We start from the raw sequence: 57,671 nt of genomic DNA on the forward strand, positions 1-57,671 counted from the left end.
ATCCGGTGAACTCGGGTGCGACGGTCAGCTGCCCGTCGCGGCTCACGGTGTACTGGAGATCCGCGACGATGCCCGATCCGGGCTGGAATCCGTAGCCGGTCGCGGGCAGTACGGTCAGTGTGTTCAAGGAGCCGCGTGGCAGGAAGCGTTCCGCGCCGACGAGGCCCGTGGGAACCACGTCGTGTGACAACGCGGTTCCGTCCACGCGGATGCGGTATCCGCGCAGGACGAGCGTGTCACCGATGGCCGAGGCGAATCCGGTGAACTCGGGTGCGACGGTCACCTGCCCGTCGCGGCTCACGGTGTACTGGAGATCCGCGACGATGCCCGATCCGGGCTGGAATCCGTAGCCCGTCGCGGGCAGCACGGTCAGTGCGTTCACCGACCCACGCGGCAGGAAATCATTCGGCCGGGCAAGACCGAGCGGCAGTACATCGTGCGACAACGCGGTCCCGTCGATGAGAATCCTGCAGCCGCGAATGGTCAGCGTGTTCCCGGATGCCGAGGCGAACCCCTCGGCATGCGGTTCGAGCCGGATCGATCCGTCCAGGGACAGTGCGAAGGTCAGATTCCCGTAGCCCCCGTTGAGGCGGTACTGCGGACAGGGCAGCAGGGAGAGATCGTGCGGCCGGTCCGCGGTCAGGGCCGCGTTGCCGGTGTCCAGCGTCAGGTCCTGGTCGAGGGCGGTCGCATCCAGGTGCACGGAGAGGCCACGCACCGTCAGGCGGCGGGTGCCGCGTCCCTCGGCGATGCCGTCGAGAGACGCGTCGAAGTCCAGCGTTCCGTCGGCGGCGACCGAGAACACGACGTCGGACGCGGCGGCGGAGCCCTGCTTCAGGTGGTAGGTGCCGGGGGCCGGGAGAGTCACCGTCGGTGGCGGGGTCGCCGACCCGTCGACCGGCCCGGTGCCGGCCTCGGGCACCGTGAACCGCGGCTCGGTGAGGTGTGAGGTGTCGATCTCGATGTCGGGCATCGGCTGCTCTCCCGTGTCGGGCCGGCGTCAGAACGGTGTGATGCCGCGGATCACCAGGCGCGGCGCGGGGTCGACCCGGGTCTGGTTGACCGCCGGGCGCAGCGCGGTGGGGTCGGCCGGATCGCGGGCCCAGCGGCGGATGTAGCCCTCCCAGCCCCCGGTGATGATCTCCCTGTCATCGGGGGTGACGGTGATGGCCCAGATGCTCCAGTGGTCGGTGGCCAGAGGGGAACCCACGGGCTGGCCCGTGGCGCGCTGCCAGCGGCGGATGATCCCGTCGTCGCAGCCCGCGACGATCTCGCCGTCCGTGGTCAGGGCCAGGGCGCGTACAGGGACGCCGGCCACGATGGGGGCGGCGAGCGGTCTGCCGCTCTCACGGTCCCAGCGGCGTACGGTGCCGTCCCGGCCACCGCTGACGATCTCGCTGCCGTCGGCGCTGACGACCACCGTGGGCACGGGGCCGACGTGGCCGTCGAGGCCGGCCAGCAGGGTGGCGGCGGCGCGGTCCCAGCGGCGTACGGCGCCGTCGTTGCCCGCGGTGACGATCTCCCGGTCGTCCGGGGTGAGGGCCATGGCGCGTACGGCTCCGTCGTGGGCGGTCAGCGGGGCGGCGAGGGGCGCGCCGTCGGCCCGGTTCCAGCGCCGTACCGTGCCGTCATAGGCGGCGGTGAGCAGTTCGGTGCCGTCCTTGGTCTTCCGCAGCGCGAGGATCCACTCGTCATGGGCGGAGACGGGCGCGGCCGCGGAGGCGGACGTGGCGCGGTTCCAGCGGCGTAGCGTGCCGTCGCTGCCGGCGGTGACGATCTCCTGGTCATCGGGGCCGAGGAGCATCGCCCAGACGCTGCGCTTGTGGGCGACCAGCAGGGGGCAGAGGGCTTCGCCGGTCTCTCGCCGCCACCGCAGGACGCGGCCCATGGCGTCCGCGCTGACGATCTCGGATCCGTCGCGGGTGAGGGTGAGCGCGCTGACCGCGCCGATGCCGTGGTTCATGGCGTGGCCTCCTTGGCGGGGAGCACTCCGTCGAAGGTCAGCCCGGAGGCGGCCTCACCCTGTCCGGCACGGGCCCGGTATCCGGTCCACCGGTAGTGGTGGCCGTCGTGGCCGCGCACGGTCACCGGGGTGCGGCCGGCGGTCACACCGGAGCGCGGGATCTCCTCGTCGCGGAAGTACACCCGGGCCACCTCCGGCTCCAGCAGCCGGCCGCGCGCCTGGGTGCGCAGGGTGCCGTGCGCGGTGGGCAGGGTCATCCGTCCGCGCCGGAACCTGGTCGCGGCCGAGCCGGGCGCGAGCGGGACGGGCACGAGCGGGATCCAGTGGTACGGCACGGCCGTCGCCAACTGGTAGGTGAGGGCGCCCGGGACGTCCGACGGGCCGGGCGGGGTCAGGCCGGGATTCTCGTCGGCGCGGGGCCGGGGCTTTCCGGTGGCGCTCTGCACGGTGCGCTCGATGGCCCAGGCGAGGTTGGCCATTTCGTCGCGGACGAACAGCACTTCCTCCACGGGCGGCCCTTCGACGCGGCCCGCGGCCCTGGGCAGGAGCGGCAGCAGGGCGGGCCCCGGCCGACCGGAGCCGGCGATGCCCAGCCGGAAGAGCGACCAGTGTTCGTCGCCCGCGGCCTCGATGTTCAGCGAGTCTCCGAAGGTGTCCACGACCGTGAGGTCCGTGATGCCGTGGACGTGGCCCACCTCCAGTTCCAGTGGGACGACCCAGTGGTCGTTGCCGTACACATTGGCGAACTCCACCAGAAGCAGCCGCGCCAGGTCGGCTGGGCCGGCCTCGATGGAGGGCAGGTTGACGCTGGTGTCCTCGAACTCCCACCAGCGCTCGGCCGGCATGCCGGGGTACGTGGCGCGGGTGGGCAGGACGGTGTGCGCCGGGGCGCCGGTGGCGGTGAGGGCGGTGGCGGTGGCGTCGATGTCGAACTGGTAGCCCTCGGCGCCGCCGCCCGGGTACTCGGGCGCGGTCAGGGTGATGCGCTGACCGCCCTGGGACGCCTCGACGGCGAAGTGGTGCTCCAGGCGGTCGCGTACCCAGCTGGGGGCCGTCGGCGGGGCGTGTTCGGCGGCGAACCACGTCTTCCACTTGTCCGCGGCCAGGTTGAAGGCGGTCAGCTGGGCCGTGTTGAGGCCGGTCGGGTGCCATCCGGTGGCCAGTGCGCGGGCGAGTTTCCCGCCGTGCGGGGCGCGCGCGAGCAGGACCTGCGCGAGCGTGCGGCCCGCGGGGTCCGGCTCCGGACCGCCCGCGGGATCAGCCGGGGATGTGCTGTCGAGGAGAGGGAACGCGGCCAGAGCCTGGTCGGTGACGGAGTCGCGGGCACCGGTGGGCAGCGCGCCGAGCCCGCCGAGGAATCGCAGTCCCGCCCGTGCGGCGGTGCGCAACGGCAGTTCGCGGTCGGCCTGTTGCGGGGTGCGGCCCGCCTCGGCGAGGTACTCGACGGGCACGCCCGGCGGATACGGTACGGAGGGTCCGGTGTCGCCGGGCCTGAACCGGTCCACGGTGGCCGCGGCCGTGGTGAGCGAGCAGCCCACGGGCGAGCCGCCGTCCTCGCCGTGGAACTCGGCGAGTTGACGCTGCCGGGCCAGCAGGAACAGCGGGTCGGCGATCCGGGCCTGGAGGGCCTCGTCGAGCTGGCCGCCGGTACCGCTCGGCCGGACGTTGGGCTCGATGCGGTGGAAGTGGGCGAAGACCGCCTTGTCGTCGGCCATGCTCAGGCCTCCCGATCTCTCAGCTGCGCGATGATGCCGGCGGCGATGCTGGTCTTCATGAGGTCCTTGAAGGCGATGCCGGGGAATCCGCCGAGTGCGTCCTGGGGCAGGTACACGGCGGGGAGGTAGCGGCCCAGCCAGCCGAGGGCCGGGAGGTCGACCAGGCGCAGTCCGGTGAGGTCGAGCGCCTCGCGCACGGTCTCGCTCAGCAGCTCGGCCGTCCAGGGGCGCCCCACGACGGGCGGTACGGCGAGCAGAACGGCCTGGGGGGCGCGGGCTCCAGGGGCGTCGTAATGGAAGGCGACGCCCGCCGTGTGCCGCTGGGCCGGGATGAGCTCCGGCCATTCGTCGGCCACGAGGACGGCCACCGGCTGGGTGAGGTCGGGGGCGGGAAGACCGTGCACGGCCAGACCGGTCGCCGGAGGAAGGTCCGCGGTACGGGTGGCGCCGACCCAGCGGTCGTGGGCGGTGAACGGGGTCTGCCCGATCCGCAGGGCGAAGTCGCCGCCGGTGCCGGCTGCTTCGCCGTGCAGCAGCAGGTCGGCGAGGGCACGGGCGCCGGTGCGGACGGCCGCCGCGCGTTCGAGCCAGTCGCGCGGGGCCGTGTCGTCCGTGCCGCCCCGGTCGAGGCCGGGTCCGAAGGATGCCGCGAGCGGGGCCGGGGCCGGCGGGGTGGTCAGGCCGACGGCGCGGAATCCGGCTCCGAAGACGGCCTGGAGGGCGTCCACGGCCGCCTGCCAGCCCTTGCCCGCCAGGGCTTGCGCGGCGAGGCCGAGCCGGCTGTCGGCCTCGTGGACGGCCGCTGCGGTGCGGGCGGCCGGATCGTCGTCGGCGGCGGAGGGTACGACGATCCCGTAGGCGGAGAGGAGTTGCAGGTCCGCGGCGTTCTTCGCGTCTGTCAGACCCGAGACGGCGTGCTGGGCGCGGCCGCGCAGCTCCGTCTCGTCGGGGGTCTGCGCGGGCGGGTTCACGGCGGGGGCCAGGTCGGCGGGTGTGCCGGGGCGACCGTTGGCGAGGACCGCGGCGACGGCGCCGGCCAGCGCCTCGATCTCCTGGAGGGACACCGTGGAGCGCGGCCAGTGGGGGTCCCGTCCGTCGAGGAGGTCGGCCACGGCGTCGCTCGGCAGGTCGGACGGGCGGTGTGCGGTGAGGGTCTGGCTCAGGGCCGTACGCAGGCTTCGGGCGGCGGCGAGCGCGACGACGTCCAGCGCGCAGTGGTCGGTGAGCGGCCAGGGATGCTGGCGGGTCGCGGCCGGGGTGGCGTGGCCGGGCCGGCGCCAGGCGACCTGGAGGCGGATGCGGTCGGTCCGGCCCAGCTGATGGCCCGCCCACGCGTCGAGCCGCGGTTCCGCCTGAGCGCGGGGCCGGGTCCGCTGGGCGGGGCCGTCCCAGCCGTGCGACAGTGCCGGGTCCTGGGGGACGACGACGAGGACGCGGTGGTCGACAGAGGTGCCCTGGGCGGGGGTGTCGAGGATTTCGGGTCGTGGCGGGGGCTGGCCTCCGGCGGCGAGGCTGTCCAGGGTGGCGCCGGCCCGGTCGGGGTTGCCGTTGGCGAGCTGGTGGACGCTCTCGGCGAGCAGCAGGTCGGCGATCGCGTCGATGTCGTCGTGCAGGGCCTCCAGTGCCGCGCGGACGGCAGGTTCCTCCTTGGTGGGTTCCAGGGGTGGGTGGACGGTGGGTTCCAGACGGCTCAGCGCGTCGGCCACGGTGAGCGCGCCCACGGCGGCACCGTCGGTGACGTCGTGCGGAGCGACGAACTCGGTGGCTCCGGGTGCCGGATGGTGGACGGCCCGGAACGGCCATTGTGTGCGCAGGGGCGCGATGACCCGGTCGAGCTCCAGGGGCTCGGCGGCGTTCTCCCGGGCCTCGTGCAGCCGCCGCTCCAGGCGGTAGCCGAGCAGGGCGCCCAGCGGCTGGCCCTGGCGCACGCCGTCCAGCGTCGCCATGGCGGCGCGCATGCGGCTGGAGGACAGGTTCACGGCGAACGCGCCGGGGTCCGAGGGATGGGACCGGACCCCGCTGTGCAGGACGGCGGCGGTGGTGGCCTGGGCGAGCGAGGGAGCCAGGACGAATCCCTCGCTGCGGCGGCCTGCCTGCGGCGAGAGGTTCTCCACCCAGCCGTAGGCCCCGAGTTGCACCCCGGTGGGCCGCCGGGTGTCGGACCGCATGGCCTGGAGGCGCACGGTGGCCAGCGAGGTGATCCAGGCGTCGAGCCGGTGGGAGGCGAGGTCGAGGCACTCGCCGAGGAGGCGCTCCATGACGTCGAACGGGTCCCGGCCGGCGTCGTGCCAGTCGTGGACGCGGGTGGACAGATAGCGCAGGGCGGCGTCGATCTGGGCCAGGCGGATGCTCCAGGGGCGCTCGATGCCGAGGAGGCCGAGGACGCCCCGGTGGTTCAGGGCTGCGGCTTCCACGGCGGGGGCGAGCTGGGCGCGTGCGCTGGTGAGGGCGTCGTGGACGGTGGTCGCGGCTTCGGCGGCACCGGGCAGGGTCAGGCCGAGGGTGGCCTTGAGGGTGAACGGACGGAGTCCGACGCCGGCCTGGGAGGCGAGGGAGCCGGCCGTCAGGGGTGGCAGCAGGACCTCGGTGAAGCGCAGCCGTTGGTCGCTCACGAGCCCGCCGGCGTGCGCGGCTCCGGCGGCGGCGTGGCCGTACTCCAGGTTGGCGGTGTGCCGCAGCAGCGCCTCCAGCAGGGTGCGGGCCCGATCCGGGCTCACCAGGACGTGCAGGACTTCGAACCGGTCGACCACGTCCTCCAGGAACCGGCCGAGCTCTCCGACCGGGTCGGTGATCTCGGGCAGGTCCGGCAGCCGCGTGTTGGGCAGCCACAGGCGGCTGGTGCGCGGCTCGTTCTGGTGCTGGGAGACGAGGGGCTCGTAGCCGATGCCCAGGGCCCGGTTGAGGGCGGTGGACAGGCGGGCCTCGGGGCCGGGGCCGGAGTCCTGGACCAGGCCGAGAACATGATTGAAGTAGCTTGCGTTGAGGGCACCGCGCACGCCCCGCACGTCGCTGGACTTCGACACCGCGGCGAGGCCCAGGGCGCGCAACACGTCGCGTTCGGGCTTGGGCAGGTCGAGGGTGTCGCCGAGCTGGTCGGGCCCGCCGACCCGCGGCATCGTGTCGACGCCCACCTCCCAGAAGGGGCGCAGCGTGGTCAGGACGCGGTGCAGCCCGGCCAGTTGTCCGCGCTCGTGCTCCGGGTCCGGACTCCAGCGGCGCATGACGGTGATGGGCAGCAGCCCGTACGGCTGTTTGCCGAGGCGGAGGGTGGGCAGCGGGCCGCGGGCTCGTACCGCGTCCGCGTGGTGCAGCCGCAGCCACTCCAGATCGATGCCGGTCTCCTCGCGGTGGCTTCCGCTCTCCATGAGCTGGTCGAGGAAGAAGTCGCCGGTCGCGCTCCACAGGGCCAGTTGGAGGGCGCGTGCGTCGGCCTGCTCGGGTTCGGTGCCGCCGGGCAGCGCGGTGGCCGCCTCCTGGGGGATGCCGAGCGCGGTGGCCAGGCGGGTGGCGTTGCTCCAGGGGTCGGGAGCGGAAGGCGGGGGAGCGGCCGCGTGCAGCAGGGCGTCGACGTCGGGTGGGTCGTCCGGCGGTCGGCGGGCGTGCGGGACGTTGTTGGTGGGGGTGTCCTGGAGGACGTAGGAGGCTTCGCCGTCGTGCGCCCGTCCGGTGAGCAGCCGGGTCAGCCGGGCCGCGGAAGCGGTCGGGTCCAGGGAGGCCGAGACGCCGAAGGCGATGACGCGGGAGAGCAGGGGGCGGCGGTCGGGGTCGTAGCCGGGCCGGTCCAGGGGCACGGTGACGGCGAGGCCGTTGTCGTGGGCGCCGGAGAAGCTGGTGAGCCAGCGCAGGCCGGGGTCGGTCAGGGGCCCGGTGCCCGCGCCCGGCGCGGTGGCGGGCGCGTCGGGGTCCGGGCTCATCTGGACGGTGTCCGGCACGGCCTCGCCGCGGCGCTCGCCGACGAGGATCTCGCCGTTCGGGGTCTGCTGGAAGGCCTGGACGACGAACTGGTCGGGGAGGGTGGAGGCGGCGGCCGGCCGGTTCCAGCCGCGGGAGCGGGTGGGCAGGTCGGCGGGCCAGGCCGGCTCGGGGCCCGCCGCCTCGTCGGGCAGGGGCACTTCGGGGCGGTCGTCGGCCGTCGGCGTCAGGATGGTGACGATCCAGCGGGCGCGGGCCGGGCCCAGCGTGCCGCGCAGTTGCTCCCAGGCCCCGAGCCGGATGCGGGCCCGGTCTCCCGACGCGTTCTCGGTGCGTCCGGCCCGGAAGACGGTGCGCCAGTACCGCCGGCCCTGCTGGATCTCGCCGTCGGTGGGCAGGGGTTCGTGGCTGTCGACGTGGATGTCGTCGGGGAAGATCCGCACCTGGAGGGTGTCGGGCCGGCCACCGTCCGGTGTGAGCCGGGTCTCCAGGCGCACCGGAGCGAGCATCAGGGGCACGTCGGGGTCCAGCTCGGCGAGCAGGGTGTCGGCGTCGGCCGCGGCGGTGAACTCGCGCAGCGCCTGGTGCAGGGCCTCGCGTGCCGCCTGAAGGGTCTGGTAGGCGGCGCGGCGCTGCTCGGGTGTGGCGCCGGGGCCGAGACCGGCGCGGCGCTGCTCGGCCTCGGCGACGGCCGCGCGCAGCGGGGCGAGATCGGTCATCCGGTCTTGTCTCCCTAGGGCTGGGGTGGTGGGGGACGGAGCAGCCGCTCGGCGGGCATGACGACCCGTACGGGCTGCTGGAAGCACTGCCGGGCGATGCCGGCGGCGCTGTCGCCCCAGACGAGGCCGTCGAGCGCGACGTTGGGACGCCTGTTCCCCGGGGCGTGGGTCGCCGCCCGGAACTGTTCGGGGGAGTCGAAGAGGTGACTCCAGTCGAGGTTGTTCCAGTCGTCGGCGTCGGTGGGCGGCACGGTCTCGGCCGGCGGCACGTAGGGGCGGCCCCACAGGCCGGGCGGCGGCGGGCTGGCGAGGATCTCGTCGGAGGGGTCGTCGAGACCGAAGCGGGGTTCGGTGGGCTGTTCGGCGATGACGAAGCACCAGTCGTGGTCGAGGATCTCACCGAGCCGGAGGTCGAAGCCGAGGAACGTCGTGTCGGGGTCCAGACCGCCGCGGAAGACGGGGTGGCGGGCGAGGCCGTCGTCGGGTTCCCGCGAACCGTCCGGAGCCGGCGGCAGCAGGGGGGCCGCGTAGACGATCGCCCCGGGGTAGCGGCGCAGCAGGGCTGTGCGCAGCAGGAGGACGACCCGGTCGGCCGGGGCGGTCAGGTGGGTGCCGAGCGGGGCTCCGGTCTGCCACTGGTGCAGGGGCGGCATTTCGGGGCCGGTGCTCCAGAAGGAGGCGAAGTACGTGCCGCGCTGGTCGGTGGGGTACTCGCGCCAGCGCAGTTCTCGGGCGAACTCGTGATTGAGGCCGACCATGTACGACGCGATGAAGGCGGGATTGGTCACGGCGAGCGCGGCGCTGTCGGGCGGCACCTTGTCCAGTCCGGCGAGCATCCACTCGGTGGACTGTTCGGACAGCGGGCGCCACATGGCGTCGGGGAAGGTGGGCGCCCACTGGAGGGGAGCGGTGCTGTCGGCGCCGGCCGGATGCTCGACGCGGGAGCCGACGACGGTGTCCACGGTGGTGTGCGGGTGGATCTGGTCGGTGACGGTGGTGTGGGCCGCGGGTGCCGGGAAGGGGTCGCGGGGCGGGATGGGCGGTACGTCGGTGGGACGGAGGACCTGGTCGTGCGCGCCGACGATCATGCCGTGGGTGTCGCCCGGGCTGAGGCCGAGCACGGAGGGCGCGGGCAGCCGGTCGGCGAGGCCGGGCAGGCTCGCCGGACCGAAGAGGCTGCCCAGGGACATGCCGCCGCCGTGCTGCCAGCCGGCGAGGATGTCGCCCAGCCGGTCCGGGGTCCACACGTCGCCGTCCGGGGGCGGGGTGCCGTCGGCGAGCCGTTCCCAGCCGCCGGAGCAGTCGGCGCGCCAGTCCCCCGCCCTCCCGGTCTCGTCCCAGTCCCAGGTCCCGGGGCAGGTGCCGTGGAAGGTACCCCGGGCGGTCTGCGACCGCCAGATGCCGTTGAGCGTGCCGTCGGAGACGTCCGTCGGGTCGTCCCAGACACCTGCCGCGACGCCCTGCCAGGTGCCGTGGTCGTCGGAGGTCTCCCAGGTTCCGGTCAGGACCAGTCGCCAGCCGCCGTAGAGCCCGTCCGGGACCGGCGCGTCCCACACTCCGGTGAACACGCCCCGCCAGGTGCCGGAGCCGCCGTCGCCGTGGCGGAAGGTGCCCCGGGTCTCGCCCTTCCAGCCGCCGCCGGCGGACAGCGGGTCCCAGTGGCCGGACCACATGCCCTTGAGCGTGCCGGTGGGGGTGCCGTCCGAGGCGGTCAGCAGTCCGGTGGGGGCGATGCGCCCGGACGGGAAGGCCAGGGTGTCCTGCGGGGTGATGCGCGTGTCGGCGAGGAACTGGGTGGGTACGGCGATCTCCCGTACCGAGCCGAGCCGGAAGACGGCGTCGAGCGTGGTGGGCGTCAGGGGCGGCGCGGCGGAGAGTTGCCCGGTGGTGAGGTCGCGCAGCTCCGCGTGGCGGGCCGCCTGGGCCGCCAGGGTCTTCCAGGCCGGCGCGGTGGAGGTGGACGTGCCGAGCGCGGCCAGGACGGCGGGCAGACGGTCGGCGCTGACGACGCGTTCCGGCGCGACGGCGAACGCGACGGTGCCGTCGGGGCTGCGGGGGGTGACGGACAGTCCGGTCCCGGTCGCCGCCATCGTGGTCAGCGTGTTGGCGAAGGGCGCTTCCGCCGCGTCCGGGTTCTGCTGCCGGGTGACGAGGGCGACCCGTCTGCTGAGCAGGCCGAGCGGTCGGATGGCGCGCCGGAAGGTGGTGGTGGCCATGGCGGTGGGCAGGACGCTGGCGTGCACGCCGCTCGCCAGTGTGGCCGTGCCGAACAGTGTGCGGGTGCGCAGCGGTGCCGCCAGGTGGAGGAACTCGTCCGTGGTGAGCGGCTGTACGTGCCGTTCGTGGAGCCTGGTGCCGACCAGCCGGGCCAGCCGGGCGAGGTCCACGAAGCGGTTGGCGGCCTGCACGTCGGCCAACTGGGTCCAGGCCGATGCCATCAGCTGTTCCTGCTCGCGCTGGACGGACCTGGTGCCGAGGCCCGCGGCGACGCGCCAGCGCGGATCGAGGTTCAGGGCGTCCAGCCAGCCCGTCGATCCGGGGACGGCCTTGGCGGCGAGGGCGTGGAACCTGCCGTACAGCGGAGGGGCCACTTCGGGGTCGTCCTCGCCGTCGTCGCCGTGCGCGCCCTCCAGCGAGCCGGCGAGCGCGCTCTGCCACTGGGTGCTGTGCGCGTCGACCGGCCAGGCGTCCCGGGGCCCGAGGTCGGGGGCGGTCAGGGCGCTCTCGACCTGCTGGACGACCGGACCTGGACCCGGGTCCTGCGCTCTGGGTCTGCTGATGTCCATCGGTCTGCGGCCGGCGCCGGCGATGGGGCGGCACTGGAGGCGGTCGGCGAGGGTCTCGAAGTCCCCCGCCTCCCCGGTGGAGAACGTCCAGGAATGGTAGACCGGCAGGTCGGCGTCCGTGTCCGCACTCCAGGCGTGGGCGAGGTCGCCCCCTGTCTCGCCGTGACCGGCACGCCGTCCGGCCTCGAACGCGGGCACGAGGCAGGCCAGGTAGTCGGTGTGCGGAAGCAGTCGCCGGGGGGCGAGCAGCCGGGAGACGCGGGCGCGCGGATCCTGCTCGTGGCCGACCAGGGTCTGGACGTGCGCCCACAGGTGCAGACGGTCGGGATCGGGGAGTTCGGCGCCGGACACGCGCAGTACGGGCAGCGGCCGGCCGGGCTCCCGCCGGGGACTGGCGAGCCGGGCCGGGACGCAGACCAGCGCGAGCCAGGGGCGCAGCGCCCCGCCGGACACGGGGGCGAGGGGTGTGAACAGCCAGGGCAGGTCGGTGCGGTCGAACTCGACCATGGGGAATTTCGTGGTCTCGGCGTCGGGGGTACCGGGCAACGGGTACATCCGCACGATCTGCCGGGGATCGAGGGCGCGGACGTCCCCGGGACCGTACAGGTGTACCGGTACGGGCCGTTCGGGTCGCGCGTTGACGGACGCGGAGGCGGCGATGGTGCCGCGGACGGGTGTCGTGCGCTGGAGGTCGTCGAAGTCCGTCAGCGACGCCGCGGCTCCCGTCCGGTCCCACGAGGCGAACGCGTATCCGGTCATGGTGTGACCACCGACTTCAGCTCGTACGAGGGGACGGCGTGCAGCGACGGGGAGCGCCCGGCAGGGGTGGTGAACGACAGCGCCGCTTCGGTGAAGGTGGACGTGCGGCCCAGTTCCGTGGCCTCGGTGAGGGTGTCGACGTGGGCGACCGCGAACGAAGGGGCCTTCAGGGCCGACGGCGCGGGCGCGTACGCGTACCGGGCACGGTCGGCGTGGATCGCGCTGGTCGCCACCGCACCGTGTTCGAGCGCGGCGAGCAGGTGCGGGTCGGTCAGCAGCCAGAAGGCGCGCGGCTGGGGCGCGGCGCCGCGCTCGCCGATCCACTTGGTCTCGTAGCGCACTTCCACGGTGCGGCGGGGCGCGTCGGCGCCGGCCACCGGTGGGGTCAGCTCACTGCCGGAACGGAGGAGTTCGAAGGCGGGCTGGGTGAGTTTCTCGTCGTCGGTGAGGTCGAAGAAGTCCGCGCGGGCGAACTGCTCCCGGATCGGCTGGGCGGTCGGACTGCCGTCGCCGAAGCGTACGGAGACCTCGAAGGCGGCGGGCCTTTCGAGGCGGCCGGGGCCGAACCGGGTCACGGGGATGCCGAGGGGCACCACACGCTGGCTGAAGCGGAGCCGGCCGAGAGGGTGCAGCAGTCGCGCGGTGTCCACGCCGTCGCCCCGCAGGGCGGCCAGGGTGGCGGCGCCTTCGGGCAGCACCGGCTCCCAGCTGCGCGGGTTGTCGAGTTCCCGTTCCAGCAGGGGTGCGATGTCGGGCGGAGGCGGCGCGCCCGCCGCTCCGGTACAGGCCCAGTGCTCGTCGAACGGGAAGCTGACGTCGATGAAGAACAGGGAGACGGTGGCCCGTCCGGCGACGTGCCAGCAGGGCGTCGGTCCCTCGACTCGGACGCGCAGATCGACCGAGCACAGGCTGTGGCCGTCGAAGCGGAGGTGGAAGGAGCCGTACAGATCGAGTACGACACCGAAGCTGGGCTCCCAGCGCAGCAGCGCGTCGAAGCCGAGCTGTCCGCTCACCCCGGTGTCGGACGTGCCGATGACGGCGGTCAGCAAGGCTCCCGCCTGGACGGTGCCCGGTGTGAGGGCGAAGTATCCGCTGAAGACGATGCTGAGCGCCGGGGCGCTGGCGATGGAGATGGAGAGCCGTCGGGGTACGGGGAACCCGGCCGGCGCGGGGAAGCTGGGATGGAATCCGCCGGCGCTGAAGATGAACGTGGCGTCGGAGCCGGTCTTGATCCGCAGTGCGATCCCGCCCTCGATGCCGGCGGTGAGCAACCGGGACCCGGCGAGGTCGGCGACCATTTCCACGAGGCCGTTCGCCACGTCCATGACGCCCTCGACGGATGCCCGCAGGTCGAGGACCGGCGCTTCGGGGGCGGGCAGCGCGATCCTGAGCCGGCCGAGCAGGGCGACGACTCCGCTGGGCAGTTCCAGGACGAGCCCCACGTCGGCCGTCACGAACGGCACCGGGCGGCCCCAGCCCAGCCGGAAGGTCGGCCCGACGACCACACTGCCGCGCCGGGCGGGGAAGACCGAAGCCAGCGTGTCCAGGATCTGCGGTACGGCCCGGGCCGGGTCGTCCGGGAACAGCACCCGGTCCAGGTGGCCCGACTGCACGGCCGCCGCGAGGCCGGCCCGGTCGATGGCGTGCCCGATGCCGACGATGCCGCCGACCGCGTTCAGGGTGAAGCCGAGACCGAGTTCGACGGCCGGCGTGAACAGGGCGCTGAGCGCCACGAGAAGCGAGGGCTCACTGGGCTGCAGGATGGCGAACGCCCGTACGTCGACCACGCCCAGGGCGAGACTCAGCGCGCCCCGGTACTCGTCACCGCGCCGTTCCAGAAAGCCGCTGCCCCGCGCGGGGCCCGCCGAAATGCTCAGTCCCAGCCCACTCGGGGGCAGCGGTGTGGCGCCGGCTCCCGGCGTCAGCTCGCTGCCGATTCCGTCGATCGTGGCGTCGGCGAGCCCCAGCAGCGAGGCGCCGAAGGAGGCGGTGAACCGCAACGCGAGGCCGGAGGGCGCAAGATACAGGGCGGGCGCGCGCAGGCCCGGCGGCGCGACGCGCAGCGGCACCGCGAGGCCGTTCTTCCCACCGCCCTGGAAGTGGATTCCCCGTATGTCCAGCCGGGCCTGGATGTCGCCCTCCAGGGCCGGCCCGCCCGGTACGACGAGGTCGAGCAGTTCGTCGGCGGGCAGCGTGAGCCGGATCCCGCGCACGGAGAGCTGCAGCGCCGCGCCGGTGGGGTCGGCCGGCACGGTGAGGGCGAGCGTGATGTCCTGCTGGACCCGCAGCACGTCGGCGAGCTTCAGCGTGCCCAGGTTCACGGTGAAGGAGATCTCGGAGGGCAGCGTGTCGTGCAGTACCTGCACGTCGTCCGCGGTGGCCACGAGGACCTCCGGAACGGTGAGGTTCCAGTGGGGAACCAGGCCGCCCGCCGCGTCGGAGAGCAGAGTCAGCAGCTTGGGCCACAGGTCGCCGGCCTGATCCGCGTCCGGCGCGCCGATACGGGTCAGCAGCGCCGAGGGCGTCAGCTGCGCCCCCGGCAGTCCGAGCGCCTCCGCCAGCTTCCTGCGCCGCTGCGCCGGGTCGAGGGCCCCCAAGGTGGGCAGGACTCCGGCCAGCGCGGTCCGCAGCTGCGTGGCGAGATCGGCGACCGTTCCGCTCATGAGGTCACATCCGTGTGCGGCGAGACAGCTCATCACTGGGGACTGACACCGGGTCTCCGGCCCCACAACTACGCACGTCAGCCAGGGACCACTGTCCGCGCGGGCCGTCCGGTCCCGCAACAGGGAAACGCTTGCCTCACCCTGCCGGCTGAGCGCATTGCTCCCCCCGTGCGAATCCACTCCGTCGTGCGTCACCTCGGCCGCGGACGACGACCGCTGATCTCGATTCCGGTCCTCCGGGTGCGCCGACGGTGGTTCGGCGCTCGCCCCGTGATCGTCTACAGTGCGGTAGACGGTCTACGTGGCTGTAGTCACTCCGAGGCCGCGTCCGGCTGCTCTCCGACCCGCTTCTTCTGAGAGGCCCGCCCCATGGCCGCTTCCGGATCCGCCGCGGCCGACCCCTCCGAGCGCGCGGAGGTGGGCACCGCGCCGCCTGCCGGCGGGCGCGTGAACGGCGGCCGTTCCGCCGGCCGGGCCGGATGGCTCGCCCTGTCCGCGGCCGTGCTGTTCGTCCTGCTGAGCCTGGCGGTCGTGCGGGCGCCGGGGCAACTGCTGCCCACCGACCTGGCGCTGCACCGCTGGTCGGCACAGCACCGCCCGGACCTCGCCCTTGCCTCGGCACGGGCCCTCACCGTGACCGGCACCGGCCTCGTCCCGTACGTCCTGCTCCTGCTGGCGGGCCTGTACGCGGGCCGGACCAACCGCCGACGCGCACTCGTCGCGGGCGGGCTGCTCCTGTGCCTGGGCGCCGGCCAGGCCCTGCGCTACGCGGTGATGATGCTGATCGCCCGCCCGCGCCCGCCACTGGGCGACTGGGCGACGCAGGCCTCAGGCTGGTCCTTTCCCTCCGGCCACGCCACCACCGCCGCCATGACCGCCGGACTTCTCGTGGCGGCGCTCCGCCTGCGCGGGACCCGGGTGTCCCGAACGGCCGTCGTGGTGATCGGGCTCTGGGGCGCGGCCGTCGGTCTCACCCGCGTCTACCTCGGGGTCCACTGGTTCACCGACGTGATCGGAGGCTGGCTCATGGCCGCCATGTGGCTGTCCCTGACGGCCTTCGCGTACGTGTGGCGCACGGCCGGCCGCTCTCGGGTCTCCGGCTGACGTGCGCCCGCGCATCCTCGTCGTCGAGGACGACCACGCGCTGCGGGACGTGCTCCTGCGCGGCCTGCGCGAGGAGGACTTCGACCCGGAGCCGGCGGCGGACGGCGCCGCCGCGCTGCGCCTGGCCGGGGACGGCTTCGACGCGGTCGTCCTGGACGTCGGCCTGCCCGACGCCGACGGGCGGGACGTCTGCCAGGCCCTGAGGGCACGCGGATTCCTCGCCCCGATCCTGTTCCTCACCGCCCACCACCAGCTCACCGACCGACTGACCGGATTCTCCTGCGGCGGCGACGACTACCTCGCCAAGCCCTTCCACCTCGCCGAACTCGCTGCCCGCCTGCGGGCCGCGCTGAGGCGGGCGGGCCCCCGCCCGCCCGCCGAGACAGGGGACCTGTCGCTCGACCCGGCCCGCTACACCTGCACCGTCTCGGGAACACCGGTGGACCTGACCCCGACCGAGTTCCGGCTCCTGGCGGTCCTCATCGCCGCCGCGGGCGGCCTGGTCACCCGGCGGACGCTGATCCGGGCCGGCTGGCCGGAGGGCGCCCAGGTCAGCGACAACACCCTCGACCAGTACCTCAGCCGGCTGCGGCGCAAGCTCCGCGCCGCCGGCTGCGCGCAGACGCTCAACACGAGCCGTGGAATGGGGCACCGCCTGTCATGACGACTCCGCCGCGCGGCCCGTTCCCCCCGCACCCTGCGCCGCCTCTCCCCGGTCGCGCTCGTGGCCGCCGCGCTGCTGATCCACGACATCGCGCCGGGAGACGGTCAGGAAACGGTATGGAAGAGGACCGGGCCGAGGATCACCGCGAGGAACAGCGCGCTGGTCACCCTCGTGCCCAGCCCCAGCCCCAGCCCCAGCCCCAGCCCCAGCCCCAGCCCCAGCCCCAGCCCCAGCCCCAGCCCCAGCCCCAGTCCCAGCCCCAGCCCCAGTCCGCCGTCGTCGAGGCGCGCCTGCGCGTCGCTGGGGCGGAGTGCGTCTCGTATGCCATGGCGCGGACCCTGCCGGTCGGATCCTGAACACATCCTGAGCGGCCGGCGGACACGGCGGCCGGCCTCGCCGCCCGCACCCCAGGTGGCTCCTACGCTCCCGTCCATGCCCACGCCGCCGCCGTCCGGACACCCGCACGTCAGATTCCTCGCGTTCCTGCACAGACGGCTCGGCTGGGCCTCGTGCGCGGCCTACGCCGCGGCCGCGGTCCTGCCCGCCCCCGGCCTCTGGCTGCGCCACCCGCACGGCGTCTTCCCGGCAGGGACGCTGCCGGCCGGCGCGAGTGCCCCGCACATCCTTCTGGCAGCCGTCCTGTTCACGGCCGGGCTGCGGGCCTGCCCACGGGCGCTGGCCGGCATGCTGCGACGCCCGCGCATCCTGCTCGGCGGTCTCGCGCTGCACACCACCGTCCCGTTGCTCGTGATTCCGGCCGTGGCACTCGCGCTGCGCTGTTCGCCCGATTCCGACGGCGGGAGCGGCATGGTCGCCGCGATGATCCTCACGGTCGCCATGCCGGTGGCGGCCGGTGCCACGGTGTGGGCGTCCCAAGGGCGTGGTGACGAGGCGGCGATGCTGGGCCTGGTCGTCGCGTCGACCCTGGTCAGCCCGCTCACCCTGCCTCCTGTCATCAGGGCCCTCAGCCCGTTGCTGAGCGCCGACTACGCGCAGGGCGCGGCGGTCGCCGCGAGCGGCACCGGCAGCGGCTTCGCCCTGACCGGAGTCCTGCTGCCCTGCGCGGCGGGGATCGTCTGCCGACTGCTGCTGCCCGACCGGGCGACGTCCACAGCACTGTCCATGGCCGCGCTGACCGCCGTGCTCGCCGCGCTCCTCCTGACGTACGTCAACGCCTGCGGGGCCATCGGGCAGTTGCTGGCGCGGCCCCGCCCGTTCCTCGTCCTGGGCTCGGCCTGTACCGCCGGGGCCGTGTGCCTGTTGTCCTTCGGCTGGGGAGCGTGCTGGGCGCGGATCCTGCGCCTCGGGGCTTCGGCGAGGACCTGCGTCGCGCTGGCCTGCGGGATGAGCAACACCAGCGCGGGCGCGGTACTCATCACCAGCGCCATGCCCGACCGGCCGCAGATCCTGCTGCCGGTGCTCGCCTTCAGCCTCCTGCAGAAGACCGCGGCGAACCGCATCACACGCCCTCGTCCGGCGGAAGCGGAAGCGGAAGCGTGAAACGTCCAGCGGCGGATCCGGGGCCCTGCCGGTCCGGAGGACCTGGCGCCCGGCTGCTGCGCGGTCCTGGTGCCCCCTCGGCGTGGATCCGCGGGCCCTGGGCATCGAACCCGGTCCCGTCGACTATTCAGGCCACCCCGGTTCCGCGGGCTCCGGTGGGTCGGAGCCGTTCAGCCCGGCGCCACCGACCGGGCCGGCCCCGGAACTGTGCGGCGCTTCCCGGCCGGCCGGGCAGCGCCGGTCCGGGCAGCGCGGCGCCGGTCACCGTCGGCTCGCTACGCCCCGCTGGCGGGGCTGACCGTGCCGACCGGGCTGACCGGGCTGATGGGCAGCGCGGGGGACGGCACCGCGGACGTCTGCGAACCGGCTGCCGCCGGGGACGCGATGACGGTGCGCAGGGCCTCCACGGCTCGGTCTCCGGCCGGGTCCCCGGCCCGTCGCGGCTCCTGCGGCGGCGGTGCCGGACGGCCCAGCGCCTTCACGGTCCAGCCGGCCGCGCGCCACGCGTCGTGCGGGAGCGCGTCGCGCCCGTCGATCAGCAGCGGGGTACGGACCACGCGCGCCAGCTTGACCGGGTCCAGCTCGCGGTACTCGCTCCACTCGGTGAGGTGCAGCACCAGCTCGGCGTCCTGACATGCCATCAGCAGATTGGCCCCGCAGTGCAGTTCCGGGTGGGCGAGGGCGGCCCTCGCCGCGCCCTCGGGGTCGTGGACCCGGACCCGCGCGCCCTGTTGGTGCAGCTCCGCCGCGACCGCCAGCGCCGGCGAGTCCCGTACGTCGTCGCTGTTCGGCTTGAACGTGGCGCCCAGCACCGCGACCCGCCGGCCCGTGACGTCGCCGCCGAGCAGTCGCCGGGCGAGCGCGACGGTCCGGCTCCGCTGCCGCTGGTTGATCTCGTCGACCTGGTCGAGGAACGCCACCGCCGGCCCGACGCCCAGCTCCTGGGCGCGGGCGCCGAACGCCCGGATGTCCTTGGGCAGGCAGCCGCCGCCGAAGCCGAGCCCCGCGTTCAGGAACTGCCGGCCGATCCGGGTGTCGTGGCCGATCGCGTCGGCGAGGGTGGCGACGTCCGCGCCGGTGGCGTCGCAGATCTCGGCCATCGCGTTGATGAAGGAGATCTTCGTGGCGAGGAAGGAGTTGGCCGCGGACTTGACCAGCTCCGCCGTGTTCGGGTCGGTGACGAGGTACGGGACGCCGGCCTCCAGCATGGGGGCGTACACGCGGCGCAGGGTCTCGTCCGCCGCCCTGCCGGTCACACCGGCGACGATCCGGTCCGGCCGCAGCGTGTCGTCGACGGCGAAGCCCTCGCGCAGGAACTCCGGGTTCCAGGCGAGTTCCACGCGCGCGCCCGCGGGCGCGAGGCGCGCGACGCGGGCGGCCAGCCGGGCGGTCGTACCCACGGGGACGGTCGACTTGCCGACCAGCAGACAGGGCGCGGACAGGTGCGGTGCCAGTCCGTCGACGACGGCGTCCACGTACCGCAGGTCGGCGGCCCGGGAGCCGGCCTGCTGCGGGGTGCCGACGCAGATGAAGTGGACCTCGCCGTGCGCCGCCGCCTCCCGCGGATCGGTGGTGAAGCGCAGCCGGCCGGAGTCGAGCGCCCGGGTCAGGACGTCCTCGAATCCCGGCTCGTAGAAGGGGGGCCGGCCCGCGGCGAGGTCGGCCACCTTCTCGGGGTCGACGTCCACACCGAGGACGTCGTGTCCGATCTCGGCCATGCAAGCGGCGTGCACGGCTCCCAGATATCCCGTACCGATGACGGTCAACCGCATGCGTTGTGCTCCTGTCTGCGCGGGGGAGGTGAGGGAGGGGAGAGGAGGGGAGGGGAGGGGAGGGGAGGGGAGGGGAGGGGAGGGGATGCGGGGCGAGGCTCAGGGGCGTGGCCGTAGGGGTTCTGCCGCTGGAAGGTCCAGGCGTCGCGGCACATCGCGGTCAGTTCGTGGTGGGCGGTCCAGCCCCGGGCCGCGGCGTGGCCCAGACGGAAGGGCGGGAGTGCGCTGGACGGTGCGGCGCGGTGCGGCGCGGCCATCGGAATCAGCCGCCCGGGCCGGCCGAGCCAGCCGAGTCGTCCGGGCCGGCCTGGCCGGCCGGCGCGGGCGTCGCACCGGTGGTCTCGGCCGACGGGCCGGGGATCGTCCGCGCCGCCGTGGTGCCGGTCACCGCGGTCAGTCGACGGGCAGCGGGTGGTGCCTCACCTCGGAGGAGTCGAGGAGTGCCAGGAGACCGAGGACCAGGGCCGACCCAAGGAAACCACCGCCACCGGTCACGGCCACGCGCATGTCATTCTCCAGATGAGAAGCGGAAACGGCCTCACGCCCCACTGGCATGACGGCCGGAGAAATGCCGATCGGACGAGCCGATAAACGCAGTGTTCTCGGGAAAAGCAAGCAAAAGCGTATGGCCATGCGTACGCATTGCTTCGGAGGATAATCGGGCGGGTCGGCCGTTCGGCCGATCCCTTCGGTGACGTCGCTCCGTGAAGGCCCCCGTGCCCCCGGCCGCCGCTGTCGTACGGCCTGCGGGTCGCCGTCACCCGCACGTGTGGGTGAGGGCTGCGCGCGCCCGGAGGCCGGCCGCGCACGGCCGGCGGTCAGACGCGCGTCGCGGGAGAACCTTTACCGGTGCATGGGCAGACCGTTCTTCGGGAACGGCCGCCCTGTCGGCCATCGCCAGTACGCTGCCGGGAGATGGAGACGAGCGGGCAGGCGGGACCGGCCCAGCCGTCCGCTCGCCTGACAGGGGGTCAAGGATGAGAACCACCATCACACGTCGCGTCGGCACGGCCGCGACCGTCGCGGCGCTCACCGCGAGCGTGCTCGGGCTGGGAGCAGGCAGCGCGTCGGCGGACCAGTACGTGCGGCTGAGCACCACGCACAACGTCGGGCTCTACACGTCCCCGAACACGTGGAGCGGCAAGGTCATCGAGTCGGCCCTGACCGCGGGGCGGGACGGGGTGCTCGCCGACTGCTGGACGCGCGGCCAGGACATCAACAGCAACGGAAACGTCTGGTACCACATCACCTACGCGTACTGGAACGTCCCCGGCGCCTTTCCCTACGCCACCTCGGCCTATGTCTACGGCGCGTACGTGGACAACAACGCCACCTTCCACAGCGGAGTGCTGCCGCCCTGCTAGCAGGGCTCGCCCCGCATGCTCCTCCTCCTGCCGGGTGGGCAGGGGGAGAGGTCGCGGACAACGTGCGCGCCGGACCGGGAGTACCGGTCTGCTTCGCCGTTCACCGCGGATGCCCGATGGAGTCCACGCTGCTGCGCGGCTCGAGGGACTGGTGGACGCCCGGCACGTCGAGTTCGCGGGGGTCACCGAACTGGCCCCGGAGTTACGAGAGTCACTCGGGGACTGCCACGACCGGCCGGTGCGACGGCGACGGACGCGCCGGCCCGGCTCACCGCCGGCCGTCGCTGTACCCGGCCCCGGCGCTACGGGAGGAACACCACCTCGGGGAAGGCTGTGCTCGGGCCGTCGAGCAGACGCCCTGCGCGGTGCCGCAGGTGGCGGTCGAAGAGAACAACCCGATGACCAAGCGGTGTCATGACCGATGGTGGTCCGTCGGTGGGTCCGGAGGTGGAACCCCGGGCCCACCGACCACTGCCTGCCGTTGCGCGGGTCAGACGATCTGCACGCGCCGAATGGCGATGACCGGCCACCAGGTGTGGCTGGCGTAGTAGCTCTCGCCCGGCTCCAGCACGGCCGCCTCCCTGCCGTCCTCACAGGCGGCGATGACGAATACCTTCAGCTTGTGGTCCGTGTTGTTGGTGACCTTGCGCTGTCCGACAGTGTTGACGTTCTGGGTGCTGTAGCACGTGCCGTCGACCGGCTTGACTATGTTCTCGCGCGTGTCCTCGAACGTGATGGTCCCCGTGGCGGCCTGGGCGGAACCGGTCGTGGCGAGCAGGACGGCCGCCGACGCTGCGGCGAGGACGGGGACACGGTGGCGCATCGTGCGCATGGGTTTCTCCCTCGGCTTGTTCTTCGGGCGGCGCTCGGAAATCCGAGGCCGATCGCGACGGTAGCCAGGGCCGCTATTCCTGCGTTATTTCTCACTTTCAAGTCAAGTGGCTGCTTTGGGAGGGTGTTTGAAGTTCGAACCCGGACCGTAATGCCTCGGAGACACCGTCGAGTGAGCTCCTGAGCGTGACGCGTGAGGGCGCCGCGGAACCCCACGGGGGCCCGACATAGTGGCCGCGCAAGGCAGCTTGGGCCAGTTGTCCCACAGGTCTGACCCTGGCCCCGGACGGCGCCCCATGGGTCTCGGCGCCCGCAGAGTCCTCGGATGCGGGGGATCGCGTCCAGCAGCGGTGTCAGTTGGGTGACGCCGTGCCTGTTTCCGCCGGTCAGGGTGACGGCGAGAGGGGGTGCCAGGCCGGTCGACGATCGGGTGGTGCTTGCTGCCCGGCCGCGCACGGTCGACCGGCGAAGGTCCGCTCTGAGCCCCCCGTTGAAAGTCAGCGGGCCGCCGGTGAGCGTCGTAACCTGAAGGGAGACATGGCAGGCCCGCACCCTTCGAGGCGTTGCACCCGAACCTCTCCCGCGTGGAGTGGAAAGGAGGCCTTCGTCATGACCACTCATGCCCTTCAGTTCACCTTGGAGACTGTTGATGACTCCGCCGTTCTGGGGCAGTCCTTCCTCGCTGTGGACGGCACCGGGGCACCCGCCATCGCCTACGTGGTCGGTACCGCGACCGGCGCCGCCGTGAGGGTGGCCCGCCGGCAGAACAGTCACTGGACACACGAGGACACGGGCGGCTTCGCCGCGGGGGACGACGTGCGGATCAGTCTGAGTTTCGACTCGGGCGGCGGCCCGCACATCGCCTACCGGGACGGCAACAGCGACAACGCGATTTTCGGCACCAGGCGCGACGAGGGCTGGTCCCTCGAGGAGATCCCCACCCAGGCCGGGCTCTTCGTGCGCTCCGCCGCCGACGTCTCCATGCAGATCGAGCCGAACCTGAACGATCCGCCCTTCGCCGACACCCCGACCGTCGGGTACCGCGACGGGTTCAACGGCGACTCTGCGGCGGTCGCGCGGAAGGTCGGCGGCTCCTGGCAGATCAGCGGCGTCGACGCGCCGAGCGATGTGAGGACAGGCCTGTCGCTGGCCTTCGACAGCAGCGCCGGGCTCAGGCTCGCCTACTTCCAAGGCTTCGACGACGGGTCGCCCGAGATCCCGCAACCGCTGAAGCTGGCGCAGGAAGAGGTCAGCGACGCCGGGGACACTCACCCGCCGACCTTCGTCAACGGTGTGATCGACCCGCACATGCGCGCCGCCGAGAGTGTGTCCATGGCCCGAGGCCTCTTCTCCGAGGTGCTCGTCGCGTACGCCGACGTCCGGACACGCACCGTGCGCGCCTGGTCCAGCTCGTTGGGGTCGGAGCCGAGGATCGAGGTGGTCGCCGAGGGCAACGACGCCAACGGCCCCCGATTCCCCTCTGCCGCGGGCGACCCCCACCAGACCCTGTTCATCGCCTACCTCGACGACGGTCAGGTCGTGCTCGCCAGGCGCGGACCCGCGGGGTGGACCAGTCAGCCGGTCGCCACCGGCGACGGCTGGCCGTCCCTGGAGTTCGGCAAGGACGGTACGGCTCATCTCGCCTACGGAACGGGGACGTTGATGTACGCACGCGGCACCGTCAGCCCCGGCTGACCGGCACCCCGAGCGGATCCACAGCGCTCTGGCGCTATCTCGTGACTCATCACACAGCTCGCCGGTGACCTTCATCGCCAAAGCCGTCCTCACCCTGCAGAGGCAACGCTGAAAATGCTCAGTTAGCCTTGAAGGAGACGAAGCTCCTGGGCTTCCCGGTTGTTCTCCTTCCGCGCAGGAGGGAAAGACGATGCGCGAGCACGAGGTCGGCACGCAGGAGGAGTTCGAGGCGGCCCGGCAGGCCCTCCTCGCGCAGGAGAAGGAACTCACGCGGCGCGGCGACGAACTCGCGCGGAAGCGGAGGGACCTGCCCTGGGTGCGGGTCGACAAGGACTACCGCTTCGAGACCGGGCGCGGGACCGAGTCGCTCGCCGACCTCTTCGCGGGGCGCTCGCAACTGCTCGTCTACCACTTCATGTTCGGCCCGCCCTACGAGGCGGGATGCCCGGTGTGCTCCTCGATCGCGGACACCCTCGATCCCAACGCGGTGCACCTCGCGGCACGCGACGTGACGCTGATCTGCTCGTCGAGGGCGCCGGTCGACAAGCTCCTCGCCTACCGGGAGCGGATGGGCTGGAGCTTCGACTGGGTCGGTGCGGGCGGCGGCGACTTCCACCGCGACCTCGGCTTCCAGCACACGGAGGACGAGCTGAGACCGTTCCTCCAGGGCGGGATTCCCGCGACCGTGAGCCAGATGGCCGAGGCGTGCGGCACGGACGTGCTCGGCTACGTCACCGAGGGTCCGGGGCTGAGCTGCTACGCACGGTCGGAGGGCGCGGTCTACCGGACCTACGTCACCAGCGCCCGCGGCCTGGAACCCGCCATGGCCTACTACGGCCTCCTCGATCGCACCCCGCTGGGCCGCCACGAGGAGGGCGAGGAGACCCACTGGCTGCGCCGCCACGACGAGTACGGCAAGAGCTGAGAGAGCGGCCTTCCATGCGTGCGCCCGGCCGATACGGCCGGGGGCGCGGCATTTCCTATGGCGTCGAGTGCGCGCTGGGCTTCATAACGCTCAAAAACAATCAGACCCCTGCGTGGGGTTTTGCCCTGAAATCAGTGATCACAAGTCCATAACCGATGAGGTCTCGCAGGTGACGCGAGGAGAGCAGCGTGCTCTAAGTTGAGCAATGCGCGCCAACCTGATCAGTTTCGCGCGGCAGCCTCTCTCCTTTGTGAACCAGGTGGTAGTGCCATGAAGCGACGTCCTCTCGCCCTCTCCCTCGCCGGAACCGTCGGCGCGCTCGTGCTCACGGCGTGCGGAGGCGGATCCGGCGCCTCGACCGGCGCGAACGGGGTCACCACGATCACGTTCGTCGCGGCGGACTACGGCTCCAACGGCGACAACCCGAGCCAGGCCTACTGGCAGGACGTGATCAAGGCGTTCGAGAAGAAGAACCCGAAGATCAAGGTCGACCTCCAGGTGATCAACTGGAACGACATCGACGCCCAGGTCAAGACCATGGTCCAGAACGGGAACCAGCCGGACGTCCTCCAGACCGGTGGCTACGCGGACTTCGCCCGGAGCGGCTTGCTCTACTCCGCCCCGGAGGTGCTCTCGGCAGCCACCGCGTCGGACCTCATCCCCGCCATGGCCGACGCCGGCCGCCAGGACGGCACCGCGTACGGCATCCCGTTCGTCTCCAGCGCGCGGATGTTCCTCGTCAACAACGCCCTGTTCCGCAAGGCCGGGCTCGACCCGAAGAAGCCGCCGCAGACCTGGGCCGAGGTCACCGCCGACGCGACCGCGCTGAAGAAGGCCGGTGTCGAGGTGCCCCTCGGCGTCCCGCTGGGCAAGGAGGAGGCCCAGGCCGAGTCGTTCATCTGGATGATGGGCAACGGCGGCGGCTACCAGGGCACCGGCGGAAAGTACGCCATCAACTCTCCCGCCAACGTGGAGACGTTCGCCCAGCTCAAGAAGTGGGCCGACGCCGGTCTCACGGAGAAGAGCCCGGCCGCCGTCAACCGCACCGACCTCACCAAGAACTTCGCCTCGGGCAAGGTCGGCATGCTCAACGGCTTCCCCGGTCAGCTCGCCGAGCTCAAGGGCATGGACGTCACCTGGACCGCCATGCCCGGCGCGCACGCGAAGAGCCCCAGCACCCTCGGCGTCGCCGACTGGGTCATGGCCTTCAAGAAGGGCGGCCACAAGAAGGAGATCAAGGCCTTCCTCGACTTCGCGTACGGCAAGGAGAACACGGTCAGGTTCGCCAAGACCTACAACCTGCTGCCCGTGACCCAGTCCGCCCGCGCGGCGCTCGCGACCGACCCGGCGACCAAGGACCTGGCGCCCTTCCTCGGCATCCTGCCCACCGCGACCTCCTACCCGATCAGCGACCCGACCTGGCCGGGCGTCTCCGCCCAGATCAAGACCCAGATCGGCAGCGCGCTCGACGACCCGCAGAAGGGCCTCGACGCCCTCCAGAAGGCGGCCGAGCAGGCGGGACAGTGACGGGCGGCGGCCGTACACCGGAAACGAGAACGCACGTGTCCACCAGCACCCCGTCCCGCACCGCCGACCGGCCGGCCCCCGCGGCCCGCCGGCCCGCGACCCCGGGCCCCGGCCGGCACCACCCCGACCGGCCGGCCGGGTCCCGGCCCCGCTCCCTGCTCCGGCGCCTCGGCGCCCTGCCCTGGATCGCGCCCTCCGTCCTGCTGATCCTGGCCGTGGTCGTCTGGCCGGTCGTCGAGATGGTCCGCACCTCGCTGCGGAGGATCGACACCTCGGGCGTGGACCTGGGCCCGGCGGGGACCGACAAGTACCGCAAGCTGTTCGCCGACCCCCGGCTCCCCGACGTCCTGACCTGGACGGCGGTGTGGACGGTCGCCGTCGTCGTGCTGACGATGCTGATCTCGCTGGCCCTGGCCCAGTTGTTCAACCAGAGCTTCCCCGGCCGCCGGATCACCCGCTGGGCGCTCGTCGCGCCGTGGGCGGCCTCCGTCCTCATGACCGCCATCGGCTTCCGCTGGATGCTCGACCAGGTGGCCGGCGTCCTCAACCGGCTCCTTCTCGACCTCGGTCTGATCGACTCGGCCGAGGCGTGGACCGGGGACGCCGCGCACGCGAAGCCGTGGCTGATCGCCGTCGCCGTCTTCGTGTCCCTGCCGTTCACCACCTACACCCTGCTCGCCGGACTCCAGACCGTGCCGGGCGAGGTGTACGAGGCGGCCCGCGTCGACGGCGCCTCGCGCCTCCAGACCTACCTCCGGATCACGCTGCCCCTGCTGCGGCCGGCGTTCCTCGTCGCGCTGGTGATCAACCTGATCAACGTCTTCAACTCGTTCCCGGTCATCTGGGGCATGACCCAGGGCGGCCCCAACGCCGACACCGCCACGACCACGGTGTTCATGTACATGCTGCGCAGTTACGACGTGGCCGAGTCGGCCGCCCTGTCGGTGGTCAACTTCGCCGCCGTCATCGCCATGGTGCTGCTCTTCCTCAAGGTCAGCGGCTGGAAGGAGACGGACCGATGAGCGCCGCGACCCCGCGCCCCCGCCCCCGTACGAAGACCGTGCTGCTCACCGTCACGGCCTGGGCGCTGGCCGTGCTCTTCCTGCTGCCGTACGTCCAGATGGTGATCACGGCCGGGCGCCCGGCCGACGAGCTGCGCGACAGCGGCTATCTGCCGTCCCGCTTCGACTGGTCCGCGTTCACCCGTGTCTGGAGCGAGACCACGCTCGGCCAGAACCTGTCCAACACCCTGCTGATCGCGGCCGGTTCGACGCTGCTCGTGCTGCTCGTGGCGCTGCCCGCCGCGTACTACACGGCACGCGTCCGCTTCCGCGGGCGCAGCGCCTTCCTGCTCCTCGTCCTGGTCACGCAGATGTTCCAGCCGACGGCTCTGCAGGTGGGCCTGTACCGGGAGTTCCACGCGCTCGGCCTGCTGGACACGACGGCCGTGCTGATGGTGGCCAACGCGGCCTTCAACCTCGCCTTCGCGGTCTGGATCATCAGCGCGTACATCGGCTCGATCCCGGTCGAACTGGAGGAGGCCGCGATGATGGACGGCTGCGGCCGGGCCCGCGCGCTGTTCCGCGTGACCCTGCCGCTCGCCCTGCCGGGCATCGTCACGGCCGTGATCTTCACCTTCATCGCGGCGTGGAACGAGTTCATCATGGGCCTGACGCTCACCACCTCGCCCGAGCGGCAGCCCCTCACCGTGGGGATCAACAACATGATCGGGGCCTACAGCGTGCAGTGGAACCAGGTGTTCGCCGCGTCGCTGGTGGCCATCGTGCCGGTCGTCGTGCTGTTCGCCGTCATCGAGCGCCATGTGGTGTCCGGACTGACGGCCGGCTCGGTCAAGTAGCCGCCTGCGCCGGACTCCGGCGCACACCTCCTAGACGCAGTGGACGTCGACGCCCTGGGCCGTGAACTGCTCGACCAGGTCGTCGGGGGCGTCGTGGTCGGTGACCAGGACGTCGATCTCGGGGATCGTGCAGACGCGGGCGAAGGCCCGCTGGCCGAGCTTGGTGGAATCGGTGACCACGATCACCTTCCCCGCGCGCTCGGCCATGGCGCGGTTCGCGCTGGCCTCGCCCTCGTCGTGGGTGGCGGCGCCGAAGCGGGGGTCGACGGCGTTGACGCCGAGGATGGCGAAGTCGAGCGAGAGGCCCTGGAGGACCATGGCCGCGAGCGGGCCGGTCAGTTCGTACGACTGGGGGCGGGCGACCCCGCCCGTGACCACGGTCTTCACGTACGGGCGGACCGCCAGCTCGTTGGCGATGTTCACGGCGTTGGTGACGATCGTCAGGGCCGTGGCGCCGCCGTGCTCGGCGAGGTCGGCGCGGGTGGCGAGTTCGCGTGCCACCTCGGAGGTCGTGGTGCCGCCGTTGAGTCCGACCACGGCGCCCGGCGGAATGAGCGCGGCGGCGGCGCGGGCGATGCGCTGCTTCTCGTCGGCCTTGCGCGCGGTCTTGTAGCGCAGTGGAAGGTCGTAGGTCACGCCGCTGAGCACCGCCCCGCCCCGGGTGCGGGTGAGCAGCTGCTGCCGGGAGAGCTCCTCCAGGTCACGGCGGACCGTCGCGGGCGAGACGGCGAGCAACTCCGCGGCCTCGCCGACCTCGATGCTGCCGCGCTCGCTCAGAGCGTCGAGCAGCCGCGTCCACCGCTCGTGCGTGCTCATCGCCGTTCTCCTCGCCTCATGACATCGCCTCGCGACATCCAGGAGCAGAGGGTAACCCGGTTCTCACATTCGTGATCAACACTGCACATGGTTGCTCGAAGTTGAGCATAGAAGCTATAAACAAGTCATCTTCAATCATCGGCATGGCGTAAGCCGGCCGACGCGCCTTCTGGAGCCCTCATGAGTCACGTCGACGTGGAAATAGCCGAACAGCCCTCGTGCTGGCGGCGCGCGCTGGAGGTCCGCCCGGCCGGGCTGCCCGAGGCGGGGGAGCGGGTCGCGGTCGTGGGCTGCGGCACCTCGCTCTACATGGCGCAGGCGTACGCGGCGCTGCGCGAGGACGCCGGGCTCGGCGAGACGGACGCGTTCGCCGCCTCCGACTTCCCCGCCTCGCGCCGCTACGACCGGGTGGTGGCCATCAGCCGCTCCGGCACCACGACCGAGGTCCTCGACGCCCTCGGCCGGGCCGGCGACGCCGCGACGGCGGCGCTCACCGGTGATCTCGACACGCCCGTCAAGGACGCCGCCGGCACCGTCGTGGACCTGTCCTTCGCCGACGAACGGTCCGTCGTGCAGACGCGCTTCGCGACGACCGCGCTCGTCGTGCTGCGCGCGAGCCTCGGCCCCGTACCGCAGGACCTCACCCGGCAGGCCGAGCACGCGCTCGCGGCCCCGCTCCCCGACGAGCTCCTGAACGCCCGCCAGTTCACCTTCCTCGGCACCGGCTGGACCACGGGCCTGGCGCACGAGGCGGCGCTGAAACTGCGCGAGGCCTCCGGATCGTGGACGGAGTCGTACCCGGCGATGGAGTACCGGCACGGTCCCATCAGCGTCAGCGGCCCCGGCACGGTCGTGTGGTTCTTCGGCGAGCCGCCGGCCGGTCTGGCCGATCAGGTCCGGGCGACCGGCGCGTACCTCACCGCGTCGCCAGGCGATCCGCTCGCCGACCTGATCCGCGCCCAGCGGCTGGCCGTCGCCCTCGCCGAGGGCCGGGGCCTCGACCCGGACCAGCCGCGCAACCTCACCCGCTCGATCGTCCTCACCGGCTCATGACCACGCTCACGCGTACCGGGAGCACGGTGAGACCCACGGGGACGGCCGCGCGGACGGTCATCGCCCTGGACGTCGGCGGCACCTTTGTCAAGGGCGGCACCCTCGCCGACGGCGCCACCGCCCTCGGGCATGCGGACCGCTGGTACACGCGCGCCGACCGCGGCCCCGAGGCGGTCCTGGAGACCGTCCTCGCCTGCGCCGAGGAACTGGCGGGACACTGCCCGGACGCGGAGGCGGCCGGGATCGCCGTCCCCGGCATCGTCGACGAGGAGTCGGGACTCGCCGTCCTCGCGGCCAACCTCGGCTGGCGCGGCGTGCCCGTCCAGGACTGGCTCGCCGAACACCTCGGCCTGCCCGTCGCGTTCGGCCACGACGTCCGCGCCGGCGGACTGGCCGAGGCGCGCGCCGGCGCCGGCCGCGGCTGTGACGACTTCCTGTTCGTGCCGGTCGGCACGGGCATCGCCGCCGCGGCGTTCAGCCGGGGACGCGCCCTCACCGGCGGCCACGGCGCCGGCGGCGAGCTCGGCCACGTGGTCGTCCGGCCCGGCGGCGACCGCTGCCACTGCGGCGGCCACGGCTGTGTGGAGACCGTGGCGTCGGCCGCCGCCATCGCCCGCCGCTACAGCCGTGCCACCGGCTGGCACGGGATCACCGCCGGGGAGGTCCGGCGGCGCGCGGACAGGGGCGACACGGTGGCCGCGGCGATCTGGGCCGAGGCGGTCGAGGCGCTCGCCGACGCCCTGGCCACGGCGGTCACGCTGTACGACCCCGAACGCCTCGTGGTCGGCGGCGGCCTGGCCCGCGCGGGCGAGGCGTACGTGGCGCCCCTGCGCGAGGCCCTCGCCCGGCGGCTGACCTTCCAGACCATGCCGGAGGTCATCGCGGCCGAGCTCGGGGACCGGGCGGGGTGCGTGGGCGCGGCGCTGCTCGCCCATGACCTCCTGGCGCGGCGGCAGGCGGCCGCGTCGTGATCGTCACCGTCACCCTCAACGCCGCGCTCGACATCACCCACCGCGTCGAGCGCCTGCGCCCCCACGCGGCGCACCGCGTCCGCGACGTCGGCGCCCGGGCCGGCGGCAAGGGCGTCAACGTGTCGCGCGTCCTGCACGGCCTGGGCCTGCCCACGCTCGTCACCGGCCTGGCCGGCGGACCCACGGGTGAGGCGGTACGCCGCGAACTGCGCCGGGCGGGAGTGCCGGAGCACCTCACGCCCATCTGCGGCGAGACCCGCCGCACGGTGGCCGTGGTGGACGAGCACACCGGCGACACGACGACCCTCCTCGAACCGGGCCCCGTCGTCCGGCCGGAGGAATGGCGGCGCTTCCAGGCCGACTTCGACGCGTGCGCCGACCGGGCCACGGTCGTCGTGCTCTCCGGCAGCCTGCCGCCCGGCCTCCCCGAGGACGCGTACGCGACACTCGTCCGCGCCGCCCGCGCCCGGGGCGTCCCGGCGATCCTCGACACCAGCGGCCCGGCGCTCCTCGCCGCCCTCGCGGCAGGACCCGCCCTCGTCAAGCCGAACGCCGACGAACTGGCCGAGGCCACCGATGAGCCGGACCCGCAGCGGGCGGCCGAGGCCCTGCGCACCGCCGGCGCCGAGGCCGTGGCCGCCTCGCTCGGACCCGAAGGCCTCCTCGCGGTGACCCCGGCGGGCACCTGGCGAGCCCTGCCGCCCGAGCGGCTGCGCGGCAACCCGACCGGTGCCGGTGACGCGGCGGTCGCCGCTCTGGCCCGGGGCCTGGCGGCCGGCGTCCCCTGGCCGCGGCGGCTCGCCGACGCGGTGGCGCTGTCGGCCGCCGCCGTCGCCGCGCCGCTGGCCGGCTCATTCGATCCCGCCGTCCACCAGCGCCTTCGCGGCTCGGTGGACGTCCAACTCCTCTCGTAAGGAACCGTCATGCCTCTCGTAGGTACCGGGGCCATCGTCGCCCCCGCAGCGCACGCCGGGCACGGAGTGGGCGCCTTCAACGTCATCCAGCTCGAACACGCCCAGGCGATCGTGGCCGGCGCGGAAGACGCCGGTGCGCCGGTGATCCTCCAGATCAGCGAGAACGCGGCCCGCTACCACGGCGGTCTGGGCGCCATCGGCCTGGCGACCCTTGCCGTGGCCCGCGCCGCCCGGGTCCCCGTCGCGGTCCACCTCGACCACGCGACCGACGACGACCTGGTGCACGAGGCCGTGGAGCTCGGCTTCACCTCGGTCATGTACGACGCGTCGGTCCTGCCGTACGAGGAGAACGTCCGCGCGACCGAGGCGATCACCGCCCACTGCCACGCGGCCGGCGTCTGGGTCGAGGCCGAGCTGGGCGAGGTCGGCGGCAAGGACGGCGTCCACGCCCCCGGCGTCCGCACCGACCCCGGGCAGGCCGCCGCGTTCGTCGCCGCCACGGGAGTGGACGCACTCGCGGTGGCCGTGGGCACGGCCCACGCCATGCTCACGCGCGACGCGGCGCTGGACTTCGGCCTGATCCGAAAGCTGCGGACGGCCGTGCCCGTGCCGCTGGTCCTGCACGGTTCCTCCGGCGTCGCGGACGAGGAGCTGACCGCCGCAGTCGGTCACGGCATGACCAAGGTCAATCTCGCCACGCATCTCAACCGGGTCTTCACCACGGCCGCGCGCGAGGTGCTGGCCGGCGATCCGTCGCTGGTCGACACCCGCCGGTACCTCGGCGCGGGACGGGCGGCGATGGCCGGCGAGGTGACGCGGCTGCTCGGCGTGCTCAAGGCCGCGGAGGCGTCCGTGCCGTCGGGACGGTGACGAGTCGAGGCGGGGCGGGGGCCGGTGCCGGCGGAGCCCGCCCCGGCCGACCGCGATCGTCCGATCGGGGCTCCCGTCCGACGCCCGTCCCTCAGGACCGGAACGACGACAGCTGCTTACCGGTTCGGAGCCGGTGAGCGCCGGCGGCTCGTGGCCGGCAGGCTCTTTGGTGATTCGGGCCGCTGGTCGATCCCGGCGGGGGAGGTGCTCTCCGCCGTGCGCGATTCGACCTCGCCGACCCCCCAGCCGTAGGCGAGTTTGTGGACTTCGAGTACGAAGAAGGACTCGGTGGCGGTGACTCCGTCGATCAGGTGCAGACGTTCGTTGACGAGGTCGGTGAAGTGCTGGGTGTCGCGGCAGATGACTTCCGCCATGACGTCGTACTGGCCGGTGGTCATGATCACGTACGAGGTCTCGGGGAGTTCTCCCAGTTTCCTGCAGACCTCGCGTGCGGTTCCCGGCCGGACCTTGAGGCCGATCATCGCGAATCGGTCGAATCCGATGGTCAGGGGGTTGGCGATGCCGACGACCTGGAGGATGCCGTTCTCTTCCAGCCGTTGCACGCGGTAACGGACGGAGGAGGCCGGGATGCCGAGATCCTCGGCTATCTGGCTGTAGGGTCGCCGGCCTTCGGCCTGGAGGATCGCGATGATGCGCCGGTCGGTGTCGTCGAGCGGGCTTTCCTGCTGCGTCATGGAGGTGCTCAGGGTCTCTCTGTGTTATCTGCCTCTGACTGGGGCTTATGTGGGGGGCGCGGACCCCCGTGAGGGGGTCCGGTTCATTGTGACGGGTCACCGCCTGTGACCGGTCACAGGCGGCGCCGGTTCACGAGTCGAATCCGAGTCCCAGGCGGTCGAGGGTGCGCAGCCAGAGGTTGCGGCGGCCGTGGGCGTCCTCGCGGGCCAGGGAGAGCCGGGTGGCCTGCACACCCAGGTAGCGGACCGGCTCCGGCGGGAAGGGGACGGGCGGCCGGCGGACCATCGTCGGCCGCAGTCGTTCGGTCTTCCGGCCGGCGAGCAGGTCCAGCATCACCTCGGCGCCGTAGCGGGTCGCGCCGACGCCGAGGCCGGTGAAGCCGAGCGCGTAGGCGACGCGGCCCCGTGCGGCGGTTCCAGAGAACATGCAGAAGCGGGTGGTGGAGTCGATGATGCCGCCCCAGGCGTGGGAGAACGGTACGCCGTCGAGCTGCGGGAACGTCTCGGCGAACTGCCCGGCGAGCGTGGTGAAGGTGGCGGGCCGCTGGGTCAGGTGCTCCTGCGTGCTGCTGCCGTAGTGGTAGATGGCGTCGTATCCGCCCCACAGGATGCGGTTGTCGTCGGTCTTGCGCACGTAGTGGAACTGGTTTCCGGCGGTGGTGATGCCGTGGGCGCCCTGCCATCCGATGGCGGCGAGCTGCTCGTCGGTGAGCGGGTCCGTGACGAGGGCGTAGTCGTACACCGGGAGCATGGACAGGGACAGGCGGCGCAGGAGCGGGCGGTAGATGTTGGTGGCCAGGGCGACGCGCTTCGCGCTCACCTCGGCGTAGGGGGTGCGCAGCCTCAGTGGCTGAGCGCGGGTGTCGAGGCCGGTGACCTCGGTGTGCTCGGCGATGCGGACGCCGAGGTCCAGGCACGCCCGGCGCAGTCCCCACACCAGTCGGGCGGGGTCGAGCAGCGCGTAGTCGGGCGTGAACATGCCGGTCTTCCATAGCGGGGAGTCGACGTACTCGCGCAGTTCCCGGGTGTCGAGCAGCCGGGCCTTCTCCCCGTGCCGGTTGGCGAGCTCGACGGCCCCGGGCAGCCCGGCGCTCTGCCAGGGGGTGGCGGCGACGGTGACCTTGCCGCTGCGGACGAAGCCGCAGTCGATGCCGAAGGTGTCGAGGTCACGCCGGAAGGCGTCGAAGTTCTCCGCGCCGAGGCGCTGCAGCAGGCCGATCTCGTCCGGCCAGCGTTCGGCTCCGTTGGCGAGGCCGTGGGTGATGCTGGGCGAGCAGAAGCCGCCGTTGCGTCCGCTGGCGGCGTGGCCGCACGTCGCCTGTTCGATGACGAGGACGTCCAGACCGGGATCGCGCTGCTTGGCCAGGAGCGCCGTCCACAGGCCGGTGTATCCGCCACCCACGACGGCGAGGTCGCAGCGGGTGTCCTGGGTGAGTCTGGGCTGGGGATCCGGCCGCTCGTCGCGCTCCAGCCAGAACGCGGCGGGGGACGCGTGGCTCAGGCGGGCACGGTGGTCGGTGGGCTGGGTCGTCTCGGTCATGGGTCCTCGTCAGGGAAGAGCTGCGGTGGCGGTACGTGGCCGGCCCGGCCGCCACTGCGGGCGGCCGGGCCGGCCACGGCTACTGCGTACGGGCTGCGGGCCGTCGGCTACAGGCTGATCACGCCGGTCCGCAGGTCCGTCATGTCCAGGAGGGTCCACTTGCCGCCGATCCGGCCCCAGCCGGTGGACCGGGCGCCGGCGCCGCCGAACGGCATGTTGACGTCCCACCAGTTGTTGGACTCGTTGACGACGACCTGGCCGACCTCCATCTCCTCGATGAAGCGGAAGGCGGAGGTCATGCTGCGGGTGAAGACGGCGCCCTGCAGGCCCAGCGGGTCGTCGTTCGCGATGCGCAGCAGGTCGTCCTCGTCGCGTCCGGTGATGACGGGCACGACCGGGCCGAAGGACTCCTCGCGGGACAGGAGGCTGTCCACGGGGACGTCGTCGACGACGGTGAACTCGTAGTAGAGGTCGGTCGGCATCCCGGTACGGCGCTGCCCGCCGACGAGGACCTGAGCACCCCGCTCACGGGCGTCCGCCATGTGCCGGTCCATCTTGGCCGCGGTCGCCTCGTTGTTGAGCGGGCCCAGGAGGGTCTTCTCGTCGAACGGGTCGCCCAGGACGACGCGCTCCGACTCCCGTACGAGGGCCTCGACGAACGCGTCGTGGACGCTCTCGTCGACGATGACGCGTTCGGTGGCGCAGCACACCTGGCCCGCGCAGGGGTAGGCGCCGTCGACGGCGGCCTTCGCGGCGGCGTCGAGGTCCGCGTCCGCGAGGACGACCAGGGAGCCGTTGCCGGAGCACTCCATGATGGAGCGCTTCAGGCCCGCGGCGGCCTGGATCTTCGCGCCGGTGGCGGAGGAGCCGATGAAGCCGATCGCGTGGATGCCTTGGTGGCGCACGAGCGCGTCGCCGAAGGGGCCGTCGCCGGGCAGGATGTTGATCAGGCCGTCCGGCACACCGGCCGCGACCAGGCACTCCATGGCCTTGAGGACGGTCAGCGAGGTGTGGGTCGGCGGCTTGACCACCAGGGCGTTGCCCGTGGCGAGGCCGGGGGCGGCGAACTCGGTGAACATCAGCAGCGGGAAGTTCCAGGGCGTGATGATGCCCCAGACGCCCACCGCGCGGTGGAAGGTGAACATCCGCTTGGTGTTGTCCCGGGACGGGAGCGTCTCGCCGTACAGGCGCACCGCGTCCTCGGCGTGGACGCGGAACAGCAGGGCCGCCTCGGTGACGTCGGCGATGGACTCGGCGAGCGGCTTGCCCTGCTCCAGGGTCTGCAGCCGGGCCAGCTCGTCGCGTCGCTTGTCGATCTCGTCCGCGACGCGGTGACACAGGGCGGCGCGCTCCCACACGTTCACCGCGGCCCACTTGCGCTGCGCGGTGGTGGCGGCCGCCACCGCGGCGTCGAGGTCGGCCTTGACCGGCAGCGGGACGGTTCCGACGTGCTCGCCGGTGGCGGGGCTGATCACGTCGAAGGCGTCGGAGCCCGAGCCGTCGGTGAAGGCTCCGTCGATGAACAGCTGGTGCGTCAGGGGTTGGGTGGACATCAGGCCTTCTCCTCGGGACGATCCGTCGTTGGCGCAGATCAAACATCGTCAAGCTTTCCGCGTCAACCCTCACGGATCCGCAAGGGAAGTCATGCGTTTTTGTTGATCCGCGACTCTTGACGGCGATTTTCCGTTGACTCAAAGTGCTCGCATGTCACTCCACGCCGACGCCTCCGCGTCCCCGCCCACCGACACCGACCAGCCCGCGCTGGCCAAGAAGATCCGCTGGTACGACGGCTTCGCCATGTCGCTGACCATGCCCGCCGCACTGATCGCCTCGCTCGGCGCCTCCATCGGAGGCCTCGGCGCCTGGGGTGCGATCGGCCTGTGGGCCATATCGATGGTCCTCGCCACGGTGGCGAACTGGATCTACAGCGAACTCGCGGCGATGTTCCCCGACTCCTCCGGCGGCATCGCCGGCTACGCCTCGGAGGCCTGGAAGTCCCGCGCACCCGTCTTCGGCCCCATCGCCAGCATCGGGTACTGGATCCCGTGGACCACCGCACTCGCCGTCTACGCCGGCATCATCGGCTCGTTCGTCCAGGCGCAGTGGTTCCCCGGCCAGGACTGGTCGGTCGACCTCGGCCCGCTGAGCCTCAGCTTCCCCATCGCCGTCGGCCTCGCCGTCATGCTGCTGCTCTACGGGGCGGCCATGATCGGCCTGCACGTCGCGATGTGGCTGGTCTACCTCACCGGTGGCGCCCTGCTCGTCCCGCTCGCCGTCTTCATCGTCGGCCCGTTCCTCAGCGGCGACTGGAGCGCGGCCAACCTGCACTGGGACCTGCACGGCACGGCCGGACTGCACAAGGGCATCGTCTGGCTGTACGTCATGAGCTGGACCTCGTTCGGCGTGGAGGTCTGCGCCACCTTCGCCCCCGAGTACAAGGACACCGTCAAGGACACCTCCCGCGCGCTGCGGGCCGGCGTGCTGTTCTGCCTCGGGGTCTTCATCCTTCTTCCCCTGGCCCTGTCCGGCTACCTCGGGGAGAAGGCGATCACCGGCGACCCGACCACGTTCTACGTCGCGGCCTTCCAGAAGCTCGTGGGCGGCGCGGCCGACGTCATGGTCGTCTTCCTCATCGCCTCCCTGCTGCTCATCATGATCACCGGTCTCGCCGACGGCTCCCGCGTGCTGTACGACATGGGCCGCCAGGGCCTCACCGTCCGCCAGCTCGGGCACCTCGACCGCCGTGGCGTGCCGGCCCGCGCCCTGACCGTCGCCCTCGTCCTCAACGTCTTCGTGCTCACCGTGCTCAAGACGCCGCTGGCCATCATCGTCACCGGAAACCTGGGCTACATCCTCACCCACGCCCTGGCCATCTCGGGCTTCCTCCTGCTGCGCCGGGACCGCCCCGACGCGCCGCGCCCGATCCGGCTCCCGGGCGTCTTCGTCCCGCTCGCCTGGGTGCTGACGGCCGTCCTCGTCGTCATCCTCGTCGTCGGCGCCACCGGGTTCTCGGTCACCGGATACGGCGGCTTCAAGGAGCTCGGCATAGCCGCGGCGCTGCTCGCCCTCTCCGTGGTCCTGTGGTTCTACCGCACCAGGATCCAGGACCGCCGCGCCAGTTCGGATCAGCGGCCCGGACGCTGACCACCGTCCGGCCGCTTCGCCGTTCGGCACCACCATGGCCCGCGACCGCAGGAACGCTCCTGCGGTCGCGGGCTTTCGGCCGCCTGCGTCACCGGGATGATCTCCGACTGCGGCTCTGGCGTGCCGCGGTGGCACTTCGAACAGAATCTCCCATCTTGGCTGTCTGGTCATCAGCCGTCGAGGGAGCCCGGAAAGCGCTTGCTCCGCTCCCTCAACTGCCTTTGATCCGCAGCCATTCGGTCCTTTCGGGTGCAGGGTATTGACGGTTGCATGATCAAGGCGTTTGCTTGACCGCAACGTTGGATTACGCGTGATTCTGATCGGTTGTGTTGTGCCCGACTGGTCTCTTCCCCCTCTTCAGGAGCCTTCGAATGCCTACCCCGCACGCCCGCGTGGCCCCCGCCGCCGCCACTGTCCTCGCCGCTTTTCTCGGCCTCTCCGCGTGTTCGAGCGGCCAGGCGCCGTCCGGCTCCTCCGGTGACGTCCACACGGTGGCGGGCAAGATCTCCCTGACCTACCTTCAGAAGCAGGGCGACCAGGAGTACTTCATCGGCGAGGCCGCCGGCGCGAAGGCGAAGGCCGCCGAGCTCGGGGTCGACCTGAAGGTGGTCAACCTGGGCAACGACGCCAACAAGACCGTCAGCGAGGTCCAGTCCGCGATCGCGCAGAAGAGCAACGGCCTGATCGTCGTCGTCCCCGACCCCGCCGTCGGCCCGCAGGTCGTCCAGGCGGCCCGGGACGCCAAGGTCGCCCTGCTCACCTCCGACGACCAGATCTGCACCACCGGCCCGGCCCCCGCGTCCTGCGCGAAGGGCGATCTGGTGCCGCGGATCGGCTTCAGCGGAGCGCAGATGGGCGGCGAGGTCGGCAAGCGGGCCGCCCAGGAGTACGCCAAGGCGGGCTGGAACCCGGCCGACACCCGGACGATCTCCGCCTGGAAGCAGGACGTGACCGTCTGCGGCGACCGGGTCAAGGCCGCGAAGGCGGCGTTCGCCGCATCCGCCGGCGCCGCCGTGCAGAACATCGACGTCGCCACCGACAACACCCCGACCGGCGCCCAGGACAAGGTCGCGGCCACGATCACCGCCAACCCGGGGGTCAAGCACTGGGTCGTCTGGGGCTGCAACGACGAGAACGTCCAGGGCGGCGTCACCGCCCTGCAGAACGCGGGCATCGGTGCGAACGACATCATCGGCGTCGGCCTCGGCGCCTACCTCGCCTGCAAGGACTGGCAGTCCGGCAAGCCGTCCGGCATGAAGGCGGCGCTGTTCATCAACGGCAAGGACGTCGGCGCGCTCGCCGTCCAGACGATGTACGACCGCCTCAAGAGCGGCAAGGCCTTCCCCGCGGAGGCGTTCGCCCCGACCCGGATGGTCGACTCCACCACCTGGAAGACCGCCGGTGTCTCCTGCAGCTGACCGGGCCCGAGAGGTACGCATCCATGCCCAGCACCCCTGAACCCCCGCAGAAGGCGCTCGGCCTCGCCGCCGAGAACGTCTCCAAGCGCTTCGGCCCCGTCCACGCCCTGCAGGACGTCACCCTGACCTTCCCGCCCGGCCGGGTCACCGCCCTGATGGGCGAGAACGGCGCCGGCAAGTCCACCCTCCTGCGCATCCTGACCGGAGACCACCGGCCCACCGAGGGAAGGGTTCTGCTCGACGGGAAACCGCTCTCCCTCGCCTCGCCGATCGATGCCCGCCGCGCCGGGATCCGGATCATCCCGCAGGAACCCGAGATCATCCCGCACGTCTCGGTCGCCGAGAACGTGTACGCCGGCGCCCTGCCCCGCCGCGCCGGGCGCCGCCTCGACCGGGCCGAGCTGCGCCGCCGCATCACCGCCGACCTGGCACGGCTCGGCTTCGACAAGGTCCTCGACCCCGACCTCCCCGGCTCCCGGCTGACCGCCGCCCAACGCCAGTTGGTGGAAATCCTGCGCGCGCTCACCGGGGACACGCCGCCGCGAGTGATCGCCTTCGACGAGCCGACCTCCTCCCTCTCCGAGCACGAGACCGAGGCCCTGTTCACCCTGATCGGACGCCTGCGTGACGAGGGCATCGCGGTGGTCTACGTCTCCCACCGGATGAAGGAGATCTTCCGCCTCGCCGACCGCATAGCCGTCCTCCGCGACGGCGCCGTTGCCGGTGTCGTCCCCGCGGCCGACACCACCGAGGACGAGATCGTCCGCATGATGGTCGGCCGCGACCTGTCGGACCTCTTCGTCCGGCAGGAGGTCGCCACCGACCGGATCGTGCTCGACGTCCGCGACCTCACCACCGACGACGTCCGCGGGATCAGCCTCCAGGTCCGCGCGGGCGAGGTCGTGGCCCTCGCCGGACTGATCGGCGCCGGACGCTCCGAACTCGCCCACGCCCTCGCGGGCGACGTGCCCGTGCACTCGGGGACCATCACCCTGAACGGAGTACGGCTCACCCTGGGCAGCCCGCGCGATGCCATCGCCGCCGGCATCGGTCTGGCCCCGGAGGAGCGCAAGGCCCAGGCCCTGTTCCTGCACCGGAGCATCCGCGACAACACCGCCCTGGTCAGCTACGCCCGGCTGCGCCGCAAGCGCTTCGTCAGCCGGACCCGGGAACGCTCGCTCGCCCAGGAGTTCGCCGACCGGCTCCGGGTCCGCGCGCCCTCGATCGAGGCCGAGGTCCGCACCCTGTCCGGCGGCAACCAGCAGAAGGTCGTCCTCGCCCGCTGGCTGGCCCGCCGCCCGGAACTCCTCATCCTCGACGAGCCCACCCGAGGCGTCGACATCGGCGCCAAGGCCGAGATCTACCAGATCATCGCCGACCTCGCCCGCGACGGCGTCGCCGTCCTGGTGATCTCCTCCGAACTGCCCGAGGTGCTCGGCCTCGCCGACCGCGTCGTCGTCATGCAGAACGGCCGGGTCACCGGCGAACTGCCGCGTGCCGAGGCCTCCGAGGCGGCGATCCTCGCCCTCGCCATGGCCGACGACCTCGCCGCCGCCACTCCCGCCGCCACCACCGACCTGCCGACCGGAGCCTTTCGATGAGCACCGCCACCACCCCGGGCGCCCCGCCCGCGCCCACCCCCGCCGGCTCCGGGTCCTCGGGCCGACCCGGCGGCGCGAGGGCCGCCCTCGCATCCGTCGGCGGGCAGAACCTCAGCCTGATGGGCGCCCTCGTCCTGGTCGTCGTCCTGTTCACCTCGCTCAACGCCAACTTCCTGAGCTGGGACAACATGCGCGTCATCGGCGAGGCGGCCACCATCGCCGGCCTGCTCGCCGTCGTCCAGACCGTCGTCATCATCTGCGGCGGCCTCGACATCTCCGTCGGCTCACAGACCGGCCTCGCCTCCGTGGTCAGCGCGATGGTCTTCACCGCCACCGGATCCAGCGCCCCGCTCGGCATCGCCGCCGCCCTGCTCGTCGGAGCCTGCGCCGGCCTGGTCAACGGAGCCGTGATCATCTACGGCCGGGTCAACCCCACCATCGCCACCCTCGCCGGCCTCGCCGCCTACAAGGGCGTGGCCCAGCTCCTGTCCGACGGCCGCGCCCAGGGCTACGTGCTCGGCGACCCCGTCTTCGTGTTCCTCAGCCGGGGCAGCATCGCCGGCGTCCCGGTCATGATCTGGATCCTGGCCCTCGTCGCGGCCGCCCTCCACGTCCTGCTCACCTACACCGACATCGGCCGCAACATCTACGCCCTCGGCGGCAACGACACCGCCGCCCGCCTCGCCGGCATCAACCTCAACAAGTACCTGCTCGCCGGCTACGCGCTCACCGGCACCGTCGCCGCCCTCGCCGGCATCCTGCTCACCGCCCGCACCGGCTCCGGCCAGCCCGTCTCCGGCAGCGAGGGCCTGGAACTCCAGGCCATCACCGCCGCCGCGCTCGGCGGCTGCGCCCTCAAGGGCGGCAAGGGCACCATCGGCGGCACCCTGCTCGCGGTCGCCCTCCTCGGGGCCCTCCAGAACGGCCTCACCGTCCAGGGCATCAACACCTTCTGGCAGAACGTCGCACAGGGCGCGCTCCTGGTCGCCGCCGTCGTCATCCAGCAGCGCCGCAACCGCGGCCGCGCCGTCGGCCTGCCCGCGTAGAGCGGCTCCGGCGCATCACCTTTCAGAACGTGATGCGTACGTGATCGGCACGCCGATCCCGGCACGCGTACCCCGATACGCCGATCTCCGTACGCCGACGACAACAAGGGAAGGACTGGCATGGCCATGCCATCAAGGCGCGGGAGGCGGGTCGCTCGCGGGCTCGCCGTCGCGCTCACCACCCTCGCGCTGGGATCCCTCGGCCTCACCGCCGCGCAGTCCGCGCAGACCCCGCCGCACACCGCGGAGCCCGTCCACACGGTCGGGCACGACGACACGGCCCTGACGATCGACGGCAAGCCCCTGTCCATCTGGTCCGGCGAGTTCCACTACTGGCGGCTGCCCAGCCCGGACGCCTGGCGCGACGTCCTGCAGAAGATGAAGTCGGGCGGCTTCAACGCCACGTCGATCTACTTCGACTGGGACTTCCACTCCCCGAAGCCCGGCGTGTACGACTTCACGGGCATCCGCGACGTCGACAAGCTGCTCGACATCGCGAAGGAGGTCGGGATCTACGTCATTGCACGGCCCGGCCCCTACATCAACGCGGAGACCGACGGCGGCGGCTTCCCGGGCTGGCTGCACACCCAGAAGGGCAAGGCCCGTTCGACCGCGCCCGACTACCTCGCCGCCTCCGACGAGTGGCTGTCGCGGATCGACCCGATCCTGGCCCGGCACCAGCTCACCAACGGCACGGGCACGATCATCGCCTACCAGGTGGAGAACGAGTACTACCAGGACACCGACGACGGACACGCGTACATCCGCCACCTGGTCGACAAGGCGCGCGCCGACGGCATCACCGTGCCGCTGACCGGCAACCACTACGGCATATTCACCAAGGAACTCGACATCGAGGGGTACGACGCGTACCCGCAGGGCTTCAACTGCTCCCAGCCGGACACCTGGCACGGCCTGCCCGACCTCGCGGGCGAGAAGAAGCCCGGAGAACCGCTCTTCCTGGCGGAGTTCCAGGGCGGCGCCTTCGACCCCTGGGGCGGCCGCGGCTACGACAAGTGCCGGCAGCTCACCAACGGCGACTTCGAGAAGGCCGCGTACGAGAACAACATCGCGTCCGGCGCCACCATGCAGAACTTCTACATGGCCTACGGCGGCACGTCCTGGGGATGGCTGGCGTCGCCGGAGTCGGTCTACAGCTCGTACGACTACGGCGCGCCGATCCGCGAGGACCGGCAGCTGACCGAGAAGTACCAGGTGGACAAGCGGCTCGGCTACCTGGTGCAGTCGGTGGCGCCGCTGACGAAGACGGAGCAGGTCACCGTGGCCGCGCCGGACAACAGCGCGCTGCTGCGACGCGACCGGCGCAATCCGGACAACGGCACCGGGATCACCGTCGTCCGCCACAAGGACGTCAACGACAAGGCGAAGGACACCACCCACCTCGCCCTCGGCGGCTACCCGTCCGTGCCGCAGGAGCCCGGCACCGCGCTCACGATCGACGGCCGCGACTCCAAGCTGCTCCTGTCCGACTACGCCATGGACCACCAGCAGCTGCGCTACTCGACCTCCGAGCTGATGACCCACGGCACCTTCGGCCCGCGCGACGTCGCCCTGCTGTACGGGCGGCACGGGCAGGACGGCGAGACCGTGCTGCGCTACGCGGACCGGCCCGAGGTCGAGGTCATCAGTGGGCGGGTGAAGCAGACCTGGGACCCGGCGAGCGGCGACCTGCGGCTCGACTACACGCACGACGGACTCGCCCAGGTCCTCGTCACCCCGCCCGGCTCCACGCCCCTGCTGCTCCTGCTCGCCGACGACGCGACCGCCGACACCTACTGGCGCCTCGACACCCCGCAGGGACCGGTACTGGCGAGCGGCCCCGAGCTGCTGCGCACCAGCGCGTACGACGACGGCGTCCTGAAGCTCACCGGCGACACCGACAGGGCGGCGGAGCTCCGTGTCGTCACGGGAACGCCGGCCGCCTCCGTCACCTGGAACGGCCGCCCCGCGAACGGCGCCCTGGACACCACCGGGGCCTCCCTCGCCGGGCCGGAGGCCTTCACGCCGCCCGCCCTGGGTGGCTGGAAGTACCACGCCGAGACCCCCGAGGCACAGCCCGGTTTCGACGACGCGGTCTGGCGCGCCGCCGACGAGCAGGCCCTGTCGGCGGACCACTACGGCTTCCACGCCGGCTCGATCTGGTACCGGGGACACTTCACGGCGGCCGGCACCGAGACCGCGGTGAACGTCGACGCGACCACCGGGCGCGGCGGCAGGTATCTGGCCTGGCTGAACGGCACGTACCTGGGCAGCGGCGACGACGCCACGCACCGCTTCGACGTCCCCGCCGGGACGCTGAGGCCGGGCAGGGACAACGTGCTGGCCGTCCTGGCCGCCGACACGGCGCACGAGCAGGACTGGTCCGCGGACGACCACCACAAGCAGCCGCGCGGACTGACGGGCGCAAGCCTGGTGGGCTCGACCGCGCAGATCGGCTGGCGGCTGCAGGGCGCGCTCGGCGGCGAGGACCTCGTCGACCCGGTGCGCGGCCCGCTGAACACCGGCGGTCTGTACGGCGAGCGGCACGGCATGCACCTGCCGGGCTACCCGGACGGCGCGTGGTCGTCCGTCTCCCTGCCGGACGCGCGCCCGGGCGCCCCCGGAGTGTCCTGGTACCGGACCACCGTCGACCTGGATCTGCCGAAGGGCCAGGACGTGCCGCTCGGCCTGACGTTGAAGGACGACAAGGCGAAGAAGTACCGGGCACTCGTGTACGTCAACGGCTGGATGGCCGGTCTGTACGTCAACGACGTGGGTCCGCAGACGACGTTCCCGGTCCAGCCCGGCATGCTGCGCACGCACGGCCGCAACACCGTCGCGATCGCCGTGATCGGCGAGGACGCGAACGGTGACGGCCTCGGCAGCGTGAGCCTGGAAGCGTACGGGAACCACACGACGCCGCTGCGGTACCGGGACATCGCGTCGCCCGGCTGGTCGCCCACCGTGTACCGCGACCCGCAGGCGACGGCCGATGTGCGGATCGACGCACCGGACACGATCGCGCGGGGCGGGAGCGGCGAGGTGACGGCCTCCTTCACCCCCCGTCGGGGCACGGCGCGCGACGCGTCGCTCACGCTGGGGCTGCCGGCCGGCTGGACGGCGGAGCCCGGGGCCCGGCAGCAGCTCGGGGACGTACCCGCGGGAAGCACCGTCACCCGCACCTGGAAGGTGACCGCCCCGGGCGGCAGCGGCCCGTGGTCGGCGGTGCTGTCGGTGACCGGGGCCTCCCGTGAGGGGTCGGCGGGCGCCGCGACGAGCGTCGCCGCGCCGCCCGCGGCGCCCGGCGCGGGCACGCACGACCTGGCGGATCTGGACTTCCTGTCGACCAACGGCTGGGGTCCGGTGGAGCGGAACATCTCCAACGGAGAGGACGCGGCCGGGGACGGGCGCCCGATCTCCATCGCCGGTACGGCGTACGCCAAGGGGCTCGGGACGCACTCCGACAGTGATGTCACCGTCCACCTGGGCGGGAAGTGCGGTCGCTTCACCGCGTCCGTCGGCGTCGACGACGAGACGAACGGTGGCGGCTCGGTGACCTTCACGGTGCTCGCCGACGGCAGGCAGGTCGCCGCCACGCCGGTGCTGAGGGGCCACCAGGCCGCTGTCACCCTGAACGCCGATGTCTTTGGTGCCCAGGTGCTCGACCTGGTCGTCGGCGACGGAGACGACGGAAAGACGCTGGATCACGCCGACTGGGCGAACGCCACCGTGAGTTGCGTGCCGTAGGGCCTGTCCCAGGGCCGATGAGGATCTCGTACCCCGGTCCCTGCCGCGTGAGCGGTGGGGACCGGGGTACGTGGCCTTCCGGTCGTTGTCGTGTCGTGTCGCGGCCGGCGCGCCACGCCCTCCTATCGCCTGCCTTCCCACAGCACGCGCTCGTCGGCACGGGGGTCGCCGAGGACGGCCGAGTGGGTGTCGAAGCGCATGGTGCGGCGCTCGTCGAGGTCGTAGGCGGGCCAGCCGGGGTCGCCGGTGGTGGCGAAGGAGACCCAGGCGGCGTGCATGGTGTCGGCGAGCTGTTGCGGGGGCTCGGCGCCCAGGAGAGCGGTGAACGCCCTGTCGTGCAGGTTGTCGAAGACGAAGGGGAGTTCGGCGGCGTGACAGGCGCCGAGGAGGCCGTCGAAGGTGGGGGGCCGCCAGGCGAACTCGTACAGGTGCGTGGTGCCGGGCTGCCCGGTGCGGGCCTCGGCGAGCCGGATGGCCGGGACACGGTAGAACCAGTCGGTGGCGATCGTGGCGAGCAGGTCACCGGGGGAGGCATGAGGGCGTCGGGCACGGTAGACGGCGACGTCCGGCCCGGCGTCGAGGCCGTAGCGCGCGGCGGTGGCGCGCAGCAGCTCTTCGCCGACGTGCCCGATCAGGCCGGTGGGGACGAGGAAGAGCCGGAACTCGTCACTGTTGGTGCCCACCAGCACGTCGACTTCGGCGCCCGCGCCCGCGGCGATCCGTTCGATCGGCGGCCCCGGCAGCAGCTCCCCGTCGACGACGGGCTCGAAGGGCATGAGATTGAGGGCCGCCTCGCCCCAGCGCGCCGGGTCGGGGGCGGCGGAGATCGCGGCGCGCAGCTGCTGCTGGGCCGCGGTGAGCCGGTCGCGGGGGACGGCCGCGATGGCCTCCAAGGCCGGTTCCACGCCGAGCAGATCGGCGAGCCCGCGGCCGACCAGCCGGGCGCTCGCGGGGCTCAGGGTGTGGTGGGCGGCACCGCTCTGCAGGACGGCACGGCGGAAGAGACCGGCCGCGCTCGGCATGGCGAGGAGGGCTCCGATGCTCATGGCACCCGCCGACTCGCCGAACACGGTGACGTTGCCGGGGTCGCCGCCGAAGGCCGCGATGGCGTCCTGTACCCAGGTGAGCGCGGCGATCTGGTCCAGCAGGCCGAGGTTGGCGGGGGTCCCGTCGCCGAGGTGGAGGAATCCGTCCGCGCCGAGGCGGTAGTTGACGGTGACGCAGACGACGCCGTCGCGGGCGAAACGGCCGCCGTCGTAGGCCGGCACCGAGCCGGAGCCGTTGGAGAAGGCGCCGCCGTGCAGCCACACCATGACCGGGAGCGAGCCGTCGAGGCCGGGGGTCCAGACGTTGAGGTTGAGGAAGTCCTCGCCCGGGATGTCCACCTCCGGTATCAGCCGGTCGAACGGCGGGGCGTACGGGGCCTTGGGCGCGGTCGGCCCGTAGGCGAGGGCGTCGCGCACGCCGTCCCAGGACCCGGCCGGACGCGGCGGGCGGAAGCGGTCCGGGCCGAGGGGCGGAGCGGCGTACGGGATGCCCTTGAAGGCGGTGACGCCGCCCTCCTCGATGCCCCGCAACCTGCCGTGCCGGGTGGTGACGACGCACTGCATCGCGTGGATCTCCCTCTGGGTGGCGTCCGGGCCGGGCCCGGCGGCGGTGGATCCGAGGAGGCGACCGCCTCGGGTGGGTTGGTGCGGTGGTTCAGCCGTGGGCGGCGCCGGCCATGGCCAGGGCGAGCCGGGCGTACGTCTCGGCGATCCGCTCACCGGTGTACGGCTGGCCGGGGCCGTACCACTGGGCGACGTGCATGCCCATCGCGCCGATGGCGGTGGCGGTGAGCACGAGATCGGGCACCGTGAACTCGCCGTCCCCGGCACCCCGTTCCAGGATGTCGAGGAGCAGGTGGCGGCAGGCGGCGCGGAGTTCCAGTGACGGTGCCGCGTGTTCGGGCGAGAGCACGTGCAGTTCGCTGTTGGTGACCACGGCCAGGAGCGGGTAGTCGACGTGCACTCCGACGTGGGCGCGGACCAGGGCGCTCAGTCGCGCCGCCGCGCCCTCGGCGGGCGGGAGCGCCTCGACGGCGGCGGTCAGCCGGGTGTGCAGCTCCCGGTGGCCCACGTGGACGAGCTCCGCCAGTACGTGCTGCTTGGACGGGTAATGGGAGTACAGCGTGGCGGAGTTGATGCCGACCCGGTCGGCGATCGCGCGGATCGAGGTGCCGTAGAACCCCAGCTCGGCGTACAGGGCGAGTGCCGCCTCCAGGATCCTGCCGCGGGTACCGGCGGGCGTCACCCCGTCGGGCAGCGCGACGGTCACCGCCGCGACCCGGCGCGGCTCCCAGTCGGGGATGTCCATGGACTCCTCCTCGCGCCGACGCGCAGGCCCAACCAATCGATTGGTTGAGCGATCGGTTGACACCGTAGCGCAGAGGCCCGAAGGTATCTCGCAATACGAGAGAAGCAACCAATCGATTGGTTGGAATTCAGAGTCTGGGATCACGCGTCCGTCGGACGACTGACGCCGGCGGGTGACCGGTCCGGCCCCACCCGCGGTCAGGACGCCGGCGTGCCGCGCCCGGCGCGCGGCCCGAGGAACGGCGCCACGACACGCAGCCGACCGGCACCGCCGGTCCTCCCTCATCCAGGAGTGCGTCCCATGACGTTCCGCTCCCTGCTCATGGCCGCGCGAGCCGCCGCGGCACTGACGGCCACCGCCGCACTGACCCTCCTCGGCGCGGCCGCCCCCGCCCGCGCGTCCGCCCCGCCGCTCCCGAAGCTCGACATCGCCGGTGTCTACGTGACCGGCGTCTCCTCCGGCGGCTTCATGGCCACCCAGCTCCAGGTCGCCCACTCCGCCCTCTTCAAGGGCGCCGGCATCATCGCGGCGGGCCCCTACGACTGCGGCCAGGGCACCGTCATCGGCTTCGAAGCCTGCGACCTGGGCATCGGCCTACCTGTCCTGGAGCAGCAGGCCGTCGACTGGGCGAACCAGGGACGGATCGACCCGGTCGCCCATCTGCGGAACAAGCCCGTCTACACCTACCACGGCACCCTCGACCCGGTCGTCAACCCTCTGCTCTCCGAGGCCGGGGTCCAGTTCTACAAGGACTTCGGAGCCGACACGCGCTACCACGACGGGGATCCGGCCGGCCACGCCTGGGTCACCCCCTACGGCCCGGTCGCCTGCTCGCTCACGTCGGCCCCGTTCATGAACAACTGCTTCGACGATCCCGAGGGCGAGATGCTCACCCACTGGTTCGGGCACGTCAATCCGCCGAACACCGGTGCGCCGCTGGGCACTCTGAGACGCTTCGACCAGAACCGCTACGCCCCCGGCGGCTTCGCGCCCCGGTACGCCATGGACACCACCGGGCAGCTCTACGTCCCCCCGGCCTGCGCGGCCGGCCGGCCCTGCGGCCTGGTCGTCGCACTTCACGGCTGTCTGTCCGGCCAGTACCTGCTCGGCGACCGGTTCGCCGCGTGGGGAAACCTCGACACCTACGCCGACACCAACGACCTCGTCGTCCTCTACCCCCAGGCCATCGCCACCGCCCTGCCCTTCAACCCGCAGGGCTGCTGGGACTGGTTCGGCTACAACGGCCCCGACTTCGCGCTCAAGAGCGCGCCCCAGACGACCGCCATCACGAACATGGTCCACGCCCTCGGCGGCTGACGACCCGTTCGACCTCGGACCAGGCGCCGGCGGGCGGCACCCTGACCGGGCGCGCAGTCGAGGGTGCACCGACGGGAGAGCGGCTCCGGCGGTGCCGGGGCTCCTCGCGCAGTACCTCGGACTGCACCTGATGCAGTTGCGCGACGACATCCGGCTGCTGCCCGCGGGCGACGTCGAGCGGACCGCGGCACTCGGTGGGCTCACCCGTCGCGACGTCCTGGTCAGTGACCACCCGGGGCACCGGCCCCGCATGCCGGAGCACGCCCCTCTAGCACCGGCGCCACACCCACGCCAGCGCCGCCCCCGGCGTCACGCACGACACGAATGCCGCGGGCCGGGCGAGGCCTGCCGCGTCCCAGCCGAGGGCCGTCGGCAGCAGCAGGAGCAGCCCGGCGAGGAGGATCCCGAAGGCGGGGAGGTGGACGGCCGGAGCGAACCGGCGTGCGTCCTCGCCGAGGTCGTCGCTGAGCGTGCTGGTCAGGATCGCTCCGGCCGGGACGACGAGGACCAGGGCGAGCAGGAGCCGGGTGCCGAGGAGGCCGGTGCCGCGGCGGCGGCCGTCCTCCAGGACCGGCGAGTCCGGGCGCGGGTCGCCCGGGGCGTAGGAGACGTCGATCGTCATGCCCGCCTTCGGGGGCTCGTACCGGGTGTACATCGCCGGGACGGTCACCTCGCGGGGGCCGCTGTCGTAAGGGATGCGCAGGACGAGGTCGGTGAGGTAGAAGACCGGTTCGTCGGACGCGTTGTGCCCGCGCACCGGATCGCCGGCGAGGCGGACCACGGTGGCGGAGTGCAGGCCGTAGCGCGCCGCCTCCAGGCGCGCGGTCTCGCGCCCGTACGCGGGCGAGACCATGAAGCCGAGGCTGACGCAGGCCAGCGTCGCCAGCGGCACCAGCCACGCGACGAGCCACACCAGGGCGCGGTTGCCGTACGGCCCGCCGGTCCGCCGCGAGGCCGCTCGCCGGGCCCGGCGCGAGGCGGCGATCCAGGCGGCGGCGAGGAGGACCGACAATGCGGCCAGCCCCGTCTCGGCGTACAGCGGAGGGTAGGGTCCGACGCCCCACAGCACGCAGCCGACCGCCGCGGCGCCGCTCAGCAGCATGCCCCATCCGGTGAGCGTGGTCCACACGCTCCGTCCGGTAGGGCTGTCCACCCCGGACTTGTCCAACAGCACCATCCCGCCCCCTCTTTCACGTGCTCGCAGACTAGTCGGACGTGCCGAACGGCGACTGCTCCCGGGGGCCGTGGCCGTCACCGGCTCGCGTGGCAGCAGGCGACCCGTAGCGGCGCGCCGTGTGCCTCGCGCAGCGGGTCAGGCCGGGTGGAGCGCGGTGTGGAGGGTGTCGGTGGCCAGCGTGATCGCGGTCCGGGCCCCGCGGGTGGGGCGTAGCGCATTGAGCATCACGAAGTCGTGGATGACCCCCTGGACGCGGACGGCGGTCACCGCTACGCCTGCGGTGCGGAGCCGGGCGGCGTACGCCTCACCCTCGTCGCGCAGGACGTCGGCCTCCGCGGTGATGATCAGCGCGGGGGGCAGGCCGATGAGCTGGTCGGTGGTGGCCCGCAGCGGGGAGGCGGTGATCCGGGCGCGGTCCTCCTCGCTGGGGGTGTACTGGTCCCAGAACCACCGCATGCCGTCGCGGCGCAGGAAGTAGCCGGTGGCGAACTGGTGGTAGGAGTCGGTGTCGAAGCTCGCGTCGGTGACCGGGTAGAACAGGACCTGCTGGAGCAGGGTCACGTCGCCGCGTTCCTTGGCCATCAGGGTCAGCGCCGCGCTCATGTTGCCGCCGACGGAGTCGCCGGCCACGGCCAGTCGCGCGCCGTCCAGGTCCTTGTCGGCGCCCTGGGTGGCGATCCACCGGGCGACGGCGTAGTTCTGCTCGATCGCCACCGGATAGCGGACCTCGGGCGACAGGGCGTACTCGGGGAAGACCACCGCTGCGTGGGCGCCGACGGCCAGCTCGCGGACCAGACGGTCGTGGGTGCGGGCGTTGCCGAAGACCCATCCGCCGCCGTGGATGTAGAGGATCACCGGCAGCGGGCCGGTGGTTCCGGCCGGCCGCACGATCCTCGCCCGGACACTGCCGGTGGGGCCACCCGGGACGGTGATCCACTCCTCGTCGATCACCGGCAGTTCGACCCCGCCCGACTGGACCTCATCGACGGCCTTGCGGCCCTCGACCGGATCCAGGTCGAACAGGTACGGCGGTTTCGCCGTCGCCTCGGCGAAGGCCAGGGCCTCGGGTTCGAGGACGGGGTCGACCGGAGTCGTCGCACCGGACATCTGCAGCTCCTTGTGGGGCGGGAAGGCATTCCTGATCGCCACGCTAGGGGCCGCCGCCAGGGGTCACTTTTCCGTCGGTGCACGGTCGGTGTTGCCGCAGTGTGCTCCGGGGCGACCCTGGAGTTGCCATTCCCGGGGCGTCATACCGTAGGCCGCGCGAAAGACCCGGCTGAAATGACTGGGACTCACAAAGCCCCAGCGCTGGGCGACTGCCGCCACCCCCACGTCCCTGGCCATGGGCCGCAGGAGTTCCCGGCGGCAGCGTTCGAGCCGCTGCGCCCGGATCCAGCCGCCCACGGTCGTGCCTTCGAGCTCGAACAGCTTGTGCAGGTAGCGGACCGACATGAAGTGCGCTTCGGCGATCCTGGACGGTGACAGGTCCGGATCGCCGAGGTTGCGCATGACGTGGTCCTTCACGCGCTCAAGAGAGGCGGCGGCGACATGCGGCCCCCTGGAAGCAGAGCGTCCGCGTCGCTCGTCGATGAGCATCACCATCAGATCGAACGCGGTGGCGGCGGCGCGGCGGCCGACACTGTCGTCGAACCCCTCGGCTTCGCGCGCCATGCGCGCAAGATAGGTCGCCACGAGTGCGGCGCTGCCCTCCTCACTGGTGAAGGTGGTGGCAGTCAATGCCCGCAGATCCTCGTCCCGCACGTGAAGTTCTTCGCGGGGGAAATGGAAGGAGGTAAAAGCAAATTCTTCTTCGATTTTAATCCTGAAAAGGCGGGACGAGTCGCTGATGGAGAATTCTCCCGGCGCTATCACGGATTCCCGCCCGTCCTGCTCCTTTGTCGCGGTGCCCCGCTGCTGGAGACTGACGATCAGTGACGTGCGGTCGTCGCGGGAGATGTGGCGCTTGCTGCGCCGCACCACCTGTGGTCCCGCCTGGACACGGGAGATGTGCAGGGTGCCGAGCCGGCTGCTGGCGATCGTTCCGGGCGACGGCTGCTTCTCCAGCAGGTTCACATCCATCGGCATGAAGGTGCCGGAGACCACTTCGTGCCAGCGCTCCGCCCGGTCGGCAGCCGACAGCGGCTCGGTGGAGAGAACAAGGGGCACGGACTTCCTCCTCGGACGTCGGGGGCGCTCGGTTGACGATCCGTACGGGAATCGCCCGCCTGCGCTGCCGGAGTGAATCCCGCTGGTCGGGGGCCCGGACCAGCGGATCGGATCTGTCTGTGCCCCAGCCTGCCGGGCGACCCGGGGCGGGCGCATCAGTCAGTCGACTGGTCGCGTACGTCATGCCCCGCGTCGGTCGCGCTGCGCCCGGGCGAGCGGCCTTCGCAGGGAGGCCACACCGTACGCGTCAATGCCACCGGCGGTCAGCGCGTCACCGCCGACCAGGACGCCGAGATCCTGTTGGCCGGCGGAGAGAAGCCCCATTCGTTGCCCAGAATGGGGCAATAGTATTCTTTCTCTTCTGGCCGGCAGGGCCGGGAGCGCATCGCATTTCGGGACGCCGACGAAACAAGGGATCCACACCATGAACGAGCCGACGGGTCCTTCCCGCGGGCCGTTTCCCCGACCGCTTTCGACCGGGGCGCGGCGTGGACACTAGGCGCGGCACGATGGGCCGGCCGGAGCCCGTCACCGGACTTGCGGGCCGGGAAGCGGAGGTCGGCCGGATCCTGGACGCGATCGACCACGGTCGCGGCACCCCGCGAGCACTGCTCATCACCGGCGAGGCGGGCAGCGGCAAGACGTCGTTGCTGGAGGTCGCCGCCGAGCACGCGCGGGTGACCGGAGCACATGTGCTGAGGGCCCAGGGCTTCGACGGGGAGTCGGAGCAGTCGTTCGCGGCCCTGCACCAGTTGCTGCTTCCGCTCATTCCCGGCGCCGCTGATCTCCCCGGCCATCTGCGGGAGGTTCTGGAGACCTCGTTCGGCCTCGCCCCGATCACCAGACCCGCCGATCCGATGCTGCTGCGCGTCGCCGTCCTCACCCTGCTGGTCGAGGCCTCGCGCCGTCGACCCGTCGTGATGCTCGGCGATGACGTCCAGCACTTCGACCGGGACTCCCTCGACGTCCTGGGGTTCGTGCTGCGCCGTTTCGCGGCCGAGCCGGTGACGGTACTCCTCGCGGCCAGGGGGCTGACAGCTCCGGACTCCGCTGTCGCGCACCTGCCGGTCCTGTCGCTGGGACCGCTGACGGTCCAGGCGGCGGCCCGCCTGCTGGACGCGCAGCCCGATTCTCCTACCGGCAGGGCCCGGAGCGATGTCCTGGAGCAGGCTGACGGCAATCCGCTGGCCATCATCGAGCTGTGCCGTTCCGTGCGATCGGGCAGCCCGCTCGGTCCGGCCGACGGCGCACTGCCCCGGACCCAGCGGATCCAGGAGATGTTCTCCGCCCGGTTGCGCGCACTGCCGGCCCTCACCCAGCGGATGGTGCTCTACGCGGCGGCTTCCTCGGACCAAGAGGACCTGCAGACCCTGATGTCCGCAGCGGGAGCGGGCACGGACCTGTCGGTGTGGGCGCCCGCGGAGGACGCCGGGCTGATCACGATCGCGGGCCGCCAGGTGGGTTTCCGGCACCCGCTCGTGCGCGCGGGCGCCTACCAGGGCGCCCCGGCGCACCTGCGCCAGCAAGCGCATGTCGACCTCGCGGCCGTGCATCAGGACGATCCGGCCCGCCAGGCCTGGCACTTGGCCGCGGCCTGCATCGGCCAGGACGAATCCGTGGCGGCGACCCTGGAGGACACCGCGGACCTCGTCGAACAGCGTGGCGGATTCTACGCGGCCGCACGGGCGCTGGAACGATCCGCCGAGTGCAGTCCCGCCCCGGAGGACCGGGCACGCCGATACGCCAAGGCACTGAGAGCCGCCAACAACGCGGGCGACACCTTCTGGGTACGCGAGCTCTACGCCAAGGTCACCGCGCTGACCGAGGACCGCGACCTGCTCGGCGTCGCGGCGAACGGGGCCGGCCTGGCCCTTTCCATGTCCGGCCATCAGCGGGAAGCGTTCCAGCTCCTGATGGGCGCCCTGGAACCAGACCTGCCGCAGGACGCCAGGACGACGCTCGCGGTAACCGCAGTGATCGGTGCGGTCGCCTTCCAGTCCGGCCTGTCCGAGGTCAGGCGCCCGCTGGTTCCCCTCCTCGAAGCGATCGAGACCGGTGCCGTCAGTACGCCCTACTCCGAGCTGGTCGCGGACGAGGCCGTCAACGCGTTGCGGGCCGTCATCCTCTGCGAAGCGGATCCGGTCAGGAACGCCCCCGCCCTGTTGAGCCGAACCCGGCGGCCGAGCTTGCTGGAGCCGCTGACGGGCATCGCGGAAATGATCCGGCTGCAGACGTTGGGCGCGGTTGCCTGGATGGCCGACGAGTCCGAGCTGTGCGTGGACACCTTCCGGCGGGCGTTCGCCATGCTCCGCTCGTACGGAGCCATCGGAACGGGTGCCATCGCCCTCTCGGCCATGGGCTCGGCCCTGATCGACGTCGGGCGTTGGGCGGAGGCCGACGAACTGCTGGACGAGGCGGCAACCCTGGCGGCCGTCCAGAAGATGAAGCACATCGAAGTCGACATCGAAGCCCTGCGCGTGACGCTGCACGCCCTGCGCGGCCGCTGTGCCGATGCCGGGATCCTGACGGATCCCGCCTGGGCTGTCGTCAACCTGGAGGAGAACACCGCCACCCACGCACGGCTGCTGCGCGCGGCAGGCACCGCCGCGGCGGCCGCGGGCGACTACGACGGGGCGCTGCGCCACTTCCGGCGACTGTTTCACCAGGACGGCACTCCGCTGCACTACTTCCTCTCTCACGGGTCCATCGCCGACCTCGCCGCCGTCGCCCAGCGGACCGGACACGAGGAGGAAGTCGCGCCTGTCGTCGCGGCGGTACGCAAGGCGCAGGGACCGCACACGACGACGCGGATGACGCTGCTCCTGCACCACGCCACCGCGCTGGTCGGCGACCCGGCGCAGGCGGAGCACCACTTCCGCCTGGCCCTGGTCAACCCGGCCGGTGACCAGTGGCCGCTCGCCCGTGCGCAGGCCCGGCTCCACTACGCCCAGTGGCTGCGCAGACGACGGCGCCCGCTGGACGCCCGTCCGATCCTGGCCTCGGCCATGGAGGCCTTCTCACGGCTCGGTGCCACCGCGCTGGCCGACGAGGCGCGGGCCGAGCTTCGGGCGAGCGGCGTCGCCGCGCCGTCCGACCGGCCCGATCCGCTGTCGGAACTGACCGCCCAGCAGCAGCAGATCGTACGGCTGGCGGCGCAGGGCCTGGGCAACAAGGAGATCGGGGAGAAGCTCAAGCTGTCCCCCCGCACGATCGGCTCGCATCTCTACCAGGTGTATCCGAAGCTCGGCGTCAGCAGCCGCCACCAACTCCGCGACGTCCTCGGTGTCCTGTGAACGACGGCAAGCCGGCCGGCGGATAAGGTTCCGATCGCTACGAGGAAGGAGAGGTGAGGCGTGTGGAGCGCGAGCCCGTCACCGGCGGAGGCGGCTGTGATCGCCCCGCCGTTGTCCTCGACCCCGTCGTCCAACGGTTGGTCGACGCCTCGGCGGACCCGCCGTACCTGCATCAGCTCGGCCCGGCCGACGGCCGGGAGGCGCTTCTGGAAGCCCAGGGGCACCTGTTCGACGACTTCGCGGTGGACGCCGAGTTCTGGGTGGCGCCCGTCGGCCCCTCCGGACTGGTCGGCTTCTGGACCTTCCGCCCCGCGGCCCGGAGCGGCCCGCTTCCTGCGGTCCTTTACGTCCACGGGGGCAGGTGGATGCTCGGTGACGCGCAGACCCACACCCGGATGATCTGCGAACTCGTGACCGCCAGCGAAGCCGTGTTCGTGGTTCCCGAGTACACGCGCACTCCCGAGGCCCGGTACCCGGTGGCGATCGAAGAGCTGTACGCCGTACTGACCTGGCTGACCGACAACGCCCCGGACTTCGCCGTGGACAGCCGGAGGCTGGCGGTGGCCGGCGACTGCGCGGGCGCCACCATGGCCACAGCGCTCACCATCATGGCCAAGCAACGCGGCGGCCCTCGCCTGCGCGCACAACTGCTCTACTACCCGTTGGCCGCCCCGCACCTCGACACCCCCTCGCGGAGACACTTCGGGTCCGGCTACCTCCTCACCACCAAGGCCCTGGACTGGTACTGGCAGCAGTACACGGACGACGACCGAGAACTCGCCGAAGCCACGGCCTCTCCGCTGCGGGCAACGACCGCCGAGCTCGCGGGCCTGCCCCCCGCACTGGTCGTCACAGCCGAGGCCGACGTCGTTCGGGACGAGGGGGAGCAGTACGCGCGGCAGCTGCGTAAAGCAGGTGTGGCCGTGACCGCCGTCCGCTACCTCGGCACAGTCCACGACTTCGCGTCCCTGAACGCTCTGCGCGACAGTCCGCCCACCGGGGCCGCCATCCGCCAAGGCGGTGCCTACCTCAAAGACGCTCTCGCCACTGGGCAGTGAGGGAAGGCCGTCCTAGCGTCCGGACGGGGCGTCCACCGCTTCGACCGCCTCGACCAGCGAGGTCAGCTCCGGGTTCCGCGCGGCCTCGGTCAGTGCCTCGCGCAGGGCGGCGTCATTCGTCGGGCGGGCCTCGGCGAGGAGCCGCTGTCCGGCGTCGGTGACGTTGGTGTAGATGCCGCGGCGGTCGGTGGGGCACAGATAGCGGGACAGCAGGCCGCGGTCCTCCAGGCGGGTGACCAGGCGGGTGGTGGCGCTCTGGCTGAGGACGACCGCGTCGGCGACCTGCTTCATCTGGAGGTGGCCGCCCTCGCCGTCGTGCTGGCGGCTGAGCACGTCGAGCAGTGAGTACTCGCGCACGCTCAGCTCGTGCCGGGACTGCAGGGCCCGCTCGATGTGGGCCTCGATCCTGCCGTGCAGCAGGGACAGGGCACCCCATCCGTTGGCCAGGGCGGTGAGCGCGGGGTCGGTGGCGGTCATGGGGTCCAGGTCTCCTTCCGGCTGTCGCTGACGTCCAGGATACCTCGTGGAGTGAAATATCGGCTAGAGCTCTTATAGGGCTCCTGCAAGTATCTGCCTGCCGGTCCCGGCCCCTCCGCCCGCCGTGCCCCCTCACAAGCCCGCGACCTCCGTCGCCACCTCGTCACCGCCCCGCGCGCTCCCGTGCCGCCCGCTCCCGCACCGCCGTCGCCCACGCCGGCTGCACCTCCGCCGCCTCCGGCCCGGCGCCCGCACC

42 protein-coding genes and 1 pseudogene (1 of these 43 only partly in view) are annotated in these 57,671 nt (G+C 72.4%); 21 read left to right on the forward strand and 22 right to left on the reverse strand.

Going from position 1 to position 57,671, the window contains the following annotated elements:
- The 6 genes from ACFYU9_RS24380 to ACFYU9_RS24405 all read right to left on the reverse strand — a co-directional run.
- Positions 1–973, reverse strand: a 973-nt coding sequence (locus tag ACFYU9_RS24380; RefSeq protein WP_389345964.1) for an Ig-like domain repeat protein, incomplete at its 3' end; no start/stop codon positions are given.
- Between the two features lie 27 nt (positions 974–1,000).
- The gene (locus ACFYU9_RS24385; RefSeq protein ID WP_389345965.1) at positions 1,001–1,963 is read right to left on the reverse strand and encodes a WD40 repeat domain-containing protein; all 963 of its coding nucleotides are present in this window, start codon (positions 1,961–1,963) and stop codon (positions 1,001–1,003) included.
- Complete coding sequence (locus tag ACFYU9_RS24390; RefSeq protein ID WP_389345966.1) at positions 1,960–3,678, reverse strand: hypothetical protein; 1,719 nt, start codon at positions 3,676–3,678, stop codon at positions 1,960–1,962. The genes ACFYU9_RS24385 and ACFYU9_RS24390 overlap by 4 nt, the downstream gene beginning before the upstream one ends.
- Positions 3,679–3,680: 2 nt before the next feature.
- A complete protein-coding gene (locus tag ACFYU9_RS24395) occupies positions 3,681–8,309 on the reverse strand; it encodes a hypothetical protein (protein ID WP_389345967.1) in 4,629 nt (1,542 codons plus the stop codon).
- Positions 8,310–8,323: 14 nt separating this feature from the next.
- Positions 8,324–11,854 (reverse strand): hypothetical protein, encoded by a 3,531-nt coding sequence (locus tag ACFYU9_RS24400; protein WP_389345968.1) that lies wholly within the window; start codon positions 11,852–11,854, stop codon positions 8,324–8,326.
- The gene (locus tag ACFYU9_RS24405; protein WP_389345969.1) at positions 11,851–14,517 is read right to left on the reverse strand and encodes a DUF6603 domain-containing protein; all 2,667 of its coding nucleotides are present in this window, start codon (positions 14,515–14,517) and stop codon (positions 11,851–11,853) included. Before ACFYU9_RS24405 ends, ACFYU9_RS24400 begins: the two co-directional genes overlap by 4 nt.
- Before the next feature lie 369 nt (positions 14,518–14,886).
- On the opposite strand from ACFYU9_RS24405, the gene ACFYU9_RS24410 reads away from it, so the two are divergent.
- On the forward strand, positions 14,887–15,621 hold the full coding sequence (locus ACFYU9_RS24410; RefSeq protein WP_389345970.1) for a phosphatase PAP2 family protein: 735 nt from the start codon (positions 14,887–14,889) through the stop codon (positions 15,619–15,621).
- A gap of 1 nt (position 15,622) precedes the next feature.
- Positions 15,623–16,285 carry a response regulator transcription factor gene (locus ACFYU9_RS24415; protein WP_389345971.1) on the forward strand — a complete coding sequence of 221 codons (663 nt, stop codon included), beginning with the start codon at positions 15,623–15,625 and terminating at the stop codon, positions 16,283–16,285.
- A gap of 163 nt (positions 16,286–16,448) precedes the next feature.
- On the opposite strand, the gene ACFYU9_RS24420 is transcribed toward ACFYU9_RS24415, so the two are convergent.
- Positions 16,449–16,613: a hypothetical protein gene (locus ACFYU9_RS24420; protein ID WP_389345972.1), complete on the reverse strand. Its 165-nt coding sequence runs from the start codon at positions 16,611–16,613 to the stop codon at positions 16,449–16,451.
- 104 nt (positions 16,614–16,717) lie between these two features.
- On the opposite strand from ACFYU9_RS24420, the gene ACFYU9_RS24425 reads away from it, so the two are divergent.
- Positions 16,718–17,785 (forward strand): sodium-dependent transporter, encoded by a 1,068-nt coding sequence (locus ACFYU9_RS24425; protein ID WP_389345973.1) that lies wholly within the window; start codon positions 16,718–16,720, stop codon positions 17,783–17,785.
- 275 nt (positions 17,786–18,060) lie between these two features.
- Here ACFYU9_RS24425 and ACFYU9_RS24430 read toward each other — a convergent pair whose 3' ends face one another.
- Positions 18,061–19,557, reverse strand: coding sequence for a UDP-glucose dehydrogenase family protein (locus tag ACFYU9_RS24430; protein WP_389345974.1), 1,497 nt, complete (start codon positions 19,555–19,557; stop codon positions 18,061–18,063).
- Between the two features lie 262 nt (positions 19,558–19,819).
- Positions 19,820–19,945 (reverse strand): hypothetical protein, encoded by a 126-nt coding sequence (locus tag ACFYU9_RS24435; RefSeq protein ID WP_389345975.1) that lies wholly within the window; start codon positions 19,943–19,945, stop codon positions 19,820–19,822.
- Between the two features lie 589 nt (positions 19,946–20,534).
- Between ACFYU9_RS24435 and ACFYU9_RS24440 the strand changes: the two genes are divergently transcribed.
- On the forward strand, positions 20,535–20,921 hold the full coding sequence (locus ACFYU9_RS24440; RefSeq protein ID WP_389345976.1) for a hypothetical protein: 387 nt from the start codon (positions 20,535–20,537) through the stop codon (positions 20,919–20,921).
- Positions 20,922–21,411: 490 nt separating this feature from the next.
- Here the strand turns inward: ACFYU9_RS24440 and ACFYU9_RS24445 are convergent, their stop codons facing one another.
- Positions 21,412–21,753, reverse strand: coding sequence for a hypothetical protein (locus tag ACFYU9_RS24445; RefSeq protein ID WP_389211726.1), 342 nt, complete (start codon positions 21,751–21,753; stop codon positions 21,412–21,414).
- A gap of 305 nt (positions 21,754–22,058) precedes the next feature.
- Positions 22,059–22,245: pseudogene (locus tag ACFYU9_RS24450) on the reverse strand (IS5/IS1182 family transposase); the annotation flags it as partial.
- Positions 22,246–22,361: 116 nt separating this feature from the next.
- Between ACFYU9_RS24450 and ACFYU9_RS24455 the strand changes: the two are divergent.
- The 5 genes from ACFYU9_RS24455 (at position 22,362) to ACFYU9_RS24475 (ending at position 27,757) form a co-directional block, all read left to right on the forward strand.
- The gene (locus ACFYU9_RS24455; RefSeq protein WP_389345977.1) at positions 22,362–23,447 is read left to right on the forward strand and encodes a hypothetical protein; all 1,086 of its coding nucleotides are present in this window, start codon (positions 22,362–22,364) and stop codon (positions 23,445–23,447) included.
- A gap of 190 nt (positions 23,448–23,637) precedes the next feature.
- Complete coding sequence (locus ACFYU9_RS24460; protein WP_389345978.1) at positions 23,638–24,372, forward strand: DUF899 domain-containing protein; 735 nt, start codon at positions 23,638–23,640, stop codon at positions 24,370–24,372.
- A 270-nt stretch (positions 24,373–24,642) separates the two neighbouring features.
- Positions 24,643–25,899 carry an extracellular solute-binding protein gene (locus ACFYU9_RS24465; protein WP_389345979.1) on the forward strand — a complete coding sequence of 419 codons (1,257 nt, stop codon included), beginning with the start codon at positions 24,643–24,645 and terminating at the stop codon, positions 25,897–25,899.
- A gap of 35 nt (positions 25,900–25,934) precedes the next feature.
- Positions 25,935–26,921, forward strand: a complete 987-nt coding sequence (locus ACFYU9_RS24470; protein ID WP_389211733.1) for a carbohydrate ABC transporter permease — start codon at positions 25,935–25,937, stop codon at positions 26,919–26,921.
- Positions 26,918–27,757 carry a carbohydrate ABC transporter permease gene (locus tag ACFYU9_RS24475; protein WP_389345980.1) on the forward strand — a complete coding sequence of 280 codons (840 nt, stop codon included), beginning with the start codon at positions 26,918–26,920 and terminating at the stop codon, positions 27,755–27,757. The genes ACFYU9_RS24470 and ACFYU9_RS24475 overlap by 4 nt, the downstream gene beginning before the upstream one ends.
- A 30-nt stretch (positions 27,758–27,787) precedes the next feature.
- On the opposite strand, the gene ACFYU9_RS24480 is transcribed toward ACFYU9_RS24475, so the two are convergent.
- Positions 27,788–28,573 (reverse strand): DeoR/GlpR family DNA-binding transcription regulator, encoded by a 786-nt coding sequence (locus ACFYU9_RS24480; RefSeq protein ID WP_389211737.1) that lies wholly within the window; start codon positions 28,571–28,573, stop codon positions 27,788–27,790.
- A 180-nt stretch (positions 28,574–28,753) separates the two neighbouring features.
- On the opposite strand from ACFYU9_RS24480, the gene ACFYU9_RS24485 reads away from it, so the two are divergent.
- From ACFYU9_RS24485 to ACFYU9_RS24500, 4 genes are read left to right on the forward strand one after another with little or no spacing between them, the layout of a single operon-like run.
- Positions 28,754–29,626, forward strand: a complete 873-nt coding sequence (locus ACFYU9_RS24485) for an SIS domain-containing protein (RefSeq protein WP_389345981.1) — start codon at positions 28,754–28,756, stop codon at positions 29,624–29,626.
- 26 nt (positions 29,627–29,652) lie between these two features.
- Positions 29,653–30,597 (forward strand): ROK family protein, encoded by a 945-nt coding sequence (locus tag ACFYU9_RS24490; RefSeq protein WP_389345983.1) that lies wholly within the window; start codon positions 29,653–29,655, stop codon positions 30,595–30,597.
- Entirely contained in the window at positions 30,594–31,511 is a 918-nt protein-coding gene (locus ACFYU9_RS24495; protein WP_389345984.1) for a 1-phosphofructokinase family hexose kinase, read from the forward strand. The genes ACFYU9_RS24490 and ACFYU9_RS24495 overlap by 4 nt, the downstream gene beginning before the upstream one ends.
- A 9-nt stretch (positions 31,512–31,520) precedes the next feature.
- Positions 31,521–32,381: a ketose-bisphosphate aldolase gene (locus tag ACFYU9_RS24500; RefSeq protein WP_389345985.1), complete on the forward strand. Its 861-nt coding sequence runs from the start codon at positions 31,521–31,523 to the stop codon at positions 32,379–32,381.
- A 116-nt stretch (positions 32,382–32,497) separates the two neighbouring features.
- On the opposite strand, the gene ACFYU9_RS24505 is transcribed toward ACFYU9_RS24500, so the two are convergent.
- The 3 genes from ACFYU9_RS24505 to ACFYU9_RS24515 form a co-directional block, all read right to left on the reverse strand.
- Entirely contained in the window at positions 32,498–33,076 is a 579-nt protein-coding gene (locus tag ACFYU9_RS24505) for an Lrp/AsnC family transcriptional regulator (RefSeq protein ID WP_389211747.1), read from the reverse strand.
- Positions 33,077–33,206: 130 nt separating this feature from the next.
- A complete protein-coding gene (locus tag ACFYU9_RS24510) occupies positions 33,207–34,616 on the reverse strand; it encodes an NAD(P)/FAD-dependent oxidoreductase (RefSeq protein ID WP_389345986.1) in 1,410 nt (469 codons plus the stop codon).
- Positions 34,617–34,723: 107 nt separating this feature from the next.
- Complete coding sequence (locus ACFYU9_RS24515) at positions 34,724–36,169, reverse strand: aldehyde dehydrogenase family protein (protein ID WP_389345987.1); 1,446 nt, start codon at positions 36,167–36,169, stop codon at positions 34,724–34,726.
- A 151-nt stretch (positions 36,170–36,320) separates the two neighbouring features.
- Here ACFYU9_RS24515 and ACFYU9_RS24520 point away from each other — a divergent pair, with 151 nt between their 5' ends.
- From ACFYU9_RS24520 to ACFYU9_RS24540, 5 genes are all read left to right on the forward strand, one after another.
- Positions 36,321–37,760 (forward strand): APC family permease, encoded by a 1,440-nt coding sequence (locus ACFYU9_RS24520; protein ID WP_389345988.1) that lies wholly within the window; start codon positions 36,321–36,323, stop codon positions 37,758–37,760.
- A 371-nt stretch (positions 37,761–38,131) separates the two neighbouring features.
- Complete coding sequence (locus ACFYU9_RS24525) at positions 38,132–39,178, forward strand: substrate-binding domain-containing protein (RefSeq protein ID WP_389345989.1); 1,047 nt, start codon at positions 38,132–38,134, stop codon at positions 39,176–39,178.
- Between the two features lie 23 nt (positions 39,179–39,201).
- Positions 39,202–40,779 (forward strand): sugar ABC transporter ATP-binding protein, encoded by a 1,578-nt coding sequence (locus ACFYU9_RS24530; protein WP_389345990.1) that lies wholly within the window; start codon positions 39,202–39,204, stop codon positions 40,777–40,779.
- A complete protein-coding gene (locus ACFYU9_RS24535; RefSeq protein ID WP_389345991.1) occupies positions 40,776–41,825 on the forward strand; it encodes an ABC transporter permease in 1,050 nt (349 codons plus the stop codon). Before ACFYU9_RS24530 ends, ACFYU9_RS24535 begins: the two co-directional genes overlap by 4 nt.
- A 120-nt stretch (positions 41,826–41,945) precedes the next feature.
- Entirely contained in the window at positions 41,946–45,572 is a 3,627-nt protein-coding gene (locus ACFYU9_RS24540; protein WP_389345993.1) for a beta-galactosidase, read from the forward strand.
- A 122-nt stretch (positions 45,573–45,694) separates the two neighbouring features.
- On the opposite strand, the gene ACFYU9_RS24545 is transcribed toward ACFYU9_RS24540, so the two are convergent.
- Both ACFYU9_RS24545 and ACFYU9_RS24550 read right to left on the reverse strand, forming a co-directional pair.
- Positions 45,695–47,182, reverse strand: a complete 1,488-nt coding sequence (locus ACFYU9_RS24545) for a carboxylesterase/lipase family protein (protein ID WP_389345994.1) — start codon at positions 47,180–47,182, stop codon at positions 45,695–45,697.
- 91 nt (positions 47,183–47,273) lie between these two features.
- A complete protein-coding gene (locus tag ACFYU9_RS24550) occupies positions 47,274–47,927 on the reverse strand; it encodes a TetR/AcrR family transcriptional regulator (RefSeq protein WP_389345995.1) in 654 nt (217 codons plus the stop codon).
- Positions 47,928–48,227: 300 nt separating this feature from the next.
- Between ACFYU9_RS24550 and ACFYU9_RS24555 the strand changes: the two genes are divergently transcribed.
- Complete coding sequence (locus ACFYU9_RS24555; protein ID WP_389345996.1) at positions 48,228–49,244, forward strand: hypothetical protein; 1,017 nt, start codon at positions 48,228–48,230, stop codon at positions 49,242–49,244.
- Between the two features lie 268 nt (positions 49,245–49,512).
- Here ACFYU9_RS24555 and ACFYU9_RS24560 read toward each other — a convergent pair whose 3' ends face one another.
- The 3 genes from ACFYU9_RS24560 to ACFYU9_RS24570 form a co-directional block, all read right to left on the reverse strand.
- Positions 49,513–50,421, reverse strand: a complete 909-nt coding sequence (locus tag ACFYU9_RS24560; protein ID WP_389345997.1) for a hypothetical protein — start codon at positions 50,419–50,421, stop codon at positions 49,513–49,515.
- A 135-nt stretch (positions 50,422–50,556) separates the two neighbouring features.
- On the reverse strand, positions 50,557–51,528 hold the full coding sequence (locus tag ACFYU9_RS24565; protein ID WP_389345998.1) for an alpha/beta hydrolase: 972 nt from the start codon (positions 51,526–51,528) through the stop codon (positions 50,557–50,559).
- Between the two features lie 63 nt (positions 51,529–51,591).
- Entirely contained in the window at positions 51,592–52,587 is a 996-nt protein-coding gene (locus ACFYU9_RS24570) for a helix-turn-helix domain-containing protein (RefSeq protein WP_389345999.1), read from the reverse strand.
- Between the two features lie 488 nt (positions 52,588–53,075).
- On the opposite strand from ACFYU9_RS24570, the gene ACFYU9_RS24575 reads away from it, so the two are divergent.
- Positions 53,076–55,880 (forward strand): AAA family ATPase, encoded by a 2,805-nt coding sequence (locus ACFYU9_RS24575; RefSeq protein ID WP_389346001.1) that lies wholly within the window; start codon positions 53,076–53,078, stop codon positions 55,878–55,880.
- 62 nt (positions 55,881–55,942) lie between these two features.
- Positions 55,943–56,938 carry an alpha/beta hydrolase gene (locus ACFYU9_RS24580; RefSeq protein WP_389346002.1) on the forward strand — a complete coding sequence of 332 codons (996 nt, stop codon included), beginning with the start codon at positions 55,943–55,945 and terminating at the stop codon, positions 56,936–56,938.
- Positions 56,939–56,950: 12 nt separating this feature from the next.
- On the opposite strand, the gene ACFYU9_RS24585 is transcribed toward ACFYU9_RS24580, so the two are convergent.
- The gene (locus ACFYU9_RS24585; RefSeq protein ID WP_389211783.1) at positions 56,951–57,415 is read right to left on the reverse strand and encodes a MarR family winged helix-turn-helix transcriptional regulator; all 465 of its coding nucleotides are present in this window, start codon (positions 57,413–57,415) and stop codon (positions 56,951–56,953) included.
- 163 nt (positions 57,416–57,578) lie between these two features.
- Positions 57,579–57,671, reverse strand: the end of a protein-coding gene (locus ACFYU9_RS24590; protein ID WP_389346004.1) for an ROK family protein. The gene runs 1,341 nt beyond the window's last position; 93 of the gene's 1,434 nt are visible here — the last part of the coding sequence; its start codon lies off the right edge, out of view; it ends in the stop codon at positions 57,579–57,581.

Source organism: Streptomyces sp. NPDC004327 (assembly GCF_042873935.1).
GTDB lineage: Bacteria > Actinomycetota > Actinomycetes > Streptomycetales > Streptomycetaceae > Streptomyces.

Excerpts from the sequence above, each read along its gene's own strand:
- ACFYU9_RS24385 (WP_389345965.1), bottom strand. The coding sequence starts at position 1,963 with ATGAACCACGGCATCGGCGCGGTCAGCGCGCTCACCCTCACCCGCGAC.
- ACFYU9_RS24390 (WP_389345966.1), bottom strand. The coding sequence starts at position 3,678 with ATGGCCGACGACAAGGCGGTCTTCGCCCACTTCCACCGCATCGAGCCC.
- ACFYU9_RS24395 (WP_389345967.1), bottom strand. The coding sequence starts at position 8,309 with ATGACCGATCTCGCCCCGCTGCGCGCGGCCGTCGCCGAGGCCGAGCAG.
- ACFYU9_RS24400 (WP_389345968.1), bottom strand. The coding sequence starts at position 11,854 with ATGACCGGATACGCGTTCGCCTCGTGGGACCGGACGGGAGCCGCGGCG.
- ACFYU9_RS24405 (WP_389345969.1), bottom strand. The coding sequence starts at position 14,517 with ATGAGCGGAACGGTCGCCGATCTCGCCACGCAGCTGCGGACCGCGCTG.
- ACFYU9_RS24410 (WP_389345970.1), top strand. The coding sequence starts at position 14,887 with ATGGCCGCTTCCGGATCCGCCGCGGCCGACCCCTCCGAGCGCGCGGAG.
- ACFYU9_RS24420 (WP_389345972.1), bottom strand. The coding sequence starts at position 16,613 with ATGGCATACGAGACGCACTCCGCCCCAGCGACGCGCAGGCGCGCCTCG.
- ACFYU9_RS24425 (WP_389345973.1), top strand. The coding sequence starts at position 16,718 with ATGCCCACGCCGCCGCCGTCCGGACACCCGCACGTCAGATTCCTCGCG.
- ACFYU9_RS24430 (WP_389345974.1), bottom strand. The coding sequence starts at position 19,557 with ATGCGGTTGACCGTCATCGGTACGGGATATCTGGGAGCCGTGCACGCC.
- ACFYU9_RS24440 (WP_389345976.1), top strand. The coding sequence starts at position 20,535 with ATGAGAACCACCATCACACGTCGCGTCGGCACGGCCGCGACCGTCGCG.
- ACFYU9_RS24445 (WP_389211726.1), bottom strand. The coding sequence starts at position 21,753 with ATGCGCACGATGCGCCACCGTGTCCCCGTCCTCGCCGCAGCGTCGGCG.
- ACFYU9_RS24455 (WP_389345977.1), top strand. The coding sequence starts at position 22,362 with ATGACCACTCATGCCCTTCAGTTCACCTTGGAGACTGTTGATGACTCC.
- ACFYU9_RS24460 (WP_389345978.1), top strand. The coding sequence starts at position 23,638 with ATGCGCGAGCACGAGGTCGGCACGCAGGAGGAGTTCGAGGCGGCCCGG.
- ACFYU9_RS24465 (WP_389345979.1), top strand. The coding sequence starts at position 24,643 with ATGAAGCGACGTCCTCTCGCCCTCTCCCTCGCCGGAACCGTCGGCGCG.
- ACFYU9_RS24475 (WP_389345980.1), top strand. The coding sequence starts at position 26,918 with ATGAGCGCCGCGACCCCGCGCCCCCGCCCCCGTACGAAGACCGTGCTG.
- ACFYU9_RS24480 (WP_389211737.1), bottom strand. The coding sequence starts at position 28,573 with ATGAGCACGCACGAGCGGTGGACGCGGCTGCTCGACGCTCTGAGCGAG.
- ACFYU9_RS24485 (WP_389345981.1), top strand. The coding sequence starts at position 28,754 with ATGAGTCACGTCGACGTGGAAATAGCCGAACAGCCCTCGTGCTGGCGG.
- ACFYU9_RS24500 (WP_389345985.1), top strand. The coding sequence starts at position 31,521 with ATGCCTCTCGTAGGTACCGGGGCCATCGTCGCCCCCGCAGCGCACGCC.
- ACFYU9_RS24505 (WP_389211747.1), bottom strand. The coding sequence starts at position 33,076 with ATGACGCAGCAGGAAAGCCCGCTCGACGACACCGACCGGCGCATCATC.
- ACFYU9_RS24510 (WP_389345986.1), bottom strand. The coding sequence starts at position 34,616 with ATGACCGAGACGACCCAGCCCACCGACCACCGTGCCCGCCTGAGCCAC.
- ACFYU9_RS24515 (WP_389345987.1), bottom strand. The coding sequence starts at position 36,169 with ATGTCCACCCAACCCCTGACGCACCAGCTGTTCATCGACGGAGCCTTC.
- ACFYU9_RS24520 (WP_389345988.1), top strand. The coding sequence starts at position 36,321 with ATGTCACTCCACGCCGACGCCTCCGCGTCCCCGCCCACCGACACCGAC.
- ACFYU9_RS24525 (WP_389345989.1), top strand. The coding sequence starts at position 38,132 with ATGCCTACCCCGCACGCCCGCGTGGCCCCCGCCGCCGCCACTGTCCTC.
- ACFYU9_RS24530 (WP_389345990.1), top strand. The coding sequence starts at position 39,202 with ATGCCCAGCACCCCTGAACCCCCGCAGAAGGCGCTCGGCCTCGCCGCC.
- ACFYU9_RS24535 (WP_389345991.1), top strand. The coding sequence starts at position 40,776 with ATGAGCACCGCCACCACCCCGGGCGCCCCGCCCGCGCCCACCCCCGCC.
- ACFYU9_RS24540 (WP_389345993.1), top strand. The coding sequence starts at position 41,946 with ATGGCCATGCCATCAAGGCGCGGGAGGCGGGTCGCTCGCGGGCTCGCC.
- ACFYU9_RS24545 (WP_389345994.1), bottom strand. The coding sequence starts at position 47,182 with ATGCAGTGCGTCGTCACCACCCGGCACGGCAGGTTGCGGGGCATCGAG.
- ACFYU9_RS24550 (WP_389345995.1), bottom strand. The coding sequence starts at position 47,927 with ATGGACATCCCCGACTGGGAGCCGCGCCGGGTCGCGGCGGTGACCGTC.
- ACFYU9_RS24555 (WP_389345996.1), top strand. The coding sequence starts at position 48,228 with ATGACGTTCCGCTCCCTGCTCATGGCCGCGCGAGCCGCCGCGGCACTG.
- ACFYU9_RS24560 (WP_389345997.1), bottom strand. The coding sequence starts at position 50,421 with ATGGTGCTGTTGGACAAGTCCGGGGTGGACAGCCCTACCGGACGGAGC.
- ACFYU9_RS24565 (WP_389345998.1), bottom strand. The coding sequence starts at position 51,528 with ATGTCCGGTGCGACGACTCCGGTCGACCCCGTCCTCGAACCCGAGGCC.
- ACFYU9_RS24585 (WP_389211783.1), bottom strand. The coding sequence starts at position 57,415 with ATGACCGCCACCGACCCCGCGCTCACCGCCCTGGCCAACGGATGGGGT.